This is a genomic window from Corallococcus sp. bb12-1, from assembly GCF_026626765.1.
GTDB lineage: Bacteria > Myxococcota > Myxococcia > Myxococcales > Myxococcaceae > Corallococcus > Corallococcus terminator.
The window spans coordinates 55683-112009 of record NZ_JAPNJZ010000010.1; the positions used below are offsets into that span (position 1 = coordinate 55683).

General features: G+C 70.4%; 51 protein-coding genes (2 of these 51 cut by a window edge). 18 read left to right on the forward strand and 33 right to left on the reverse strand.

All coding sequences use genetic code 11. The annotated features are described in order from the left end of the window. The 5 genes in view from OV208_RS14125 to OV208_RS14145 are tightly spaced (at most 28 nt apart) and all read right to left on the reverse strand, a layout consistent with a single transcriptional unit that may run on beyond the window. On the reverse strand, window positions 1-242 hold the 5' end (the start) of the coding sequence (locus OV208_RS14125; RefSeq protein ID WP_267574356.1) for a VWA domain-containing protein. It extends 817 nt beyond the left edge of the window; 242 of the gene's 1059 nt are visible here — the first part of the coding sequence; it begins with the start codon at window positions 240-242; its stop codon lies beyond the left edge, outside the window. Beyond that, on the reverse strand, window positions 239-1249 hold the full coding sequence (locus OV208_RS14130; RefSeq protein WP_120542822.1) for a vWA domain-containing protein: 1011 nt from the start codon (window positions 1247-1249) through the stop codon (window positions 239-241). Before OV208_RS14130 ends, OV208_RS14125 begins: the two co-directional genes overlap by 4 nt. After that, window positions 1224-2222: a hypothetical protein gene (locus OV208_RS14135; protein ID WP_267574357.1), complete on the reverse strand. Its 999-nt coding sequence runs from the start codon at window positions 2220-2222 to the stop codon at window positions 1224-1226. The genes OV208_RS14130 and OV208_RS14135 overlap by 26 nt, the downstream gene beginning before the upstream one ends. Then, window positions 2219-3100, reverse strand: coding sequence for a DUF58 domain-containing protein (locus OV208_RS14140; protein WP_267574358.1), 882 nt, complete (start codon window positions 3098-3100; stop codon window positions 2219-2221). Before OV208_RS14140 ends, OV208_RS14135 begins: the two co-directional genes overlap by 4 nt. Window positions 3101-3128: 28 nt before the next feature. Next, on the reverse strand, window positions 3129-4118 hold the full coding sequence (locus OV208_RS14145) for an AAA family ATPase (protein WP_267574359.1): 990 nt from the start codon (window positions 4116-4118) through the stop codon (window positions 3129-3131). Between the two features lie 115 nt (window positions 4119-4233). Between OV208_RS14145 and OV208_RS14150 the strand changes: the two genes are divergently transcribed. From OV208_RS14150 to OV208_RS14165, 4 genes are all read left to right on the forward strand, one after another. After that, window positions 4234-5244 (forward strand): alpha/beta fold hydrolase, encoded by a 1011-nt coding sequence (locus tag OV208_RS14150; protein WP_267574360.1) that lies wholly within the window; start codon window positions 4234-4236, stop codon window positions 5242-5244. 72 nt (window positions 5245-5316) lie between these two features. Further along, complete coding sequence (locus OV208_RS14155; protein WP_267574361.1) at window positions 5317-6327, forward strand: DUF2157 domain-containing protein; 1011 nt, start codon at window positions 5317-5319, stop codon at window positions 6325-6327. Between the two features lies 1 nt (window position 6328). Then, window positions 6329-7432 carry a DUF4401 domain-containing protein gene (locus OV208_RS14160; protein ID WP_267574362.1) on the forward strand — a complete coding sequence of 368 codons (1104 nt, stop codon included), beginning with the start codon at window positions 6329-6331 and terminating at the stop codon, window positions 7430-7432. Beyond that, entirely contained in the window at window positions 7429-7926 is a 498-nt protein-coding gene (locus tag OV208_RS14165) for a GDYXXLXY domain-containing protein (RefSeq protein WP_267574363.1), read from the forward strand. The genes OV208_RS14160 and OV208_RS14165 overlap by 4 nt, the downstream gene beginning before the upstream one ends. Window positions 7927-7972: 46 nt before the next feature. Here the strand turns inward: OV208_RS14165 and OV208_RS14170 are convergent, their stop codons facing one another. From OV208_RS14170 to OV208_RS14210, 9 genes are all read right to left on the reverse strand, one after another. Then, window positions 7973-9694, reverse strand: a complete 1722-nt coding sequence (locus OV208_RS14170) for a sigma-54-dependent transcriptional regulator (protein WP_267574364.1) — start codon at window positions 9692-9694, stop codon at window positions 7973-7975. Window positions 9695-10039: 345 nt separating this feature from the next. Continuing rightward, a complete protein-coding gene (locus OV208_RS14175) occupies window positions 10040-10768 on the reverse strand; it encodes a trimeric intracellular cation channel family protein (protein ID WP_267574365.1) in 729 nt (242 codons plus the stop codon). Between the two features lie 44 nt (window positions 10769-10812). Further along, window positions 10813-11610, reverse strand: coding sequence for a class I SAM-dependent methyltransferase (locus tag OV208_RS14180; RefSeq protein ID WP_267574366.1), 798 nt, complete (start codon window positions 11608-11610; stop codon window positions 10813-10815). Window positions 11611-11616: 6 nt separating this feature from the next. After that, a complete protein-coding gene (locus OV208_RS14185; RefSeq protein ID WP_120542113.1) occupies window positions 11617-12375 on the reverse strand; it encodes a ZIP family metal transporter in 759 nt (252 codons plus the stop codon). Between the two features lie 32 nt (window positions 12376-12407). Beyond that, a complete protein-coding gene (locus tag OV208_RS14190; protein ID WP_267574367.1) occupies window positions 12408-13685 on the reverse strand; it encodes a COG3014 family protein in 1278 nt (425 codons plus the stop codon). An 8-nt stretch (window positions 13686-13693) separates the two neighbouring features. After that, window positions 13694-14305 (reverse strand): penicillin-binding protein activator LpoB, encoded by a 612-nt coding sequence (gene lpoB / locus OV208_RS14195; RefSeq protein WP_267574368.1) that lies wholly within the window; start codon window positions 14303-14305, stop codon window positions 13694-13696. Window positions 14306-14319: 14 nt separating this feature from the next. Then, window positions 14320-15135, reverse strand: coding sequence for a hypothetical protein (locus OV208_RS14200; RefSeq protein WP_267574369.1), 816 nt, complete (start codon window positions 15133-15135; stop codon window positions 14320-14322). 5 nt (window positions 15136-15140) lie between these two features. Further along, window positions 15141-15707 carry a hypothetical protein gene (locus OV208_RS14205; RefSeq protein WP_267574370.1) on the reverse strand — a complete coding sequence of 189 codons (567 nt, stop codon included), beginning with the start codon at window positions 15705-15707 and terminating at the stop codon, window positions 15141-15143. 118 nt (window positions 15708-15825) lie between these two features. Then, window positions 15826-17463, reverse strand: coding sequence for a mechanosensitive ion channel family protein (locus OV208_RS14210; protein ID WP_267574371.1), 1638 nt, complete (start codon window positions 17461-17463; stop codon window positions 15826-15828). 181 nt (window positions 17464-17644) lie between these two features. Between OV208_RS14210 and OV208_RS14215 the strand changes: the two genes are divergently transcribed. The 4 genes from OV208_RS14215 to OV208_RS14230 all read left to right on the forward strand — a co-directional run bounded on the left by OV208_RS14215 (window position 17645) and on the right by OV208_RS14230 (window position 22954). Continuing rightward, window positions 17645-18031: a response regulator gene (locus OV208_RS14215; RefSeq protein ID WP_120533289.1), complete on the forward strand. Its 387-nt coding sequence runs from the start codon at window positions 17645-17647 to the stop codon at window positions 18029-18031. A gap of 10 nt (window positions 18032-18041) precedes the next feature. Next, complete coding sequence (locus OV208_RS14220) at window positions 18042-19613, forward strand: cytochrome c family protein (protein WP_267574372.1); 1572 nt, start codon at window positions 18042-18044, stop codon at window positions 19611-19613. Window positions 19614-19738: 125 nt separating this feature from the next. Next, window positions 19739-21685, forward strand: coding sequence for a LysM peptidoglycan-binding domain-containing protein (locus tag OV208_RS14225; RefSeq protein ID WP_267574373.1), 1947 nt, complete (start codon window positions 19739-19741; stop codon window positions 21683-21685). A 273-nt stretch (window positions 21686-21958) separates the two neighbouring features. Next, window positions 21959-22954 (forward strand): L,D-transpeptidase family protein, encoded by a 996-nt coding sequence (locus OV208_RS14230; RefSeq protein WP_267574374.1) that lies wholly within the window; start codon window positions 21959-21961, stop codon window positions 22952-22954. A 32-nt stretch (window positions 22955-22986) separates the two neighbouring features. On the opposite strand, the gene OV208_RS14235 is transcribed toward OV208_RS14230, so the two are convergent. From OV208_RS14235 to OV208_RS14275, 9 genes are all read right to left on the reverse strand, one after another. Continuing rightward, window positions 22987-24744 (reverse strand): ATP-binding protein, encoded by a 1758-nt coding sequence (locus OV208_RS14235; RefSeq protein ID WP_267574375.1) that lies wholly within the window; start codon window positions 24742-24744, stop codon window positions 22987-22989. A 77-nt stretch (window positions 24745-24821) separates the two neighbouring features. Next, window positions 24822-27344 carry a serine/threonine-protein kinase gene (locus OV208_RS14240; RefSeq protein WP_267574376.1) on the reverse strand — a complete coding sequence of 841 codons (2523 nt, stop codon included), beginning with the start codon at window positions 27342-27344 and terminating at the stop codon, window positions 24822-24824. 108 nt (window positions 27345-27452) lie between these two features. After that, a complete protein-coding gene (locus tag OV208_RS14245; RefSeq protein WP_267574377.1) occupies window positions 27453-28217 on the reverse strand; it encodes a hypothetical protein in 765 nt (254 codons plus the stop codon). Next, window positions 28214-29500, reverse strand: coding sequence for an ABC transporter permease (locus OV208_RS14250; protein WP_267574378.1), 1287 nt, complete (start codon window positions 29498-29500; stop codon window positions 28214-28216). Before OV208_RS14250 ends, OV208_RS14245 begins: the two co-directional genes overlap by 4 nt. Beyond that, window positions 29497-30201: an ABC transporter ATP-binding protein gene (locus OV208_RS14255; RefSeq protein WP_267574379.1), complete on the reverse strand. Its 705-nt coding sequence runs from the start codon at window positions 30199-30201 to the stop codon at window positions 29497-29499. Before OV208_RS14255 ends, OV208_RS14250 begins: the two co-directional genes overlap by 4 nt. Beyond that, complete coding sequence (locus OV208_RS14260) at window positions 30198-31850, reverse strand: hypothetical protein (RefSeq protein ID WP_267574380.1); 1653 nt, start codon at window positions 31848-31850, stop codon at window positions 30198-30200. The genes OV208_RS14255 and OV208_RS14260 overlap by 4 nt, the downstream gene beginning before the upstream one ends. A 180-nt stretch (window positions 31851-32030) precedes the next feature. Further along, window positions 32031-32837: a hypothetical protein gene (locus tag OV208_RS14265; RefSeq protein WP_267574381.1), complete on the reverse strand. Its 807-nt coding sequence runs from the start codon at window positions 32835-32837 to the stop codon at window positions 32031-32033. Window positions 32838-32856: 19 nt separating this feature from the next. Beyond that, window positions 32857-34044, reverse strand: coding sequence for an ABC transporter substrate-binding protein (locus tag OV208_RS14270; protein ID WP_267574382.1), 1188 nt, complete (start codon window positions 34042-34044; stop codon window positions 32857-32859). Window positions 34045-34077: 33 nt separating this feature from the next. After that, the gene (locus tag OV208_RS14275) at window positions 34078-34815 is read right to left on the reverse strand and encodes a PspA/IM30 family protein (RefSeq protein ID WP_120545316.1); all 738 of its coding nucleotides are present in this window, start codon (window positions 34813-34815) and stop codon (window positions 34078-34080) included. A 279-nt stretch (window positions 34816-35094) separates the two neighbouring features. Between OV208_RS14275 and OV208_RS14280 the strand changes: the two genes are divergently transcribed. Then, window positions 35095-36456, forward strand: a complete 1362-nt coding sequence (locus OV208_RS14280; RefSeq protein ID WP_267574383.1) for a sensor histidine kinase — start codon at window positions 35095-35097, stop codon at window positions 36454-36456. 1 nt (window position 36457) lies between these two features. Here the strand turns inward: OV208_RS14280 and OV208_RS14285 are convergent, their stop codons facing one another. From OV208_RS14285 to OV208_RS14305, 5 genes are all read right to left on the reverse strand, one after another. Then, window positions 36458-37789: a 5'-deoxyadenosine deaminase gene (locus tag OV208_RS14285; protein ID WP_267574384.1), complete on the reverse strand. Its 1332-nt coding sequence runs from the start codon at window positions 37787-37789 to the stop codon at window positions 36458-36460. A gap of 11 nt (window positions 37790-37800) precedes the next feature. After that, entirely contained in the window at window positions 37801-38205 is a 405-nt protein-coding gene (locus OV208_RS14290; protein WP_267574385.1) for a cytidine deaminase, read from the reverse strand. Window positions 38206-38256: 51 nt separating this feature from the next. Continuing rightward, a complete protein-coding gene (locus tag OV208_RS14295; RefSeq protein WP_267574386.1) occupies window positions 38257-38628 on the reverse strand; it encodes a PilZ domain-containing protein in 372 nt (123 codons plus the stop codon). A 173-nt stretch (window positions 38629-38801) separates the two neighbouring features. Beyond that, on the reverse strand, window positions 38802-39962 hold the full coding sequence (gene moeB / locus OV208_RS14300; protein ID WP_267574387.1) for a molybdopterin-synthase adenylyltransferase MoeB: 1161 nt from the start codon (window positions 39960-39962) through the stop codon (window positions 38802-38804). Window positions 39963-39995: 33 nt separating this feature from the next. After that, entirely contained in the window at window positions 39996-41300 is a 1305-nt protein-coding gene (locus OV208_RS14305; protein WP_267574388.1) for a thymidine phosphorylase, read from the reverse strand. An 89-nt stretch (window positions 41301-41389) separates the two neighbouring features. Between OV208_RS14305 and OV208_RS14310 the strand changes: the two genes are divergently transcribed. From OV208_RS14310 to OV208_RS14330, 5 genes are all read left to right on the forward strand, one after another. Next, a complete protein-coding gene (locus tag OV208_RS14310; RefSeq protein ID WP_267574545.1) occupies window positions 41390-42583 on the forward strand; it encodes a BMP family lipoprotein in 1194 nt (397 codons plus the stop codon). A 38-nt stretch (window positions 42584-42621) separates the two neighbouring features. Next, a complete protein-coding gene (locus OV208_RS14315; RefSeq protein ID WP_267574389.1) occupies window positions 42622-44169 on the forward strand; it encodes an ABC transporter ATP-binding protein in 1548 nt (515 codons plus the stop codon). Continuing rightward, window positions 44162-45277: an ABC transporter permease gene (locus tag OV208_RS14320; RefSeq protein WP_267574390.1), complete on the forward strand. Its 1116-nt coding sequence runs from the start codon at window positions 44162-44164 to the stop codon at window positions 45275-45277. The genes OV208_RS14315 and OV208_RS14320 overlap by 8 nt, the downstream gene beginning before the upstream one ends. Then, window positions 45270-46199 (forward strand): ABC transporter permease, encoded by a 930-nt coding sequence (locus OV208_RS14325; protein WP_267574391.1) that lies wholly within the window; start codon window positions 45270-45272, stop codon window positions 46197-46199. Before OV208_RS14320 ends, OV208_RS14325 begins: the two co-directional genes overlap by 8 nt. Before the next feature lie 347 nt (window positions 46200-46546). Beyond that, window positions 46547-47719 carry a sensor histidine kinase gene (locus tag OV208_RS14330; protein WP_267574392.1) on the forward strand — a complete coding sequence of 391 codons (1173 nt, stop codon included), beginning with the start codon at window positions 46547-46549 and terminating at the stop codon, window positions 47717-47719. Between the two features lie 54 nt (window positions 47720-47773). On the opposite strand, the gene OV208_RS14335 is transcribed toward OV208_RS14330, so the two are convergent. The 4 genes from OV208_RS14335 to deoC all read right to left on the reverse strand — a co-directional run bounded on the left by OV208_RS14335 (window position 47774) and on the right by deoC (window position 51582). Continuing rightward, complete coding sequence (locus tag OV208_RS14335; RefSeq protein ID WP_267574393.1) at window positions 47774-48418, reverse strand: hypothetical protein; 645 nt, start codon at window positions 48416-48418, stop codon at window positions 47774-47776. Window positions 48419-48502: 84 nt separating this feature from the next. Beyond that, window positions 48503-50230, reverse strand: a complete 1728-nt coding sequence (locus OV208_RS14340) for a phospho-sugar mutase (RefSeq protein WP_267574394.1) — start codon at window positions 50228-50230, stop codon at window positions 48503-48505. A 77-nt stretch (window positions 50231-50307) separates the two neighbouring features. Next, window positions 50308-50703 (reverse strand): TraR/DksA family transcriptional regulator, encoded by a 396-nt coding sequence (locus OV208_RS14345; protein WP_267574395.1) that lies wholly within the window; start codon window positions 50701-50703, stop codon window positions 50308-50310. 24 nt (window positions 50704-50727) lie between these two features. After that, window positions 50728-51582, reverse strand: a complete 855-nt coding sequence (gene deoC, locus OV208_RS14350) for a deoxyribose-phosphate aldolase (protein WP_267574396.1) — start codon at window positions 51580-51582, stop codon at window positions 50728-50730. Window positions 51583-51694: 112 nt separating this feature from the next. On the opposite strand from deoC, the gene OV208_RS14355 reads away from it, so the two are divergent. From OV208_RS14355 to OV208_RS14365, 3 genes are read left to right on the forward strand one after another with little or no spacing between them, the layout of a single operon-like run. Next, a complete protein-coding gene (locus OV208_RS14355; protein WP_267574397.1) occupies window positions 51695-52951 on the forward strand; it encodes a ComEC/Rec2 family competence protein in 1257 nt (418 codons plus the stop codon). Then, window positions 52948-54309, forward strand: coding sequence for a ComEC/Rec2 family competence protein (locus OV208_RS14360; RefSeq protein ID WP_267574398.1), 1362 nt, complete (start codon window positions 52948-52950; stop codon window positions 54307-54309). Before OV208_RS14355 ends, OV208_RS14360 begins: the two co-directional genes overlap by 4 nt. A gap of 17 nt (window positions 54310-54326) precedes the next feature. Beyond that, window positions 54327-54569 carry a DUF3006 domain-containing protein gene (locus OV208_RS14365; RefSeq protein WP_267574546.1) on the forward strand — a complete coding sequence of 81 codons (243 nt, stop codon included), beginning with the start codon at window positions 54327-54329 and terminating at the stop codon, window positions 54567-54569. Window positions 54570-54752: 183 nt separating this feature from the next. Here the strand turns inward: OV208_RS14365 and OV208_RS14370 are convergent, their stop codons facing one another. Beyond that, window positions 54753-55988 carry a GYF domain-containing protein gene (locus OV208_RS14370; protein WP_267574399.1) on the reverse strand — a complete coding sequence of 412 codons (1236 nt, stop codon included), beginning with the start codon at window positions 55986-55988 and terminating at the stop codon, window positions 54753-54755. Between the two features lie 141 nt (window positions 55989-56129). Between OV208_RS14370 and OV208_RS14375 the strand changes: the two genes are divergently transcribed. Next, window positions 56130-56327 carry the 5' portion of an FYDLN acid domain-containing protein gene (locus tag OV208_RS14375; RefSeq protein ID WP_267574400.1) on the forward strand. Its footprint extends 87 nt past the window's final position, so only the first 198 of its 285 coding nucleotides appear in the window; the start codon lies at window positions 56130-56132; the stop codon falls past the right edge of the window.

The following is a 56327-nucleotide window of genomic DNA, read 5'->3' on the forward strand; positions in this document are numbered from 1 at the left end:
AGCCCCAATCCGTACAGGCTGCCCTGCACCGCCGGCCGCCACACGGACACGCCCGGCGCGAGCATGGCCACGTGCCGCTCCGCGATGAGCGCCGACAGCCGCGTCCTGCGGCCCAGCGCCTTGACCAGCACCAGCGCCCCCAACAGCAGGCCCATCACGAACAGCAACAGGAACAGCGGCTGCGCGAGGCCCACCTGGTAGCCCAGCAGCGTGAAGCGCCATGCCTCCATGCCCGGCGTCATGGGAACACCCGCAGGAAGGTGGCGCGCAGCAGCAGCTCCAGCGCCGCGAGCCCGAAGGCCGCGAGCAGGAACGGGTGGAAGTTCTCCCGGTACGTGGCGCTGGCGCCGCCCTCCATCAGCTTCGAGCGCTCCAACGCGTCCAGCACCTTCTGCAGGCCCTGCTTGAGGCCTTCCGGGTCCGTGGCGCGGTAGTACTCGCCGCCGGTGCGGTCCGCGATGTCCTGCATCAGCTCCGGGTTGATGGGAATCTCCGTCTCACGCCAGACCGTATTGCCGAACAGGTCCGTGCCCTGCGGGAAGGGCACCTTGCCGCCCTTGCCCACGAGGATGGTGTAGATGGGGATGTGGAGCGACGCGGCCATGTTCGCCGCGTCCAGCGGGGAAATCTTGCCGGCGTTGTTGTCGCCGTCGGTGATGAGCACCACCACCCGGCTCTTCGCTTCGGAGTCCCGCAGGCGGTTGAGCGAGGTGGCGATGGCGTCACCAATCGCGGTGCCGTCCTCCAGCACGCGGGTGCGCAACTGCTTGAGCACTTCCTTGAGCACGCCGTAGTCCAGCGTCAGCGGCGACTGCGTGTACGCAGCGCCGGAGAACACCACCAGGCCCAGCCGGTCGTTCACGCGGCCGGTGATGAACTCCGCGAGCACTTCCTTCGCCACGTTGAGGCGGTTCTGCGGACGGAAGTCGCCCGCCTCCATGGACGTGGACAGGTCCAGCGCCACCACGATGTCGATGCCCTCCACGGACAAATCCCGCACGCGCGAGTCCCGTGACTGGGGCCGGGCGATGGCGACCACAGCCGCCACCACCGCCGCCGCGCGCAGGAAGGGCAACAGCGGCAGCAGGTACGTGCGCAGGCCGCGCCCTCCCTTCGCGAAGACGTGCGCGGCGGAGAAGCGCAGCGTGGCGCGGCGGCGGCGCTCCCAGAAGGCGAGCACGAGCAGCAACGGCGCCAGCAGCAGGGCCCAGAGCGCCTCCGGGTTATTGAACGCGAGGTCCGGAGGCATCGGGCGTGGGGGGCGGAGGGGGGACGACGTACGTCTTGGCCAGCAGGTCGTAGCCGAAGGCCAGCGACAGCGCGCAGGTTTCAGGAGAGGCGTCGGCTCGGGCGTACTTCACCAGGTCCGACTCGGAGATGAAGCGCATCAACGCATCCTCGGGAAGCCCCGGCGTGGGAATCTTCCGCAGGTGCGTCATCAGTTCGAACGACGTGCACTCCAGGGCTTCGAAGTCGTAGCGCTCGCCCAGGTAGCCACGCACGATTTCGGAGAGGCGGACGTAGAAGTCCTTCACGAGTCCCCGGCCGGGCAGGTCTTCGCGCTTGAGCGCGTCCAGGGACTGGCGCACGCGCACATCCAGCGGCAGCACCGGGATGACCTTCTCGCGCTTGGGCCGCCGCTGCCACCAACGAATCAGCGCCCAGGCGAGCAGCCCCACCGCCAACGCCACCGCGAGCGCGTAGATCAGCGTCCACGAACGGATGGGCAGCTCCTGGGGCGGCTGGTAGTCGAACAGCTCCGCGCCCTGCCCGTTCGCGTCCGGCGGCAGCGTGGAGCCCACCTCCACGGACTTGCCCTTGAGCACGAAGCGACGGGGACCGTCCGGCGTCGCCACGTCGAAGGCGAGGTCCGGAAGCGCCACGGCGCCCAGCTCGAACGCGGAGAAGCGCAGGCCGAACGACGTGGTCGCGTCGTTGGGTCCGTCCTGCCGCTGGCGCGTCTGCTGGAGCAGCTCCACGGAGCTGTCATCCCCCTTGGGCGCCACCAGCTCGTAGCGCTGGTCCTTCGGGTGCGTGAGCGTCACCTGGTACACGAACGGCTCGCCGATGTGCACCGACTCCGGCTCCACCCGCGCGGACGCCGCCGTGGGCGTCACCGACTCCAGCGCCACCGGGGCCTGCGCCGCCGGAGCTGGCGCCTGCGCGCGCGCCGCCGGGACACCGAAGAACAACACCGCCGCGAGGACGAGGGCCTGTCTCATGACGCCATCCTCCGGGCGCGCGCCCTGAAGAACTGCGCCAGCGCCTTGCCGTGGTCGTCACCGGCGCGCAATTCCACGTGGTCCAGCTCCAGCTTGCGGAACAGCTTGCGGCGCTCGTCGCGCTGGGCCTGCATCGCGCGCGAGAACCGGCCGCGCACGCTGGGGGAGCTGGTGTCCACGACGAAGCGCTCCCCCGTCTCCGGGTCCTCCATCTCCACGAGGCCGTGGCGTGGGAACGCCTGCTCCAGCGGATCCTCGATGACCACGGGCACGAGGTCGTGCTTGCGGCCCACGAGGCGCAGCGGCTTCTCGTAGCCCGTCGCGAGGAAGTCCGACACGAGGAACGTCACGGCCTTCCGCTTCGCCACCCGACGCAGGTAGCCGAGCCCCGCCGCCAGGTCCGTGCCCCTGCCCTTCGGCTTGAAGGTGAGGATGTCGCTCACGAGCCTGAGCACGTGCGTGCGCCCCTTGCGCGGCGGGACGACCTTCTCCACCCGGTCCGAGAAGAGGATGAGCCCCACCCGGTCGTTGTTCGCGATGGCGCTGAACGCGATCTGCGCGGCCACCTCCGCGGCGACCTCCGCCTTGGTGCGGTCCTTCGAGCCGAACTCGTTGGAGGCGGACACGTCCACCAGGAGCATCACCGTGAGCTCGCGCTCCTCGGTGAAGACCTTGATGAACGCCTCGTTCATGCGCGCGGTGACGTTCCAGTCGATGAACCGGATCTCGTCGCCAGGCTGGTACTGCCGCACCTCGGAGAAGGCCATGCCGCGGCCCTTGAACACCGAGTGGTACTGGCCGGCGAGCATGTCGGAGACCACCTTGCGGGTGCGGATCTCCAACTTGCGGATGCGGCGGATGAGGTCCTTGGGCAGCACGGGGCGTTCTCGGGAGGCGCGCGGGCCGTCAGGGGACTTCCACGCGGTCGAAGACGCGCTGGATGATCTTCTCCTGGGTGAGTTCCTCGGCCTCGGCCTCGTACGTCATCGCGATGCGGTGACGGAGCACGTCGAAGGCGATGGCCTTCACGTCCTCCGGCGTGACGAAGCCGCGGTGGCGCAGGAACGCGTGCGCGCGCGCCGCCTGGGCCAGGGAGATGGTCGCGCGCGGCGAGGCGCCGAACTGGATGTAGTCCGCCAGGTCCTTGAGCCCGTAGCGCGCGGGCTCGCGCGTGGCGAACACCACGTTGAGGATGTACTCCTTCACCTTATCGTCCATGTAGATGGAGTGGACGAGCTCGCGCGCACGCACCAGGTGCTCCAGCGCGATGACCTTCTGCGCCTTGGGCGAAGAGCCACCGGACATCCGGTCCATGATGACCTTCTCTTCATCACGGGTCGGGTAGCCCACCTTCACCTTGAGCATGAAGCGGTCCACCTGGGCCTCGGGCAGGGGGTAGGTGCCCTCCTGCTCGATGGGGTTCTGGGTGGCCAGCACGAGGAATGGCGAGGGCAGTCCGAAGGTCTGGTCGCCGATGGTGACCTGGCGCTCGGCCATGGCCTCCAGCAGGGCGGACTGGACCTTGGCGGGGGCGCGGTTGATTTCGTCCGCCAGGACGATGTTCGCGAAGATGGGCCCCTTGCGGACGGTGAAGGCGGCCGTCTGCTGGTTGTAGATCATCGTGCCGACCAGGTCCGCCGGCAGCAGGTCCGGGGTGAACTGGACGCGCATGAAGGTGGCGCTCAGCGAGTCCGCCACGGTGCGCACGGTCAGCGTCTTCGCCAGACCGGGCACGCCCTCCAGGAGGACATGGCCGTTGCACAACAGGCCGATGAGGATGCGTTCGAGCATGTACCGCTGCCCGACGATGACCTTGCCGGTCTCCTGGTTGAGGACTTCGACGAAGCTGCTTTCCTGCTGCACGCGTTCGGTGATCGCGCGAATGTCGGTGTTCATGTCCCCTCTGTCGGCCTGGGCGGCGGGCAGCCTAGGGTTCCCGGGCGTCCGGCTCAACACCGCTGAGCCCCGGACATTCCGACAAGCCGCCCGTCCCGTAAAGGGTCATCCTTCCATGTCCCGGCCGCCTCCGCCCCGTCGTTCTGCCCTCCCCCCTCGATGGGACGCCTCCGGCCGCCCCGGCGCCCTGGGGGCCACGCCCCCCGTGGGCCCCGTGGAAACAACCCTCCTGGCCCAATTGGCCCCCGCCGTGGTGCCCCAGGTCCACTGGCTGCCCGGGGGGGGCGCGGTGCGGATCCTGGAGGGTGGCCCCCCGGCGGATGCCCCGGAGGGGCCTCGTTCGACGGTGGTGTGGTTGCACGGGCGGGGCCAGTCCGCGACGCACTGGTTCCCCTACCTGACGGCCCTGGCCCGCCACCACCGGGTCCTGGCCCTGGACCTGCCCGGCTTCGGCCAGTCCACCGCCCCGGAGCTTCGCGTGCGTTCGGCGGAGGATGCGGTGCGGTTCTTCACCGACCCGGTGGAGGAGGCGCTCGGGATGTTGGAGTCGGGGCCGGTGGCGGTGGTCGGCCACTCGCTGGGCGGGCTGGTGGCGCTGGAGCTGGCGCTGCGCGGGGCGGTGAAGGTGGAGCGGCTGGTGCTGGTGGACGCGATGGGGCTGGGGCCGGAGATGACGCGAGCCTCCCGCCTCTTCTTCCGCGCGGGGCCGGAGCGACTGGCCCGGAACCTGGGCCCCTGGGCGATGGCGCGGATGCTGCCGCCCCCGCCGACGCCGCTGGGACAACGGCTGGGCGCGCTGGGCTACGAGCTCCTGGAGGTGCGGGGTGGACGTCCGGAGGCGGCGCAGGCCTTCAACGCGCTGGTGCCCCTGACGGGCCCGGTGTTCCACCGTCGCGAGCGGTTGGGCGAGGTGAAGCAGCCGGTGCTGCTCGTTTGGGGTGAGCGCGAGGAGACGCTGCCCGTCGCGCTGGCGGACGAGGCCGCGCGGAGGCTGCCCCAGGCCCGCGTGCTGCGCGTGGACTGCGGACACAGCCCGCATCTGGAACGGCCAGAGCGCGTGCTCCCGGAGCTGAAGTCCTTCCTGGACGACGTGGCGGATTCCGACATCACCGACGTCGCGCCGTAGCACTGACTGTGTCTGGAGGGGCCGGGCGCCATTGCCCCGGCCCTTGCGTCAAACAGGATACAGTCCCGCGCCGTGACGAAAGACTTCCTCGACCTGGAGGCGACGCCGGAGCGCTTGCACGCGCTGGCGGACGCTCGAATCCTGAGCCCGGACGCGTACGGGCGCGCGCTGAACCTGGCCGTCGCCTCGCCGTCGCGCTCCGCGTGGCACGCGTTCGTGTCCATGACCCTGATGGCCCTGGGCTCGCTGCTGGTGCTCGCGGGCGTGGTGTACTTCTTCGCCTACAACTGGGCGGAGCTGGGACGCTTCGCCAAGCTGGGCCTCATCGCCCTGGGCATCACCGGGACAGCGGTGGGCGCGTGGCGGCTGGGGGACCGGCCCGCGGGCCAGTTCGCGCTGCTCGCGTCCGCGGTGCTCGTGGGCCCGCTGCTCGCCGTGTACGGACAGACGTACCAGACGGGCGCGGATCCGTATGAGCTGTTCATCGGATGGGGCGCGCTCATCCTGCCGTGGGTGGCGCTGGCGCGCTTCACCCCGCTGTGGCTGCTCCAGGTCGTGCTCGTCAACACGGGCGTCATCCTCTTCTGGGGCCAGCGCATGGACGGGCTGGGGTCCCGCGAGGGCCTGCTCGCGCTGCTGCTCGGCGCGCTCAACGGCTTCGCCTGGGCGACGTATGAGCACTTCGCCAACCTCAAGGTGCCCTGGCTCCAGGGGCGGTGGCTGCCGCGCGTCCTTTCGCTCATGACGTTGACGCCGCTGCTCGGCATGTCGCTGTATTTCATCCTCAGCAATCGCGAGCGTACGCTCGAATCCGGCCTGTCGCTGCTGCTGCTGCTCGCGGCATTGGGCGCCATCTACGCCCTGCACCGCCACCTGCGCGGCGAGCTGTTCCTGCTCACCGCGGGCGCGCTGTGCGCGATGACGCTGGTCACCACGGCGGTGGGCTACTTCCTCATCGAAGTCTCGATGCCCGAGGAGATCGTCCTGCTGGTGATGACTCCGCTGGTCATCGGTGAGATGGCGCTGGCCGTGACCTGGCTGCGCCACGAATCCCACGCCACCGGCGTCACGGAGGAGACCTGACATGGCCCTGCGACCCTCGATGCGCGAAGTCCTCCGGGGACTGGTGGCCGAAGGCCAGGTGGACGCGGAGGTGGAGGCCCGCGCCCGCACGGCGCTGGAGGTCCGGCAACGGACGATGAGCGCCTCGCCCTGGTTCGTGAAGGCGCTGTCCGGCCTGGGCGCGTGGATGTCCGCCGGCTTCCTGATGAGCTTCTTCGCCTGCGTCGGCCTGTGGAAGGAGGAAGGCGTCCTGCTCGTGTTGGGCGTGGTGCTGTGCGGAGCGTCCATCTACCTGCGACGAGAGCTGGAAGGGCCCTTCATGGAGCAACTCGCGTTGTCCACGTGCCTCGCGGGCGTGGGCTCCATCCTGTCCGCCGTGGCGGAGTGGACGAACAGCGACGTCACCGTCGCGCTCGTGGCGGTGGGGCTTGGCGTCGTGCTGCTCGCGTACTTCCCCGACGTCATCCTCTACTTCCTGGCCACGCTGGGCATCTGCCTGGCCCTGGGTTTCCTGACCGAGAAGGCGATGAGCGGCATGGGCGTGGACCTGTGCGTGGTGCTGGGCGCCGCGGCCCTCTGTGGCCTGCTCGTCCACGAGCCCCGGCTGCGCAAGGGCCCGCTGGGTGACCGCGTGGGACCCATGGCCTTCGCGCTCGCGTGCGCGGTGCCCGGCTGGCTGCTGTTCCGCAACCTCATCGGCATGCAGGACGGCTTCCACTACCTGTTCCGGGGGGACTTCCTGCCGCCCGTGGCGCTGACCGTGCCGCTGGCCCTCATCTCCCTGTGGACGGGATGGCAGGTGCTGCGCGAGCAGGGCCTGGACAAGGACCGGGGCGTCTGGCTTCCGGCGGCGGGCGCGCTGGTGCTGCTCACGGGGATGACGCTGAGCACGCCGGGCCTGCTCGTCGCGGGGCTGATGCTGACGCTCGGCTTCCACCGCCGCAGCCGCGTGATGCTTGGACTGGCGGTGGCGTTCCTGCTGACGTTCGGTTCGTTCTACTACTACGACCTGCGGATCACCCTGCTGGCCAAGGCGCTCGCGCTCGTGGGCAGCGGGCTGGTGCTGCTGGGCGTGCGGCAGTTCTTCCAGCGGCGCTCGTCCGCCGTGCTCGCGGAGGCCCGATGAAACGCGGCGCCGTCATCTTCGGAGGGCTCGCGCTGGTGCTCGTCGCCCTGGCCGCCCTCGTCGTGCAGAAGGAAACCGTGCTGGCCCGGGGCCGTCCGGTGTTGCTGCGGCTGGCGCCGGTGGATCCCCGCTCGCTCATCCAGGGCGATTACATGGTGCTCGACTACGCCATCAGCCAGACGTGGCGCGAGGGCCGCGAGGCGCCCCAGGAGGACGGCAACGTGGTGCTGCGCCTGGACGAGCACGGCGTGGGCCAGTTCGTGCGCTACGAAACGCCGGGCACCGAGCTCGCTCCGGATGAGCTGCGCCTGCGCTTCCGCATCCGGAACTCGCGCATGCGCCTGGGCGCGGAGTCCTTCTTCTTCCAGGAGGGCCACGCGGACCGCTACGCCCAGGCGCGCTACGGAGAGCTGCGCGTGACGGACAGCGGCACCAGCGTGCTCGTGGGCCTGCGCGACGAGGCCTACCAACCGCTGGGCAAGGCCGTGCAGTGAGGCACGGGCGCTGCGCCCCGGTGCGTCCGGGGCGCGGCGGCGTGAATCACGCGGCCTCTTCGCCTTCGAGCAGGTCGGAGAACGGCGAGCCGTCCTCGCCCAGCGCCTTGTAGAGCGCGTCCACCTTCTCCAGTTCGCGCTTGAGCGCCTTGTGGTGGTTGCGGTTCTTCACCAGGCTTTCGCGGCCCAGCAGGCGGAAGGCTTCGTCGCGCCCCACCTGACGGATGGCCAGTCCCAGCACCAGTCCGCGAAAGCCATCCGCGAGGTCCAGATCCAGCGGCCCGCCCCTTCGGCGCGCTTCTCCCACGAACGCCTGCGCGGCGGCGCGCAGGGCCTCCGGCAACGGACGTCCGCCCGGCGCCTGCTCGTAGTCCAGCGCCCGCGCCACGTGCTTCTCCTGCAACACGAGGTCGCCCGCGGCCCCGGCGTGCTCCACCATCGCCAGCGTGTAGGCGCGCCGCACGATGTTGTCGAGCTGCCGCAGGTTGCCCGGCCAGGAGCTGGTGACGAGCAGATGCTCCGCCTCCGGCGCCAGGCGCGCGGAACCATCCGGCAGCCGCTCGCGGTGGCGGCGGTTCACCATGTACCGCGCCCAGAGGGGAATCTCGTCGTTGCGGTCCTGCAGGGGCGGCATGCGCACCGGCAGCACGTTCACGCGGTAGTACAGGTCCTCGCGGAAGCGGCCGGCCCGCACCTGCGCGTGCAGGTCCGCGTTGGTGCCGATGATGAAGCGCACGTCCGCGAGCTTCTCGCCGGTGCCCTCGCCCAGCGGCCGGTAGCTGCGCGACTCCAGCAGGTGCAGCAGGCCCGCCTGCGCCTTGAGCGACAGCTTGTCGATTTCGTCGATGAACAGCGTGCCGCCATCCGAGCGCGCCACCACGCCCGGCGCGTCGCGCGTCGCGCCGGTGAAGGCGCCCTTCTTCCAGCCGAAGAGCTCCGCCATCTGGAGGTCCTCCGGCACCGTCACCAGGTCCAGCGTCTCGAAGGGCTTGCCCCGGCGGTTGGAGCGCTCATGGCACCAGCGCGCCAGCCGCGACTTGCCCGCGCCCGTGGCGCCGCTGACGAGGATGGTCTCATCCTGGAGCGCGAACACCTTGAGGATGGGCAGCAGCTCCGCCATGGAGCGGCCCACCACGGGCAGGAATTCGTCCACCTCCGGCGTGGCCACCGGCCGCTGCGGCAGCGCGGTGAGGTACGGCGCGGCGACGTCCGTGAAGAGCTGGAGCACGTCCCCGGCGTCACGCCAGACGAACTCCTGGCCCATCGCGGCCAGACACTCGGCCTCCAGCGAAATCATGCCCTCCATGCCCGCGGGCGTGCGCAGGGGCAGCACGCACACGTGCGTCGCATGACGGCCGAGGAAGCGCTGCTTGCTTTCGTTGCTGTGGAAGCCCGCGAGCCCCGGGTCCCCCGTCACGGGCGCGTCCGGCGCGTGCGGCTGCACCGTGCCGATGTTCACGTCGATGGACACCGCGCAGCGGTGCTCCACCACCGCGCGCCACGCCGTGGCGGAGGTGAAGAAGGGCGTCCCGACACCCGCGTCCGTCGTCTCCTTGGCCCCCACGTCCAGCGCCGCCAGACGGCGGTACGCTTCTCCGGGACGCAGGTGGACGATGCCGCGCAGGACCCGGGCCCGACCCGCGTAGCGGCTGGACGCCACCGCGGCCTCCGCCGCGGCCAGCATCCGGCGCAGCGTCGCCGCCGCGGCCGACTCGAAGTCCCTGGAATCCCTGAGCGCAGCCATGAGCTGCGCCAACTCGTCTCGCATCCCCTTCGCCTCCGTGCGGATGCCGCGCCACCGCAGACCGGCGAAGCCGTCCTGAAAACAGACGCGGACTCTATCGGAGATGACGAATGGAGAGCGCGGAAGGAGCGGCCCCTCCTTCCGCGCTCCGGGTGCATCCGGATGCGTATACGCCGTTGCCAGCGTATGCGGCCATTCTCATGCGGATGTCGTGCCAGCCAGAGAATCCCTGTGATTTCGAGGGTTCCCACGCAGGCCCCTGCCCCGGATGCGTCCTGACAGAACGCGGACGCGTCCAAACGGAACGCAGACGCGTCAGTCCCTGCCATGGACGCGTTGGCTCCTTGCTCTACAAACGAAGGAGCGAGGTCATTCCATGCCCACCGCCATGAGGTGCGGCAGGCTCCAACCCCGCCACACGCTGATGACGCGCAATGCAAAGCAGGAGGCGCCTCCGACGAAGGCCATGGTGCGGGAGGCGAAGCCCAGACGCTGTCCTACCACCATGACGAGCGCCCCGGTGAGCGCCGCCAGTGCGTAGATGTCCGCGCGCAGCACGGTGGGGACGTGGGCCAGGAAGAGGTCGCGCACGGTGCCGCCGCCCGCGCCGGTGATGGCGGCCATGAGGATGGCCATCAGCGGACGCAGGCCGAAATCCAGCGCCTTGCGCGCCCCTGCGATGGCGAACAGGGACAGGCCCGCCGCGTCCAGCGTGACGAGGAGCGCGGCGGGGACGGACGTCACGAAGCGGTGGAGGAAGAGCACCGTCGCGCCGCCCGCGAAGGCCACCAGGGCATAGCGCTGGTCGCGGATGGCATTGGGCGGAATCGCGCCGATGAGCAGGTCGCGGAGGATGCCCCCCCCCAGCGCCGTGGTGAACGACAGGACCATGACGCCGAGCGGATCCAACCCACCCGCGATGGCGGCGATGGCCCCCTCTACCGCGAAGACGAAGGTGCCGGCGAAGTCGAACCCCAGCAGCAGTCGCACCTCGCGGCCGTCCACGCGCGCCACCGTCCCCTGCACCGGCGAGGCATCCATGCCGGTGACGCTAGCACCCGGCTTCCCGTCCCCCGCGCCACGGGCCCGGGCGTCCATCCACCGAAGGACACCCCACCCTGCCCTTCAAGGCAGGCCCGGTGTCAGGGAGTGGAGGGTGCGTCCGGCCGCAGGACGAAGACGCGGTCCAACCGGTTGCTGCCGCGCTCCACCGGCGCTTCCAGGTCGTAGTCGAACGTGAACGTGGCGGTGACGCGCAGGCCCGCCTTGCGGAACATGCGCTTCACCTGGGCCTCGTCGTGCGTGCGGAAGAACCACGTCGTCTCGATGAGCCAGTCCTTGTCGGGACCGGTGACGCGCAAACGGTTGCGCATGGGCGAGCGGCGCAGACGCTTCTCCGGCAGCCCCTCGTGCGTGTTGCACACGACCTTGTCCGGGCCCACCTGCCCCACCCAGCGCTCATGCTCCGGCGCCGAGCGCGTGTAGTCGGTGAGGTGGAAGCCCAGCACGTAGATGCCGTCCGGCTTGAGCAGCCGCCGGGTGCCCACCAGGTGCTCCACCGTGGCCTTCTCGCTGTCCAGGTAGCGGAAGGTGGAGACCAGCGTGTGGGCCAGGTCCACGCGACCTTCCAGCGCGGGGTCGAAGAAGTCCTCCATGCGCGCCTGCGACAGCTTCACGCGGCGGCGCTCGGCGGGGGTGAGGCGCTTGCGCGCGTGCGCGAGCATGGCCTCCGACAAGTCATAGCCCGCGACGCGCAGGCCCCGGCGCGCGGCCTCTTCCACCAGCCGGCCCGCGCCACACGCGGGCTCCAACCACTGCTTGCCACCGGTGCCGTAGCGCTGGCTCAGCGCCTGGAGGAAGTCCGCCTCGCGCACGGTGTCCGTGCCGAAGATGGCCTCGTAGTACTCCGGATGGTCGTACCACTCCTTGCGTCGTTCCATGGTGCGTCAGTGCTCCGTGTGCCCGAAGAGGCGCGCCAGCACGAACATCACAAGCAACCCGGCTGCCAATGCCACCAGGTTGCGTCCGGGCTTGTCCCGCCCGTGCTTGTTCACGTGCGGCAGCAGGTCCGACACGGCGATGTAGAGGAAGGTGCCCGCGGAGAAGGCCAGCGCCTTGGGCGCCAGCGATTCGAAGCGCAGCACCGCGTCGAAGCCGAAGTAGATGAGCGCGCCCACCGGCACCATCAGGCCGTACAGCGCCGTGTACGCGAGGATGGTGCGGCGCTTCTTGCCCTCCGCCTGGAGGATGGACGCCAGCGACAGGGACGAGGGAATCTTGTGCGCGGTGATGGCCAGAAGCGCCATGGCGCCCACGCCCTCCTTCACGGAGGAGCCCAGCGCGATGCCGTCGAAGAGCGTGTGCGTGGACAGGCCCAGGAACGCGCTCAACCCCAGCGCATGGCCGTGCACGTGCTCAGCGCAGTCCGGCGGCTCTTCACAGGTGTGCGCGACGAGGTAGCGCTCCAGCACCAGCACGAAGAGGAAGCCCAGCGGCACGAGCGCGAAGGCCCACCACCCGCCGCCCTCGTACGCCTCCGGGAGCATGTGGAAGAACGCCGCGCCGAACATCACGCCCGCCGCGAAGGCGAGGAATGTCACCAGCCGCGTGGAGCGCTCGTTGAAGACGACCACCGCCGCGCCGGCCAGCGCGCTCACCACGACGATGCAGGAATAGAGAAGGACTTCGGCCACGACCGACGACATGGGGCGCGCACCCTAACCCCAAATCGCGGCGTTCAATAGCTTCGCACCACCAGCACCGACACCCGGCCCGGCTTCACCTCCACGAAGTGGGTCGTCGGACGGCCCGGCGCATCCACCTGGATGGTGTGTTTTCCCGGAGGAAGCCGGAAGCGCGCCACCTGGAACTCCGCCGGCAGTGACAGCCAGGAGCGCAGGTCGGGCTGGTTGCCGGCGTTGAGCAGCAGGAAGGTGAGCACCCCCAGCTCCTTGCTCTTCGCCAGCGCGCCCACGCCCGCGGCCACGCCCGCCTTGGCCACGGCGCCCGCGAGCTGCTTGGCCAACATGCGGCCGATGCGGTCGTTCAGGTGCACCTGGGCCACCCGCGCCAGCGACGTCACCGTCACCGCCCGCTCCGACTGGCCCTCCACCGCCACGCGCACCGGCGGTGTGCCTCCCCGGTCGCGGTACATGGGCACGGAGATGAGCTCCCCGGAGTCGTTGTAGTTACGCGACGTGGACATCTTCTCCGGCGACAGCCCCGCCTCCACCACCACGACGAGCTGCCCGTCCCCCGGCGCCAACGGCGCGTGCGCCACGTCCGGAAACTTCTGGGCCAGCATGGCGTAGGCGTCGTCGCGGCCCGTCTTCTTCGCCAGCCGCAACAGGGGTTCCACCAGCCCGTCCAGCCGGGGCTCCAGTTCGTACGCCTTCATGTAGTCGATGAAGGCCGAGTCCCACTCGCGCTGGTCCTCGTACAGCACGCCGCCCAGGTAGCGGGCGATGGCGAGCTGTTCGTAGGGCTTCTTCTCCTCGGTGATCATCTTCTCGATGCGCTCGTTGACGCGGCGGACCTCCACGAGCGCGTCCTCGTCCCGGCCCAGCTGCGCGTAGTTGAGCGCCTGGAGGACGGAGATCATCAGCTTCTCGAAGTCCTCCCCCCGGTAGGCACGCCGGCGCTCGTTGCTGAGCAGCACCCCGGCCTCCTCGCTCACGGAGGTGATGTCCAGCTCCCCCACGAGCCGGTCCGCCTCCGCCAGGACCTTCGTGCTCGCCTCCCACTGGCCGGCCGCGTGTTGCACCATGCCCTTGTCGAGCAGCAGCAGGAGCTGGTCGCGCGGCGGGGCGTCCTTCTCTTCGCCATCCAGCTCCCGGAGGGCGCGCGGATAGTCGGAGGATTGGTACGCCGAGCGCGCGGACGCGGTGCGCGCCACGTAGTCGCTGGCGCAGCCGCTCAGGCCCAGGGCGGTGATGAACAGCAGGCCCCAGCGCACTCCCGTCAAACGGACGGAAAGGCGTGGGGCCCGCGAGGCGATGTCGGACACGTTGGACACGGAGGCGACTACCAGCTCACGCCCTGCTTTTCGAACTTCTTGCGGATCTGCTTCTCGTCTGTCCAGGCGATGGTGCCCGTGCGCACGTCGTTCAGCTTCGCCGTCATCTTGTAATAGACGGACTTGTCGCGGCCGACCTCTTGGATGATGGAGGCGAGGTCGCCCGTCATCAGGAAGTCCACCGACGCCTGCTGACCGGGGGCCTTGGCGGCGTCCGGGCTCACGTAGCCGGACTGCTGGTACTCGTACTCCTCCGCGATATCCTGACGCGCCTGCTGATCCACCAGCGCGAAGCGGCCCGTCTGCGCGAGCGCCGTTTGAATCTTGTCCCCCAGCGAGCGCATGTCGATGTGCTCACTGGTGCTGTTGCGCAGCTTGCCCACGAGGACGATGGGCAGGGGCGAGCCCTGGGGCGGAGGCTGGGCGAAGCGCGGGGAGCTGGCCAGCGACTCGGCCATCTTCTTGGCGATGAGCTGCAGGTCGTTCTCGTTGAAGCGGTCCCCCAGCATCTCGATTTCATTGGGGTCCGCGTAGGAGCCACGCGTGAAGGCGCGCGGACCAGCGCAGCCGACGAGCGTGACGGCGACGAGGGCGGACAGCAACAGGCGGCGGGTGTTCATGGTCGGGTTGACTCCTAGTTCCATTCGCATTCGAAGCGGCTGCCTTCGAAATTCCACTTGTAGGCAAGCACCGCGTCGCGGCGGTAGCCGGCCGTGAGCCGGCAGAGGCTCTGCAGCGAGCTGCGCGGATAGTCGAAGGTGTACGTCTGCGCCTTCGAGCGCTCCTGCGCGGTGAGCTGCGAGGGGTGCGTGAGCGTGGGGCTGGCGCTGGCGGCGACGAGCACGCGGTGCGCGCCGTAGGTCTTCAGCGGCACGCGGCCGGCCAGTTGGATGCGGCGCACCGTGCGGGCAATCACGATGTCGCTGCGGTCCACCATCGTCTCGTGGGTGTTGCGGCGCTGGAGCAGCTCCGGGAGGTTCGCGGAGAACACCCGGGTGATGTCCCCGTCGTCCACGAAGAAGTAGAGGAACGCCTCACGCGCGGTGCGGCTCTCCCCGGTGAAGTCCAGCGTCACCAGCAGGTTCAGCTCGCGGTTGGGCGCGAGCCCCTGGCGCGACACCGCGGCGATGACCGTCTTGTCCACGCCCGCCTTCTTCAGGCGGATGAGGCCGTCCGCGCTCGCGTCACACGCGCAGCGGCGCTCTTCGATCATCTTCACGAGCTGCGCGGGTTCGAAGCCGGCCTGGGACAGCTTGGTCAGCTCGTCGTCGGTGAGGGGCAGCTGGTCCGACCGCTCGTAGATGCGCGGTAGCTGGTTCGGATCCCAGTTGATGATGTTGTACGTCTGCACATCCCCGGTCGGGAACGGCAGGGAGACGGTGGGCGGGGCGACGCGGGGCGCCTGGGCGGCGGTCAGCGCGACGGCGGCGGCGAGCAGTTGGGCGATCATGGCGGTCAGAACCGGTATCCGATGTTCATGAACAACCGGTTCGTCACTCCTCCTCCCCCGATGGGGATGTCCGGCGAGTAGTGCAGGCCCATGAGCACGCGGTCGCGGCGGCCCAGGAGCATCTCCGCGCCAATCTGCGGCGACAGGGCGAAGCGCAGTCCTTCGCCCTCCGGGATGACGATGGCGCCCGCCTTGAGGCCGAAGGTGAAGGACACCGGCCAGCCCCAGGTGCGGAAGGTGGGGCCCACATTGCCGATGAAGCGGCCCCCGTCGAAGACGTAGGCGCCGCTGGCATCCAGGCGGTACCAGTCATCGCCCCAGAGGGAGATGGTGGCGCCCACGAACAGCGGCGGGCCGTCCGGCGCGCCCGCGGGGTTCTCCTGGGAGTTGATGGCCGCGCCCCAGTCGAACTGGAGCGACACGCCCCGGCGGTTGTCGCCGTAGCCGCCCTTGCCGTACTCCGACTCCTCGGGCCCGTCGGTGCGACCGTCACGCTCCTGGGCGCCCGCGGACAGCGGCGTGGCGACGGCCAGGAGCGCCAGGGCTCCGCACAACGTGACAGGACGCTTCATCTGTTGGACTCCCCAAGCGTGGGTGCGACTGCTCTTGCGCGAAGTACGGCGCGCCGGGCGACATATTCATCGCGCGGCGAACATCCGTGCAAGCGCCTGTTCTTCCAGGCGCCTGCGTTCAGGCCCGCGGCTCCGGTGCGCCCGCCGTCGCCGTCTCCGTGTCCTTGGAGGCCGGAGCCAGGGCGGGACGGGATTCACTGCGCACCGTGGGCAGCCACTGGGGACGGGCGCGCAGGAAGAGGACCATCCGCTCCCGGACGAGGAAGCGCAGGTCGCCCAGTTGGCTGGAGTTGGCCGCGCTCACCAGCGCGCGCACGGTGAGGGTCTTGTCCATCACGTCGAAGACGACCAGCGTCTTCACCCGGCCATCCCACAGGTTCTTGCCTTCCTCGGCCAGGATGCGGTCCAGCTCCGCGCGCAAGGCGTCGATGTCCGCCATGTAGTCCACCTGGAGGATGACGGTGCCCATCATCTCCGGGGAGCCCTTGCTCCAGTTCTGGAACGGCTTGTCCAGGAACTGGGTGATGGGAATCACCATCCGGCGCTGATCCCAGATGCGCAGCACCACGTACGTGAGGGTGATCTCCTCCACCGTGCCGAACTCGTTCTCCACCAGCACCTGGTCGCCAATGCTCACCGGCTGGGTGATGGACAACTGGATGCCGGCGAGCAGCGTGGAGATGGACTTCTGCGCGGCAAGACCGATGACCAAACCCGCGATACCAGCGGAGGCGAGCAGCGACACGCCGACGTTGCGCACCACCTCGAACTGCATGAGGAGCAGCGCGGCGGCGATGACGTAGGTGGCCACCTCGAACACCGCGCGCAGCACTGCCAGCTGCGTACGCAGCGAGCGGGCGCGGGGCTTGTTGCCTGCCTCGGAGGTGACGCGGCTCTGGACGAACGCCTCCGACACCCGGAGGAAGCGCAGGATGAACCACGCCACCGCGATGATGACGAGCGAGTAGCTCACCCGCTCGCTCAAGAGCCGCAGCTTCGGGGGCAGCAGCAGGAACGACGTGCCCAGCGCCAGCAGGCCGGAGAAGAACGGCAGCCGCAAAGGGCCCCGGCCGGCGCCGACCAGCTGGTCGTCCCAGCTGATGTTCGTCCAGCGCGCCACGCGCATCGCCGTGGCCAGCAGCAGCTTCTCCAGGAGGTACGAGAGGATCCACGCGCCCAGCAGCGTCACCGCCAGGCCCAGCCACTGCCACGGCTCCAGGCCCAGGAACGTGCGGTCGAAGAAGAAGGACGGCAGCGTCTCCGTCAGCAGCGGGCCGTACTCGTCGAAGAGCGGGTCCACCATCTTCACGGTGGCCTCCCCGAACACCCAGGTGGGCACGCCGTCCACCGTCACCCGCTGCAGGCGGATGGGCACGCTCGCGCCCTTGAGCGCGATGGCGCCCAGCGTGTCGAAGCGGGAATTGCCGGCGTCCGCCTCCGCCGTCTTGGACAGCGCGGAAACGTTGAGGGTCAGCTCCCGGTCCAGGACGAACTTCAGCCGGCGCGCCAGTTGGGCCCCCCGCGTGGCCTGTTCCGTGGCCGGCAGGAAGTCCAGGTAGAGGTAGTGGGACGCCCGGGGGTAGTCCCCGCGATGCACCGCGTCCAGGAACCCCTGCGCGGTGGCGCGGGGCGACTGCCGGTCGAGGTCCTGGGGGACCTGCCCCAGGCCTGGGTTGAGCGCGGCGGCGGGGAGGCCAACCAGGGCGGTCCAGAGGAGAAGGAGGGCCGCCAGGGCCCTTGGGGCGCGGTGCTTCATGGGTGCCTCCTTACCTCTTTTCGACCCGGTTGCCCGTGAAAGACGGACTTGCTCCGGAGGCGGCCGGGCGGGCGGGAACGCCCTCGGCGGAAGACGGAAAACCCGGGTCCGGGGCCTCGACGGGAAAGCATTGGTGCACCGGGAGGTGGTGGGCTAGAACCGACCCCCAAGGAAGGTCGCCGTGTCCGAGCAGAAGCGAAGAATCCTCCTGATTGACGACAGCGAGATCACCCTCGCCATGGAGAAGGCCGTGCTGGAGGCGCGCGGCTATGAGGTCGTGGCCACCTCCACGCTCATGGAGTTTGAGAAAACGCTCCAGATCTGGCGACCGGACCTCATCCTCACCGACATCCACATGCCGGAAGCGAAGGGCACGGACATCTGCCGCACGCTGAAGAACGAGTACGGCACGCAGGACATCCCCATCGTGCTGTTCTCCAGCCTGCCGGACGACGAGCTGTCGAAGCTGGCGGAGCAGGTGGGCGCGGATGGCTCGCTCTCCAAGGTGAACGGCCTTGAAGCGATGGGCGAGAAGATCGACGAGCTGGTGCAGAGCATCCTCTGGTGAGGTGACGGTGATGCGCGCGTACGTCCTCGCGGTGCTCGTGGGCGCGCTCCTCTCCGGTTGCAGGCGACAGGAGTCGCGCCCCCAGGAGGGCGCCTCCCCGACGCCGCAAGCCACCTCCCCCACCCCGGCCGCATCCCCGCCGGGCGCCGTCCTCTTCATCTCCGCCGACACGCGCGGCTACCTGGGTCCCTGCGGGTGCAGCGAGAACATGCGCGGCGGCATCGGCCGGGCGGCGTTCCAGGTGCAGGAGGCGCGCAGGGGCGGCCAGCCGGTGCTGTACGTGGACGGCGGCAACAGCCTCTTCGGTGAGACGCACCTCAAGCCGGATCAGGTGCCCCAGGAGGAGCGCAAGGCGAAGGCGCTCGCGGACGCGTTGCGGACCATGGGGCTCGCGGTGCGCGCGACGGGCGAGCTGGACGACACGCGCGGCCCGGACTTCCGCCGGAGCCTGGGCTTGCCGGAGGTGGCGTCGGGCGGGGTGAAGCTGCTGGACGCGGGCGCGCGCAAGGTGGCCGTGGTGGCCGCGGCGTCCGGAGAAGCGCTCGTCCAGGCGAGCCAGCAGGCGCGGGCCCAGGGCGCGGACTTCGTGGTGGGATTGTTGGACCAGCCGCTGGAGGCCGCGCAGGCCGCCGCCGCGCTGCCGGGGCTCGCCGCGAACCTGGTGGTCGCGACCCACAGCGCCGGGGAGTTCTCCGCCGAGGAGAACCGGCTGGTGCGCTCCGACGTGCCAGTGGTGGCGGTGCAGAGCAAGGGGCGGTCGCTCCTGCGCGTGGACCTGACGTACGCGGCCCAGAAGGGGCCGTTCGCGCTCCAGCGTTCGCAGGGGGACGTGGACCGGGAGGTGGCGGCGCTGGAGCAGCGCATCGCGCTCCTGGACAAGGACATCAACCTGCCGGGCGTGGATCCGAAGCTGAAGGCGTTGAAGCAGGGTAAGCGCGACGAGCTTTCCGCGCGCAAGCAGGGCTTGCTCACCGCGCCGCCCGCGCCCGCCACCGACGTCAACGGCTTCGCGCTGCGCTTCCTGCCGCTGGAGTCGAACCTTGCGTCCGCGAAGGACACGCAGGCGCTGGTGACGGCCTACGACGTGGACGTGGGGAAGCTGAACCTCGCGTGGGCGAAGGAGCACGGCCAGGACTGTCCGCTGCCCGCGAAGGGACAGGCGGGGTTCGTCGGCAGCGCGGCCTGCGCGGACTGCCACGCGGAGGCCACCACCGTGTGGGAGGCAAGCAAGCACCACCACGCGTGGGAGACGCTGGAGGCGGTGGGCAAGCAGCACCACCTCAACTGCATCGGATGTCACGTCACCGGCTGGCAGCAGCCCGGCGGCGTGTGCCGTCTGGACAAGGTGGCCGGACGCGAGGACGTGGGCTGCGAGAGCTGCCACGGTCCGGGCTCCAAGCACGTGGACGCCCCCAGCCCGGAGACCATCGTGGGCAAGCCGGGACAGGCGGTGTGCGTCACCTGCCACAACCCGGAGAACTCGCCCCACTTCGACTTCGCCACCTACCTGCCCCGCATCCTCGCTCCAGGTCACGGAAGACCTGTAAAGAGCGAGCAGGCAGGAGAGCCCCCGGCGAAATAGGGTCGCCTGCTCCCACCGGGGGTCCGTCCGGAGGGCATACCGTGCGACTTGTTGTTTGACTGTCAAGAAAGCTGGCGAATACTGCGGCCTTCGCCTGCTTCTGGGCGACCTCGCCTGGCGTTCCCATGCCGCCTCTTTCACTGCTCCTGCTTGCCCTGGCCTCGGTCCCCTCCCCGCAGGGGGTGGCGCCGAAGCCCGTGCCGCCGCCCGGCGTGCGTGCGCTGCCTTCCTCGGAAGCGCCTTCGCTGACGGCGGATGGCAGCCTGGCAGTGCCCCCCGTCCCCGTGGAGGAAGGCGAGGAGACGGAGGAAGTGGAGGCCGAGTCCGCGGAGCTGGAGGAACTGCGCGCGCTGGAAGGCGCCGCGTTGGATCCGGAGTCGAAACCCAACGCGGAGATGATGCAGTCGCTCAGGCGGCTAGGCCTGACGAACCCGCTGCGGCTGCGGATGCTGGACGCGCTGGAGGAGCCCACCTTCCGCGAGGACGACACGCCCCCGGCGCTCGCTCGCATCACGGACCTGTCCACCTTCGATGTTTCGCTGGTGAAGGACCGCTTCGACATCCCGGTGGACATGCAGCCCCGGGTGGCCGAGTACATCCAGTTCTTCCAGGGCCCGGGCCGCAAGTGGTTCCGCAAGTGGATGGCGCGCTCCACGCGCTACCTGCCGGTGATGCAGCCCATCCTGGAGTCGAAGGGGCTGCCTCGGGACACGGTGTACCTGGCGATGATTGAGAGCGGCTTCTCCGCGAATGCCTATTCGTGGGCGCACGCGGCCGGGCCGTGGCAGTTCATCTCCAGCACGGGCAAGCAGTACGGCCTCAAGCAGGACTTCTGGGTGGACGAGCGGCGCGACCCCATCAAGGCCACGCACGCGGCGGCGTCGTACCTGAAGGACCTCTACGGCGAGCTGGGCCACTGGTACCTGGCGTGGGCGGGCTACAACACGGGTTCGTACCGGGTGCGCAAGATGGTGGAGCGCTACGGGACGAAGGACTGGTGGCTGCTGGCGGAGGAGAAGGGCCTCGCGAAGGAGACGAAGCACTACGTCCCCAAGCTCATCGCCGCTGCGCTGGTGGCGAAGAACCCCGAGGCGTTCGGCTTCTCCCAGGAGGAGTTCCAGTACGAGCAGGCGCTGGACTACGACGAGGTGAAGCTCACGGATGCCACGGACCTGGACGTGCTCGCGCGTTCGGCCGGGGTGAGCGTGATGGACGTGCAGGACCTGAACCCGGAGCTGAAGCGCTGGTGCACGCCTCCGGCGTCGGCCTCGAAGCCCTACGTGCTGCGGCTGCCCCGGGGGACCTCCACGCTGTTCGCGGAGAACTTCCAGAAGCTGTCTCCGGCGGACCGGCTGACCTTCCGCGTGCACACGGTGAAGCGCGGCGACACGTTGTCCCAGATTGCCCTCCAGTACGGCACCGCGCCGGAGGCCATCCTGCAGATGAACCGGCTGAAGAGCGCTCGCACGTTGAAGCTGCGCGCGGAGCTGGTGATTCCGGTGCCGTCGGGCCGAGGCGGCAGCGGGGACGCGGGTGGGGCCATCGCGTCGAAGGTGGCGCAGGCTCGGCGCAGCGGCGTGGTGGCGGTGCGGCCGGAGGACGAAGTGCCGGCCGGGACGCCCAAGGGGCCCGTGGCCGCGGGGCCCGTGAAGACGGAGAAGGTGAACGGCAAGACGCGCGTGACGTACGGGGTGCAGGAGGGCGACAGCCTGTGGCTCATCGCCAACCGCTTCCAGGTGTCGGTGGACGACATGAAGCAGTGGAACAACCTGCCGCGCCGCAACCGCACGCTGTCGTTGGGCACGCTGCTGACGGTGTGGCCGCCGGACGCGAAGGGCGCGACCCCCGCGAAGGTGGAGGAGCGCGGCGGCACCATCGTCGTGGCCAGCGCCGTCGCAAGTCAGGCGCCCGCCGGCCCCAAGGGCAAGATGCACACGCTGGCCGAGGGCGAGACGCTCTGGTCGGTGGCGCAGCGCTACAACGTGTCCGTCGAGGACATCATGAAGTGGAACCACATCAAGGACCACCGCACGGTTCCCACCGGCAAGCTGCTGTCGCTGAGCGCGCCGTAGCGTGGGGACGTGACGGGATGAGCCCGGGGGCGTTTCGTCCCGGGGCTCGTGGCGTGAAGCGACGGCCGGGGCCTTGCAGTCCCCGGGTCCATGATTGCTTCCGCGCTGCTTCGAGAGACCTCCTCCCTTCCCGCTGAACCGTTCGACTCGCGGGAGCCCTCCCCTGACGAGCCGGGACTGACACGCGGAGCGACCGTGCTCCGGTACGTCCCGTCCCGTGGAGCTGAACGTCCCGAGGACAGGACGGTCGCTGGAAGCACGGCGGCCGTCCCCGTGTCGAACCTGGCCCACGCGTCCGCGTTCGCGTCACTCACGGCGCACAACACGCTGACGCCCTTCGATGCGCGGGTGGGTTCGCCTCGCGCGTCGGCGGTCGCTGGGACGCCCATACCGACGGCCGATGCCGCACGCTCTGCGACGGCCGATGATCTCCGGTCCGCGACCACCGCGCTCCTGGAGCACGCGCGAACGGCTGCGGCCACCGTGCCCACTGTGTCTTTGGAGCACGCGCGCTTCACCGGTTCGCCCCAGCTCGCGGACGTGGCAACAGGCGCGGCCGTCCTGGGAACGGGCTCTCGTGGGGATGGACTGCGCGCGGTGCAGGGCGCGCTCATGGACATGGGCTTCGCGCTGTACGGCGGCGCGGATGGACGCTACGGGCCGGACACGACCCGCGCGCTGCGCAACTTCCAGGTGCACGCGGCCAGCGCGGGGTTCCCTGGCGTGCGCACGAGCGGCGTGCTCGATGCCGTCACCCTGCGCGCCCTGGAGGCACTGGCTCCTGCGCCGGGCTCACGCGGACAGACGCGCGCCCTGCCCTCCCCATTCTATGCGGGGCAGCCGGTGCGCGTCGTCATCGCCTTGCGCGAACACCGCACCTTCCTCTTCGACCCGGAGGGCCAGCTCCTGGACATCTTCCCCAACGCGGTCGGCACCGCCGCCACGCCCACGCACCCCGGCCTCAAGGTGGTGCGCGCGAAGCTGGATCAGGTGGCCACGGAGAACGCGGGCGCTCGGCTGTGGAATGACGGGCACGTGTTCGGCGCGCGGCTGCTGGACCTCTCCTGGGTGGATGGCCACCGCAGCGGCGAGGAGCTGCACGGCACCAGCGCGCCCGCGCTGCTGGGCGGCGACGTGTCCCACGGCTGCATCCGCCATGCGAACGAGGACATCCTCGTGCTGCATGACGCGCTCGCCGTGGGAGACCGCATCGCCGTGGTGGAGACGCTCCAGGATGCGCACCTGGGCGTCCCCGTCACCGTCGGCTGAACCCACCGCCGACGGTGCACGGACTCAAGGCGTCACTGCTCCTCGAGCAGCATCTTCAGCTCCCGCACGCGCCGGCTGATGTAGTCCCGGTCCAGCGCGCGGAAGTTCTCCGGCAGCAGCGCCCGGCTGGTGCACTCCTGCACCGCCACCAGGTTCTGCATTTCAATCTCCAGCGGGTAGCTGGGCGGCACGAAGTCCGCGAGCACCGCCGCCAGGTCTTCCTTCGTCACCTGGTCCCGGTTGTCCGCCAGGGCGCGGAACTTCGAGCGCACCATCACCGCCTCGATGTCCGCGCCGCTGAAGGCGCGCACGCCCTCCGGAATCAGCGTGGCGAAGGACTCCACGCCCTCCACCGACACGCCCGTCTTGCGGCTCATCACCTGGAACAGCTCGTTCCGCTCCTCGTCCGTCTGCGGATAGAAGAGCGCGATGTGCTCCTCGGCGCGTCCCTGGCGCTTGAGGTCGATGGGCAGCAGGTCCGGCCGCGCCGTCAGCAGGAACCAGACGATCTTGCCGCGGTACTGCGTGTTGCCCATGAAGGCCGCGATGGAGCCGAAGATGCGGCTGCTCGTGCCCGAGTCCCCGCCAGAGTCGCGGTTGCCGAGGAAGGTGTCCGCCTCGTCGACCATCACCGCCACCGGCCACAGGGCCTTGAGCAGGTTGAAGATCTTCTCCAGGTTGGCTTCGGTGACGCCCTGCCACTGGCTGCGGAAGTTCAGGAACTTCACCACCGGGATGCCAATCTCCCCGGCGAAGCAGCTCACCATGAACGTCTTGCCCGTGCCCACCGGACCGCTCAAGAGGTAGCCCATGGGCATGACCTCGATGCGGCCCTTCTTCAGCGCGGACGCCGCCTGCCGCAGCATCTGCTTGGCGTGCGCGTGCCCCGCCACCGCGTCCAGGTTGTGCGCCGGTTCGATGAACTCCAGCAGGCCGTGGCACTCCGCCTGGATGAGCTCCTTCTTCTTCTCCTTGAGCATCTCCGGCGTGATGCGGATCTCCCGCTCCAGCGCCTCCGTGAGCACGCGGTCCAGGTTGATGCGCGACAGGCCGGCCGTCATCTTCGCCAGGCCCGCCAGCGGCACCTCCGACAGCGACTGGAGCCGCTTGCCGTCCAGCTTGGCGCGCACGTAGTCCAGGCGCTCCTCCTCGGTGGGCAGGGGCAGCTCGATGGGCGCCACGTACGGGTTGCGGCTGATGCGCGGCGACATGTCCGCCAGGTTCTCCGCCAGCAGCACCACCGACACGTCGCCCGCCAGGAACTGCGGGTCGTGCGCCCACTTGTCCAGCGTGGCCACGACGAAGCGGTCCTCCGCCGACAGGTGGCTCATCTCCCCGCCGGGGACCAACGTCTCCGCGAAGTCGATGATGAGCGCCAGCGAGCGGCCCTCGCTCAGGCGCATGCGCAGGAAGTTCTCAAGAATCTGCAGCGCACGGCCCGGGTCGCGAGGCATCACCTTCGCGTAGTCGGTGCCGTACATCGCGTCGTAGCCGGTCATGGCCCGCGACAGGTCCTTCTGCGTCTCCGGCGTGGCGGAGCGGATGCCCGACGAGCGGTCGTAGAACAGGACGTGGTCCCGTCCCCCGAACAGCTCCTCCGACAGGAAGGTCTTGAGCGTGCCGAAGCCGCGCCCGCCGTCCTCCAGTTGCAGGGGCTGGAGATCGCGCACGGCCCCGTACAGCAGGAAGGTGCTGACGGTCTTCGTGTAGTACTTGCGCGCCAACTGCTGCGCCCACCGGGGAAGATCCGCCAGCGGATCCGCCTTGTTCACCTTGCGCACCTTCGTCACGGAAACCCCTCCGGTGTCGCTCCCCCCACGACCATCAGGGGGGAGGACCCTCAGGGTTCAAGCTTAAGCGCGACCGCTCAATCGCGACAACGCGCCTGCTTCTTCAGCGTCGCATCCACCTTGATGACGGCGCCCAGCGTGGTGGCCACGACGTCCACATCCTCGTCGGCGTGGCACTTCGACTTCAGCGTGAGCTCCCGCGTCCCCGGCGGCACCCGCACCGCATTCGGGGTGACGACGCCCAGATCCTTGTTGCCCAGGTAGATGGCGGCGCCCGACGGGTTGGAGGTGATCTGCACCTCCAGGTCCGCACGCTCCAGCGTCGCCGTCACGTCGAAGGACCCATCCTTCACGGCCATGGTCCCCGCGAAGGTCTGATAGCCCGGAGCCGACACCTCCACGACCGGGGAGTTGGACGTGAGGGAGAAGTCCCGGACCAACGACTCACGACTGCCCTGCGCGCGAGCCACCTTGCCGTCGATCTTCACCTCGGCGTCCTCGGGCCGCACCTTCAACACCACCAGCACCGAGCGCGCCTGCCGTGGGAGCACGGCGCGCACCGGCGCCGCGCTGGTGCCTTCGGACACCGTCACGGACTGGTTGAAGACTTCGTGGCCAGGCGCGGTCACCAACACCAGCACGTTGCCAACCGGCACCTGCTTCAGGACGAAGCCACTCTCCGGGAACGCCTCCTCGGGGCCCGCGTTGATGGACACCCGAGCGGTCGCCTTCGCCTCGGGCGTCTTGAGCTCCACCATCACGTAGCCCAGCGAGGGGCTGCTCGGCTTGAACACCACCGCCAGGCCCACCAGCAGCAGCAGCGAGGCCAGACCGATGGCGCTGTAGAGCAGCCGCTTGTCCAGACCGCGCAGGCCCAGACCCGGACCGGGGCCCGCGTCCTCCTCGAAGACTTCCTTCTGACGCGCTTCCTTCGGCGGGTACGGACGCGGCGGATTGCCCAGCATGGGCGGCGCGGGAGGCCGCGGCGGGGGCGGCATCGGCTCCGGCGGGGAGTCCGGACGGACGATGCGCGGCAGTTGGCCCTCGCCCCCCCGGTTCGGCGTCGGGCGCGGCGCGGGCGCGTCGTGCGACATCAGCGTGGGCACGTTGGTCAACGACGGGCGCGGAGGCGCGGCGTTGAGCACCGGCATGTTGTTGTGCGACAGGCGCGGCGGCCCCACGGTGTGCGCGGAGGAGGAGAACGGCGGGAGGGTGCGGGGCTCGTCCTCTTCCTCTTCGTGCGCGGCGGCCCGGGACTCCAGCGGCGTGATGGCGCGGCCAATGGCGGCGCCGGGCTGGGTGGTGGGCTCCGGCGCGTCGTTGAAGACGGCGTCGCGGTCCACCATCTGCGTCGCCAGCTCCTCGTCCTCCTTGGGCGAGGGCGCGGCGGGCGCGGCGGTCAGCTTGGGCAGCGCGGCGAGCGTGGGCGAACGGCGCGCCCCCTGCGACGACGCGTTGGGGCTGGAGGCCCGCGGCTGCGGCGGCGCGTACACCGGCTCCACGGCCGGCGCGGACGACGGCTGCACCGCCGGCAGGTTGGTCATGCTCTGCGTGGGCACCGGCGACGGGCCGCTGTAGCCCGCCTCGATGGCCGCCAGCATGCCGTCCGGCGCGCGGATGTCCGCGTACTCGGCCAGGCGCTGCTTCTCGCGCTCCACCTCTTCGGCGAACGTGGACTTCATGTACTGCATGAGGTCCTTGCGGCTGAAGATGCTGTCGCTCGTGAGCAGGAAGCGCTGCAGGTCGTCGCCGAGCTCGCTCGCGTACTGGTAGCGCTCGTCCACGTCCTTCGCGAGCGCCTTGAGCACGATGCGCTCCAGCGCCTCCGGGATGCGCCGGTTGTACGTGGACGGCGACGGCACCTCCGCCTTGCGCACCTTCTCCAGCACGCTGAAGTCGCTGTCGCCCACGAAGAGGCGCTCGCCGGTGAGCATCTCGTAGAGACACACGCCAATGGCGAACACGTCCGAGCGGCGATCCAACGGCAGGCCGCGGATCTGCTCCGGGCTCATGTAGCCGAACTTGCCCTTGAGGATGCCGGCCTGCGTCTTGGTCGCCTTGCCCGCCGCCTTCGCGATGCCGAAGTCGATGACCTTGACCTCGCCCTCGAAGGACACGAGCACGTTCTGCGGCGAGATGTCGCGGTGGACGATGTTGAGGTCGCGCCCCATCCCGTCCTTCTTGAGGTGGGCGTAGGCCAGGCCTTCACACATCTTCGCCACGCAGAAGGCGACCAGCGGCACCGGCGCGGGTTCGCCCTTCTTGCGACAGCGGTCGAAGATGGCCCGCATGTCCTTGCCGGGGATGTACTCCATCGAAATGAAGTAGCTGCTGGCGATCTGCCCCAGTTCGTAGATCTGCGCGATGTTGGCGTGGGTCAGCTGGACGCTGATCTTCGCCTCATCGATGAACATCGAGATGAATTCTTCATCCTCGGCGATGTTCGGCAGGATTCGTTTGATGGCGACGAGCCGCTCGAAGCCACTGGCGCCGAACTGTTTGCCGCGCCAGACCTCCGCCATGCCGCCGATGTTGACGCGGTCCAGGAGGAGATACTTCCCGAACGGGATGGGTTGCCGCTTCGGTTGAGAGGTCGTCACTTTGGGTGGGGGTAGAGTCCTTGCAAGGAGCCTATCGATCGCGGCTCCGCAGGGTCAACCGCGCACGCCGACCTATTTCCGGCCGCTTGCTCTGCAAGCGGCCCGAACTCAAGGCGAAATAGATGTGGCTTCGCCGTCCGAAGCAGCTTCGGGGAGCTCCAGCTCGATGGCCGGTTGCGCGTCGTTCTCCTCTGGAGAACGGGCCCGCACGACGCTGAAACGCGGCTCTCCCCGGGTGGAGAAGAGGCCGGGCGCACCAAAGCGCACCTCGGCGGGCAGCCCGACCAGCGTTACCCACGCCTGCTTGCCGTCCGAGGCGACACAGTACAGCAACGTCCCCGGCCGCGTACCGGAAGCGTCACGGGCGGGGCCTTCGCAATTTCTGCGCACCTGGAGTGCGTAGGAGGGCACCTGGATGCCGCGCAGCCGGTAGGGCGGCGTGCCCAGCGCGTCGACGAGGGGCTGGAGGACGCGCGCCTCCACGGGCACCGCCTCCGGGGTGGCCTGCTTCTGAGCGGCTTCATGGAAGTTGCGCAGCGCCACCGCCGCCTGCGCTTCCGCGTCCAGGGGAGACCGGCCTTCCGACAGCACCAGGTCCAGGAAGAGCGCGCCCACGAGCAGGATGGGCAGCAGCCGGTAGCCCTTGAAGCCCTCTGGCTGCTTGCGCAGGAGCCCTCCCCCCAGCACGACGAGCCCCACCGCCGTGAGGCCCAGCACCGCGCCCGCGCGAACGACGGAGGGCGACGACGTCACCGCGGAGACCTCCGCGGTGCGCACGCGCAGGGCATCCGCGAGTTCGCCGCCGTAGAGCCACCCCAGCGCCCCCAGGCACAGGACGTTGACCACCAGCGTCCCGCGCTTGGGGCCCGTCATCCCGCGAGCGTCCTCGCCGGATCCGTGGCGGCGGCGCGGCTGCTGGGAAACCAGGCGCCCGCGAGCGCGGCCACGAGGCCCAGGAGCACGCCGCCCAGCAGCACCGTCACCGGGAAGGAGAAGAAGCTGTCGGGCTTGAAGGGAAAATCCGGCAGGTAGCCCGCCGCGAAGCGGTCCACCGCGAAGGCCAGGAGCAGCGCCACGGATGTTCCCGCCGCGCCGCCCAGCAGGCCCACCACGCTGGCTTCCGCCAGGACGATGGAGCGGATGTCCGCGCGCGAAGCCCCCACCGCCTGCATCACGCCAATCTCCCTGGCCCGGGCGCGCACCGACGCGGACATCGCGTGGGTGATGTTCACGGCGGCCAGCACGCAGATGAGGATGGACAGGAGCGCCAGCGCGGACGTGGTGAGTGCCACCGCCGCGCCCGCGTTCTCCGCGAGCCTTCGCTCCTGATCATCGATTTCGAAGCCCATGCCCTTCACCGCCGCCACCAGCGCCGGCACGTACGAAGGGTCCGCCGCCACCAGCGTGACGCCGGTGTAGCTCTCCGCGTCCGCGCCCGCCGCGCGGTTGATGCGCACCGCCGTGTCCAGCGGGATGGTGATGCCCGCGAGCATGGCCCGGTCCGACGCGCCCACCACCTGCGCCTGCTGCGTGGAGCTGGGGCCGCCCGACGTGGCCGCCACGTAGGAGCGGTTGAACTCCACCGGGAAGCCGAAGCCGATGAGCATCTCCGCGGACAGCTGCGGCAGCTTCCGCGCGGGGGCGAACGTCTTGTTGTACAGCTCCAGCAGGCGCGTGGAGATGAGCGCCGGGATGGCCTTGCCCTCGCCAGGGTCCTTGAAGTCCTTCGCCTCCTGGAGCCCCACGTCCTTCTGCACGAGGCCGGGGTCCACGCCCACCGCGAGCACCTCCAGGCCCATGCGCAGGCGCGAGCCGAAGAAGGTGCCGTCGTAGCGGGTCACCGCCGGCACGCGCACGTTCATCTTCCGGTACGCCGTCTCCACGCCGGGCAGCGCGCGCAGGCGCTCCACCGCGCCCGTGTCCAGTTTGCCGCCGCCCAGCAGGCCCAGCGACACCGACGGGGGCACCACGTCCACCAGCCGCGAGTCCGTGGGGAAGATGCGCTCGCGGATGACCTGACCCACGCCCAGCCCCAGGCCCACGAAGAACACGAGCGCGCCCACGCCCATCGCCACGCCGAAGGCGGAGAAGAACGCGCCCCGCCGCTCGCGCGCGAGCGACAACCTCACCAGTCGGGACAGTGCGTCCAACCTCATGGGGTCCCTCGCGACGTCAGGGCCGCCGATGTCGGAGACTCCTCGATGAGCCGCGCGTCCTTGAGCCGGAGCACCCGGCGCGCCACCGCGCTCATGCGCTCCTCGTGGGTGACGGTCAGCAGGGTGAGCCCGTCCCGGTGCAGCTCCTGGAAGAGTTCGATGACGCCCGCGCCCGTGGCCGCGTCCAGGTTGCCCGTGGGCTCGTCGCACAGGAGCAGCTTCGGGTTGGCGAAGAGGGCCCGGGCGATGGCCACCCGCTGACGTTCGCCGCCGGAGAGGCGCACCGGTTCGCGGTCCTGCTTCGAGCCCAGGCCCACGCGCTCCAGGAGCATGCTCGCGCGCTTGCGGGCCTCCGGGACGACGGCGCCGAAGTGCGAGGGCAGCAGCACGTTCTCCAGCGCCGACAGGTTGGGGATGAGGTGGAAGGACTGGAAGACGAAGCCCACGTGCGTGTTGCGAAAGCGCGCCAGCTCCACGTCGCGCAGGCCGGAGAGCTTCAGGCCTCCCACCTCCACGGTGCCCTGGTAGTGCACGTCCAGGCCGCCCAGCAGGTGCAGCAGCGTGGACTTGCCGCTGCCGGACGCACCCACCACCGCGACGAAGTCCCCGGCCTCCACGTCGAAGGACGCGCCGTCCAGGACGCGAACCCGCGCGCCCTCGCCGTCCTCGTACTCCTTCACGACGTCCCGGACGCGAATCAAGGGGTGGCCGGAGTCGTGGTGGTGGTGCCGGCCGGAGCGGGCATCAGACGCAGGGAGATTTCCGCCTGCAACGCCTTGTCCTTGCGCGACAGCGACAGGGTCACGGCGCGCAGGTCGTCGGTGGCGTCCAGCCAGCGCACCGTGGTGGCCTTGATGGCGAAGCCGCCAATGCCCCACGCGGAGGACGGCAGCGCCTTCACCGCGTCCGCCAGCCGGCGCAGGTCCAGCAGCAGCACCACCGCCGCGTCCTTGCCCACCGACTTCAAATCCTCCGACACGGGGCCTGTGCCCGCCGGCTGCGCGAGCGCGGTGAGCGACGACTCCAGGCGCGCGCGCGGCGCCGCGAGCACCAGCTTGCCGTCCTTCGTGAGCGCGAAGTGCGCGCCCTCGCCCGCGCGGTACGACGTCAGGTAGGCCTTCTGGCCGTTCAGCTCCGTGGCCTCCACCTTCGCGCCGAAGCCGCCCGCGAAGCCGGGCACCTTGTCCAGCGTGGCCTGCCCCTTCGCCACGTCCTTCGTCTCCGCGATGGCGACCAGGTTGACGAAGCGGAAGGGGTTGGTGCGCCGCAGGTCCAGGTCCGGCAGGCCCGAGCCCAGGTTGACGCCAGGCGACAGCGACAGGGCCAGCACCATGCCCGGCTTGAGGTTGTCCAACACCTCCGTCTTCACGTTGAAGCCCGCCTGCTGCACCGCGCGCGTCACCTGCGTGCCCGCGAGGTACGGCCACACGCCGTCCAGTTGCGCCGGGTCCCCCCGGAAGCGCGCCACGAAGAAGCTGTCCTGGGGCAGCCAGCCCGCCAGCGCCTCTCCACCCTTGGGCTCCAGCGCGGCGAGCGACGCCTGCGTGTCCGGCCACGGCGCGTCCGCGCGCAGCGTCACCGCGCGCTCCTCGATGTGGCCCACGAAGGTGATGCCTTGCACCGTGCCCGCGGGCAGCAGGCCCGAGCCGCCCGGCAGCCACACGTGGAAGTCCCGGTCACCCGTCAGCCGCTTGAGGGACGCCTCCAGCACCGGCTCCTTCGCGATGGAGTTCTCCTCCGGCAGCGCCGCCAGCTCCGGCAGCCGCGCCACCGCCGCGCCCGCGGACAGCAGCACCATGTCGTGCTTGAGGAAGAGCAGGCCCAGCGCGGGCTCCGTGGCACCCGGACGGCTGAAGGTGACGAGCCTCCCCGCGTCCGACTTCGTCTCCTTCTCCTCCGACGCGCCCAGCCGCGAGCGGGCGAAGGTGGCGAAGGTCGTCTTCAGCTTGTCCGCGTCCTTCACCCCGATGACGGACACCGCCTGCGTGCCGCCCAGGAAGGCCGCGCCCGCGCCGCGCTTCGGGTCGATGCCGGCGTCCTCCAGCGCCTTGCGGCTGCGCAGGTCCACGCCCACCTGCCGCATCACCGCGGACACGTAGCGCTCCGCGCTGGGGAAGTTCTGGAGCTGCGCGACGAACGAGGCCACCTTGAGGTTCTGGAAGTGCGCGAGCTTCTCGCCCAGCGTCCCCAGGTCGTCGATGACGACGGCCGCCTGCGCCGTGCGCGGCAGGTAGCGCGACACCCCGGCCGGAGAGGACGCGGGACCGGCCGCGTCCTTTCCGCAGCGCGAGCAGCCGGCGAACACGACCAACAACAGGAGCAGCGGGAGGAAGCCAACGCGGCGGAGCATGGGCGGCAGGACAGGATGCCTGCGCCGGAGAGTCAATCTATTCGTGTGCCGTCGCGGCCCCCCGCCACACCCCCAAGGTGCCACGGTGAACAGGTGCCTTCCGCGCCCCCCGGGGCTCAACCTGTCCGACTGTCGGGCAGGTTTTGACAGGGCGGCCCGGCAGGCGGCCCCGTGCCCGGCCTACCGCACGCGGCTGCCACCGTGCGGCAGTGGCCCGCGCGTCTCTTCCGTGAAGTCCAGGAAGCGCTCCATCTGGCGCACCGTTTCGTCGGTGGATTCCGTCTCCGCGCTGAGCACGTCCAACTGCCGGTTGACGCTCTCTGGGTCGCGGATGGAGATGGACTGCTCGTGCGTCAGCCGCATCAGGTCCTCGATGCCGGCCAGTTGGTGGCTCACCACCTCGCGGCTCTCGCCCGCCTGGTCGAAGCGGGCCATGCGCTTGCGTTGAATCTCCAGGCGCTTGCCCTTCACGTCCTTGAGGCGCGGGTTGGGCTCCTCGGCCACCTCCGCCTCCAGCGCCGCCACCTCGCCCACCAGGTTGTCGCGGTCCGCGCCGCTCAGGTACGTGCGGTACTGGTTGAGCGCGGAGATGAGCCGCAGGAACGACGTGAGCAGCGCGTCCAGCTTGGGCTCGCTGTCCGCCACCAGCACGCGGCCGCCGGGCAGCTTGCGGTAGTTGCCCAGGATCTTCTCCTTGAGCCCCACCAGTTGCTGGTAGTGGTCGCGCTGCGACGGCGCCAGGTCCGCGAGCAGCGCGTCCACCGCCGCGCGCGCGGCCTCCGGGTTGTCCGGCGTCTGCGCTCGCACGGCGCGCTGGAAGCGCTTCATGGAGGACAGGAAGCCCAGGTACAGGCCCTCCACGCCCAGGGCCACCAGCATGGGCAGCGGCTCCTGCGTCACCGCGCTGGACATGGCCGCCGTCGTCAGGCCCACCAGATTGGCCGGCAGGAGGAACGCGGCCTTGATGTAGTTCGGTGTCTTCGCCACGTCCGACTCCCCTTCCCGCTCAGGGCCCACGCGCCTCGGAGACGTATTTCAGCGCGCCCAGGTCCCGCGTGTCCTCCGCGGGGGGCGGCGCCGTACCGCGCTTGAGCTTCTGGAAGAGCGCCGCGGCGCTCTGGAACAACTCGTCATAGGTAACTGGCGCCTCGCCGGAAAGGCCGAAGAACGCCCGATTGTCCGCCAGTGTCGCGGGGGGAGCGCTGCGGATGGCCTCCGAGGGGTCTCCCAGGTACGGCGCCACCTCGCCCAGCATCCGTGCCCCGGCCGCCGGGTCCTTGAGCACGCCCTGCCCCGCGTCCAAAAGGCCCCGCAGCACCCGGCGCACCCCATCCGGGTAACGCGCCGCGAAGTCTCCGCGCGCCACCAGCACCGTGGCCAAAAGGTGAGGCGCATCCGCCGTCGTCGCCAGCACCGCTCCACCCCGGTCACGCGCCGCCAGCTCTACGTCGCCCCACAGCCCCACCACCGCGTCCGCCCGGCCCTCCCGGAGGGCCCGGCCCGCGTCCAGCGTGGAGGGCAGGTCCACCCAGCGGACATCGGAGGTGCGCAGCCCCGCGCGCGCCAGCACCCAGAGGGCGAAGTAGTGCGAGGAACCGAACGGATACACGCCCATGCGCTTGCCGCGCAGGCTGGCCAGGTCCGGCACGCCTACCGCCGCCATCGCCTCCTGGCCCCGGCTGCGGCCCACCAGCAGCACCGTGCGCGGCGCCGCGTCCCGGAGCGTGGGCACCCACGACGCGAGCCGGTCCACCGACAGCGCCGCCATGTCCACGCCGCCGTTCTCCGCGCCCACGGACAGGGCCTGCTTCAGCTCCTCTTCGCGTGCGAAGAGCACCGCGCGGGCATCCAGCGCGTACGCCGTCTTGAGCAGGCCCTGGGCCGCGCCCGGAGGGGTGGCGGGGTTGTCCAGCGTGGTGGCGCCCCCGGTGGCCACCAGCAGCGCGGCGGCGGAACCCCGGGCGGTGAAGCCAATGAGCACGGGCCGCAGGGGCACCGACGCCACGTCCGCCACCGGGGCCGCCACTCCGGCGGGAAAGTCGCCGGGGGACAGCCGCACGGCTTCGCGGGTGGACGGAAAGAAGCGCGTCTGCAGGCGATCGAGGTAACCCGCCCGCGAGGCGAAGACGTACCCCGCGCCCAGGACACAGAGCGCGAGGAAGAGAAAGAGGCCGGGTCCGCGGTGCAGCTTCATCCGTGTGCGCCGGCCTCTTTCATGGGGGGAGACCTACTTGATCTCCACCTTCTTGCCGATGGTCTTCTCGGTGCCAGCACCCACGTCCGACACGGGCGCGGGGCTGTCCAGGAGGCCCATCTCCATCTTGAACTGCTTGACCAGCTCGTCGCCCTGGATCTTCTCGGCCTCTTCTTCGATGGCCGCGGCCTGGTGGTCCACCGACTCGAGCGCCATCTGCATGCGCGCCTCGTTGATGGCCGTCTTCTCCTGCACCTTGCGGAGCATCTCGTCGTGCGTGGAGTCCACGCCGGCGACGGTGAAGGACTCCATCGTGTCGGCGACCTTCGCCTGCCACTTGGCGCGCCGCGCGTCCCGGACGGCGTTCATCGCCTCCTGGGTCTTCTTGTCCTTCTCGCGCATGAACGCCTTCTTGACGTTCAGCGCCTTCTCATAGGCCTGCTTGGCGATGTCCAGCTGCGCCTGGTTGCGCGCCAGGGCCTCCTTCTCGCCTTGCAGCTTGGTCGCGTAGGTGCCGGCCAGGTCGTCACGTCCCGCCTGGATGGCGGCCTTGACCTTGGCGGTCAGCTCCCGCACGTCCTGCTGGTACTTCAGGTTCTCCTTCTCGAGCAGCGTCACATTCGCCCGGACCATGGCGATGGACTCATTCATCTTGGGGACCTGATCGTTCAGGTCACGGATGTTCTGCTCAAGAATCAGCTCCGGATCCTCGATGGAGGAGACGAAGAAGCCCGCGAAGCTCCGCATCGCTCTCTTGAATCGTTGCCACATGTCGGCACTCACCTCCACCTGTGCGTAATCCCAACCACCTTACACGAACTCCGACGCCCACAAGCACCCGGCCGGAAGGCTCCTGTCACCCTGACTACGCCCACCCCCACCGGATGATTGCTCCCCGGACGCCCACGCCCGCCAGCCCGGACGGAGTCGGGGCCACCCGCCAGCCCCCTCCCACCGGGTTCTTCCCTTAAGGGGCGACCGGGGGTCGCGAAAGACGCGCGGCCGTGAACTTGCCGCGAGGGGAAGAAGCGGGGAAAACAGACGTGTCGCATGGACACTTCCCTCCCCGTTGCCTTCGAGAATGAGCTTGCGCGGGTGGTGAACGCCCAGCGCCAGCGCGTGCTGGGCGCGGGGGCGGTGGTGCGACTGGTGGGCACGGGGGTGTTCTTCGCCGTGAGCCTGGGCCTGTGGCTGACGGGCGCCCGGGACTGGGCCCACTACCCCCCGCTGCTGCTCTGCTACGGGGGCGTGGTGGCGCTGCTGTTCGCGCTGCGCTTCCGGCCGGTGACCCAGCAGTTGAGCATCGCCCAGTCGGTGGTGGACGTGGCGCTGGTGTTCGGGCTCCAGATCATGGCGCTGCCCGTGTCGCCCTTCCCCGCCGGCGTGGCGGGCTTCAGCCTGGGGCTCTTCGCGCTGGTGGTGGCGCTGAGCGGCCTGGAGCTGATGCCCCGGCTCGTCTACGGCACGGCGGGCCTGGCCGCCCTGGCCCAGGCGGCGCTGATGCACACGGTGGGCGTGGGCCCGGGGGCGATGGCCGTCGCCGTGGTGACGCTGTTCCTGGTCGCGGCGGTGAGCCACTACGGCACCGGGCGGCTGCGCCAGCTGGCCATGGACCTGTCGCGCGCGGAGGTGGCCCGGCAGTTGGAGGCCCGCCGCACCTCCGAGGTGGAGGATGCCCACCGCACCATCGAGCGCATGCTGGCGGAGGCCCACGCGCGCAACGTGCAGTTGGAGACGCTCCAGGCCCACCAGGAGCAGCTGATGCAGTTCCTGGTGCACGACCTGCGCTCGCCCCTGTCCGCCGTGACGCTGTCGCTGTCGTGGATGGAGCAGGAGCTGCCCGTCGGGACGCCGCTGGTGGAGTCGGTGCGCACGGGGCTCGCCGTCACCGCGCGCCTGGACCGGATGATCTCCGACCTGCTGGACGTGCCCCGCCTGGAGCAGGGCCGGCTGGCGCCGCGCAAGCAGCCCTTCCCGGTGGCGCCGCTCCTGGACGAGGTGCGCCGCTCGCTGGATGGCGCGGCCCGGCTGCGGAAGATAAAGCTGGAGCTGGCCTCCACCCCGAACCTCCACCTCGTGGGAGACGCGGGCCTGCTCATCCGCGTGGTGGAGAACCTGGCCACCAACGCGCTCCGCTACGCGCCGTCGGGCGGCCGGGTGCGCCTGGAGGCGGGCGAGGCGGAAGGGTTGCAGTGGCTGGCGGTGCGCAACGACGGCATCGCCATCCCGCCGGAAGCGCGCGAGTCCCTCTTCGACAAGTACACGCAGGGCAGCCCCGAGAAGGAGGGCCGCCGGGGCTACGGCCTGGGGCTGTACTTCTCCCGGCTCGCGGCGGAAGCCCACGGCGGGCGGCTGGCCGTGGAGGACGCGGACGGCTGGTCCACGTCCTTCGTCCTGCGCCTGCCCCGCTAGCTCAGCGAATCTTCGCGCGGGCGAACAGCTTCGTCGCCTGCGTGCGGGCGTTGGCGAGCACCGCCTGGGCGTCCATCGTCGTCAGCTCGCCCTCGCGCAGCACCAGCTTGCCGTCGATGAGCACGTGCGACACGTCCGTGGAGCGCGCCGAGTAGACGAGCGGCCCCGTCACGTCGTCCGGCAGCGGGCAGAAGTGGAAGCCGCGCGTGTCCACCACCGTGAGGTCCGCGCGCTTGCCGACCTCCACCGAGCCCACCTCGTCCTCCAGGCCCAGGGCCTTCGCGCCGTTCAGCGTGGCCATCTCCAGGACGTGCATGGGCGTCATCGCCACCGGGCCCACGCGCGGGTTGTGCAGCACGGAGGCGAGCCGCATCTCGTGGAACAGGTCCAACGTGTTGTTGCAGGGCGCGCCGTCCGCCCCCAGCGCCACGGGGATGCCGTCCGCCAGCAGCTCCGGCACGCGCGCGTAGCCGGACGCGAGCTTCAGGTTGGAGCCCGGGCAATGGCACACCACCGTGCCCGACTCGCGCAGGAGCGCCTGCTCCTTGCCCTCCACCCAGACGCAGTGGGCCAGCGTGACGTTGCTCCCGGTGAGCCCCAGCCCGTGGAAGAAGGCGATGTTGTCCTGGCCGGTGACCTGGCGGACCACGTCCGTCTCCTTGGAGTTCTCACTGGCGTGCGAGTGGATCCGCACGCCCTTCTCGCGCGACAGCCGCCCCACCTCGCGCAGCAGCTCCGGCGTGCAGGACAAGGCGAAGCGCGGCGCGAACGCGTAGCGCAGGCGGTTGTCGTGCGTGCCGTGCCAGCGCTCCAGCAGCGCCAGGCTCTCCGACAGCGAGTCGGCGGTCGTCTCCCGAAGACCCCGGGGCACCTCCGCGCCGGAGTCCATCATCGCCTTGCCACCGACGAGCCGGAAGCCGCTGTCGCGCGCGGATTCGAAGACGGCGTCGTAGTGGTGCACGGTGCCCATGTCGAGCGCCGCCGTGGAGCCGGAGCGGATGAGTTCCGCGAACGTGAGGTCCGCGCTGGCGCGCAGGGACGCCGCGTCGTGCGCCGCCTCCATGGGCCAGATGCGCTCGCGCAGCCAGTCCAGCAGCTCCAGCTTGTCCGCGTGGCCGCGCAACAGCGTCTGGCAGGCGTGCAGGTGGCCGTGGATGAGGCCGGGCATCACCACCTGCCCGGACAGGTCCAGGAGGCGGCGGGGGCCCTTCACCTTCAGGCCTCGGCCCACCTTCGCGATGCGACCGTCCTGGACGAGCACGTCCGCGCGCGGAAGCACCTCCCGCTCGCGGTTCATGGTCACGACGGTGGCATTGGTCAGCAGCAGGTCCACGCGGGGAGCCCTTAGAGGAAAGCGCGGGTGAAGGCGTGTGGCAGCAGTTCGCCGAGCGAATAGCGCGCCTCGCCACCGTTGAGGGTGCGACTGCGCACCGGAATGTCAGGCCCGGCGAACTCGGCCATCACCTGGCGGCACATGCCGCACGGAGGACAGGGCTCCGGGGTGTCCACGACGACGGCCACCGCCAGGGGCTTCTCCTTGCCCTGGGCGACGCCCGCGGCGAACGCGTTGCGCTCGGCGCACACGGTGAGGCCGTAGGTGGCGTTCTCCACGTTGCAGCCGGCCACCACGGAGCCGTCCGCGTACAGCACGGCGGCCCCCACCGGGAAGCGGGAGTACGGCACGTGCGCGCGCTGACGCACCCGCAGGGCCTCCTCGAACAGTCGCTCCCAGGGAATCTCGTCCGCCATGCCGCCCTCCTTCCGGGCCCCGTCACGGGTGCCCGTCCATCCCGGGTGCGTCTAGCGACCGCCGCCCGTCAACTGCTCGTCCAGGTGCCTGGCGATGGCGAGCTCCACCTCCACCGGCAGCTCCAGGAAGCGCACGCGCACCACCGGGCCTTCCGCGCCGGCCTTGGGCGGCAGCACTTCCCCGCTCACCTGCACTTCCTCCAGGGACGGAGGCAGCGCGAAGCGCACCTCCACGGTCTGGCCCGGGTTCAGGGCCTCGCCCACCCACCCCGCCCCGCCCAGGGACAGGTCACCCGCACGGTCCAGGAAGGTTTCCGTGCCGCCCTGCCAGCGGACCTTCAGACGCATGGGGACGCGGGGCGAATCGCGCCGGTCCTCCCCCGCCTTCTTGTCCGCGTCCTGGTTCTCGTTCTGCTCGGACATCGCCGTCGTCTCCCTACCGCTGCACTTGCATGACCCGACCGGGTCACGTTCTACCGCGCCCCCAGCTCCAGGGTGGCGGCATCATACGCGGCCTCGTCTAGACCGTTGTTCCTGAAAATGCATCCCCGTCCCGCCAGGGAGGACGAAGCCCCACGACCCACCGGGCCGGACCGTCAGCCCCCCGTCGAGCAGAAGCGCTCGTAGTCGATGAGCTCCACCTTCGCTCCCGGCGCGCACACCGGGCACTCCGGGTCCCTGCGCAATTTGAGCTCGTGGAAGCGCGTGCCCAGCGCATCGAAGGTGAGCAGCCGCCCGGAAAGCGACTCCCCCACCCCCAGCAGCAGCTTGAGGGCCTCCGTCGCCTGGAGCATCCCGATGAGCCCCGGCAGCACGCCCAGGACGCCCGCCTCCGCGCACGAGGGCGCGAGCTCCGGCGGCGGCGGCACCGGGTAGAGGCAGCGGTAGCAGGGCCCCTTGCCGGGAAGGAACGTGGTGACCTGGCCCTCGAAGCGGAACACGGAGCCGTGGATGTTGGGCTTGCCCGCGAGCACGCACGCGTCGTTGAGCAGGTAGCGCGTGGGGAAGTTGTCCCCGGCATCCAGCACCAGGTCGAAGTCCGCGAGGATGCGCTCCACGTTCGCGGTGGTGAGCCGCTCCTCGAAGGGAACGACCTTCACGTCCGGGTTGAGCGCCTCGATGGCCGCCTTCGCGCTCTGGACCTTGGGCTGGCCCCGGCGCTCCAGGGTGTGCAGCACCTGGCGCTGGAGGTTGCTCAGGTCCACCACGTCCGCGTCCACGATGCCCAGCGTGCCCACGCCCGCGGCGGCCAGGTACAGCGCGGCGGGCGAGCCCAGCCCGCCCGCGCCCAGCAGCAGCACCTTCGACTTCAAGAGCCGCGCCTGCCCTTCCTCACCTACTTCCGGAAGGGTGAGGTGGCGGCGGTAGCGCTCCTTCTGCTCGGAGGAGAGGACCACCGGCTTCTCCACCGGGTAGGCCGCGTCGCTCCAGCGGTTGTAGCCGCCCGCGAGCGACGACACGCGCGTGTAGCCCAGCTCCCGCAGCGTCCGGGCCGCGAGCGCGGACCGAGTGCCGCCCGCGCAGTAGAGGACGACCTCCTCGTCGCGCCCGGCCTGCTCCTCGATGCGCAATTCCAGGTAGCCCCGGGGGATGTGCACCGCGCCCGGGAGCCGGCCGCCCGCGTACTCGTCGCTCTCGCGCACGTCGATGAGCTTCACCGACGCCCCGGAGTCGAGCAGTTGGCGGACGTGCTCGTGGGAGACCTCGCGGATCTCCTTCTTCACCTCCGACAGCAGGTCTCGGAACGAGGGAGCCATGGTGGATGGGTAGCCTTGTCGCGCGGGGCGCGCCTACTCCAGCCGCTCCAGCACCAGCGGACGGGCCGCGGGCGCCCGGTCGCCAAACTGGTAGGCCGCGAGCAGCCGCGCCTTCACCCCGTCCAGGGGGCCGGCGTCGTTGTAGTGCACCTGCACCACGGGCTCGCCCTGCTTCACCGCGTCGCCGACCTTCTTGAGCAGCGTGAAGCCCACCGCCGGGTCGATCTTGCTGTCCACGCGCTGCCGCCCCGCGCCCAGCGCCACCGCCGCCAGTCCCACGCCTTCGGTGTGGATGCCGGTGACGAAGCCGTCCCTGGGCGCGACCACGTCCGTGGTGGCCTTCGCCGTGGGCAGCAGCGAGTAGTCGTCGATGGAGCGCGGGTCACCGCCCTGCGACTGGACGATCTCCTTGAGCTTCTTGAGCGCGCTGCCGTCCTCCACGGAGCGGCGCAGCTTCTCGCGCGCCTCCTCCACGTTGGCGGCCTTCTTGCCCAGCACGAGCATCTCCGCCGTCAGGGCGTAGGTGATCTCCGTGTAGTCGTCGGGCGCTTCGCCACGGAGCATGTCCACCGCCTCGCGGACCTCAAGGGCGTTGCCCACCTGGCGGCCCAGGGGTTGATCCATGTCCGTGAGCAGGGCCACGACCTTGCGGTTCATCTCCGCGCCCAGGCCAATCATGGTCCGGGCGAGCACGCGCGCGTCGTCCGCCGTCTTCATGAAGGCGCCGCTGCCCACCTTCACGTCGAGCACCAGCGCGTCGATGCCCTCCGCCAGCTTCTTGCTCATGATGGACGAGGCGATGAGCGGGATGCAGTCCACCGTCGCCGTCACATCGCGCAGCGCGTAGAGCTTCTTGTCCGCGGGCGCCACCTGGGCCGTCTGGCCAATGAGGCAGCACCCCACCTCGCGCACCAGCCGGCGGTAGTCCGCGGTGGACAGGTCCACGCGGAAGCCAGGGATGGACTCCAGCTTGTCCAGGGTGCCGCCGGTGTGGCCCAGGCCGCGTCCGGAGATCATCGGGACGGTGACGCCGCAGGCCGCCGCCAGGGGCGCGAGGCTCAGGGACACCTTGTCGCCCACGCCGCCCGTGGAGTGCTTGTCCACCTTGATGGCGGGCGTGTCGGAGAGGTCCAGGACCTCGCCAGAATGGAGCATGGCGCGGGCCCAGGCCCCCAGTTCGCGCGAGTCCAGGCCCTTGAAGAAGATGGCCATGCACATGGCGGCCATCTGGTAGTCGGCCACGGTGCCCGCAGTGTACGCCTGGATGAACGCCTGGATGTCCGACGGGTCCAGCCTGCCGCCGTCGCGCTTGGCCTTGATGAGCTCGTAGGGTTGCACGGGTCAGGGCCATAGCAGGAAGTCCCCTCCCCATGCACTTCCCAGGAAAGGGAAAGGCCGGGCTTCATCTGGTAGATAGCCAGCCCATGATGCTCCGCCGACTCCACGTGCTCGCCCTGGCCGCGCTCCTTTGCGCCTGTTCCAAGAAGACGGAAGAAGCCCCCAAGGCCTCTTCCCCGTCCGCCACCGCCACGAAGCCGCCCGAGGCAAAGCCCACCGTCGTGGGCCTGGTCATCGACGTGGGTGGGCGCGGCGACCACTCCTTCAACGACGCGTCCCTGCGCGGCCTGGAGCTGTGGGCGGCCGGCAAGAAGTACGAGAGCGGCAAGTACGTGGACGCCCCCGCTGGCGAGGTGCGTCAGTCCATCTCCTCCGACCTGGCCGCACTCGCACCCGAAGTGAAGCCGCTGCCCATCCAGCCGCTGGTGCTCCAGAGCAAGGCGCAGGAGGACTACGCCCCCAACCTCCAGTTGCTGGTGGAGCAGGGCGCGAAGCTGACCATCGGCAACGGGTACCTGCTGGCCAACGCGGTGCGTGACGTGGCCTCGGAGAATCCGGACGCGAAGTTCCTGCTCATCGACAGCCAGCTCATGGACGCGCAGGGCAAGGCGAAGTCGCTGCCCAACGTGCGCACGGTGCTGTTCAAGGAGCAGGAGGGCAGCTTCCTCGTGGGCGCGCTGGCGGGGCTCGTCACGAAGACGAACAAGGTGGGCTTCGTGGGCGGCATCGAGGTGCCCCTCATCAAGCGCTTCGACGTGGGCTACCGCGCGGGCGTGCGCACCACGAACGCGAAGGCGGCGGACGCGCTGATGGCCGTGTACACGGGCAGCTTCAACAGCGTGTCGGCGGGCAAGGAAGTGGCGCAGGACCTCATCGCCAAGGGTGCGGACGTCATCTTCCACGCAGCGGGCACGGACGGCCTGGGCGTCATCCAGGCGGTGAAGGAGGCGCGAGCCGCGGGCAAGACGGTGTTCGCCATCGGCGTGGACTCCGACCAGTCGCACCTGGCGCCGGACGCCATCCTCACGTCGATGGTGAAGCACAGCGACCTGGCGGTGTACCAGGCGGCGAAGGACCTGGTGGACGGCAAGCTGACGGCCGGGGAGCAGGTGCTGGGCCTGAAGGAGAACGGCGTGGGCATGGCCGACGTGCGCGTGGACTTCCCGGGCAAGGCGGAGGCGCTCCAGAAGGTGGAGGCGCTGCGCCAGCAGATCCTCGCCGGGAAGCTCACGGTGCCGGGCACGGCCTCGGAGCTGTCCTCGTTCCAGGTCGCCGCGCCCTGATCTCCCTCCAGCACATCGCCAAGCGCTTCGGGTCGTGCGTGTCCCTGGAGGACGCGTCCCTGGACATCGTCCCGGGAGAGCTGCTCGCGGTGGTGGGCGAGAACGGCGCGGGCAAGTCCAGCCTGATGAACGTGCTGTACGGGCTGTACCACCCGGACGCGGGCACGTTCCTGATGGACGGCAAGCCCGTGCGGCTCAAGAGCCCGCGCGACGCCATCGCACGGGGCATCGGCATGGTGCACCAGCACTTCATGCTCGTGCCCACGCTGACGGTGGCGGAGAACGTGGTGCTGGGCCGCGAGCCCACCCGACGCGGCCTGTTGGACCTGGACCGGGCCTGTGACGAGGTGGCGGCCACGGCGAAGCGCTTCGGCTTCCAGTTGGATCCCCGGGCGCGCGTGGACACGCTCACGGTGGGGTCTCAGCAGAAGGTCGAAATCGTCAAGGCGCTACACCGGGGCGCGCAGGTGCTCATCCTGGACGAGCCCACGGCGGTGCTCACGCCCCAGGAGTCGGACGAACTGGCGCAGGTGATGCGCGGGCTCGTCCAGCAGGGGCGCACGGTGGTGTTGATCAGCCACAAGCTCAAGGAAGTGCTGGGCGTGGCGGACCGCGTGGCGGTGATGCGCCGGGGCCGCACGGTGGCTGAAGTGCGCGCCTCCGAGACGACCGTCTCCGCGCTGGCGTCGCTGATGGTGGGCGAGGGTTCGCGCGGCGCGGCGCTGACCGGCGTGCCCGTGACGGCGGGTCCGTCCGGGGCGGATACCGTGGCGACGGGCGCGGTCACGGCCGCAACCCGGAACGATGAGGGCACTGCCCCATCCGGCCCCGTCGTCCTCGACGCGAAGGACCTGCGGGCGAAGGGCGACAATGGGCGTCCCGCGCTCCAGGGTGTGAGCCTCACCGTGCACGCGGGCGAAATCGTCGGCATCGCCGGGGTGGACGGCAACGGGCAGCGCGAACTGGCCGAGGTCTTCACCGGCCTGCGCGCCCTCGATGGCGGAGAAGGCACGCTGCTGGGCGGTCCTCTCGCGGACCTCACCCCCGCGCGGGCCAAGGAGCGCGGCGTGGGCCATGTGCCCGAGGACCGGCTGGCGCGCGCCGTGGTGAAGGCGATGAGCGTGGAGGAGAACGTGGCGCTGGGCCGGCACCGCCAGCCGCCCTTCGCACGCGGGCCCTGGGTGGACTTCAAGGGACGCCGCGAGCGCACGAACCAGTTGTTGACCACCTACGACGTGCGCCCGCCCGACCCGACGATGGCGCTCCAGGCGATGTCCGGCGGCAACCAACAGAAGGTCGTGGTGGCGCGCGAACTGGACGCGGATCCGAAGCTGCTCGTCGTGGTGCAGCCCACGCGCGGGCTGGACATCGGCGCGGTGGCCCAGGTGCACGCGCGGCTGCGCGAGGCGAAGGCCCGAGGCGCCGGAGTGGTGATGGTGTCGCTGGACCTGGAGGAGGTGCTGGCGCTGTCGGACCGCGTCTACGTCCTCTACGAAGGGCGCGTGACGGGGCACTTCCCGCGCAAGGATTTGGACGAGCGAGAGCTGGGCCGCCGCATGCTGGGCGCGGAGTCCGACCATGGGTGAGCGGACGCGGCAGGTGCTGCCGTCGGTGCTCTCCGTGCTGTTGGCGCTCGCGGTGTGCTGGCTCACCATCGCCCTCACGCGCGACGCGGACACCGCCACGCGCGCCTACCTCCAGATGCTCTGGGGCGGCATCGGCAACTGGCCCGCGTACCTGGAGGGCGGCAACGCCAATTCGGTGCTGCGCCCCCTGGGCGAGTCCGCGATGAAGGCCGCGCTGCTCACCCTCACCGGCCTGTCCGTGGCGGTGGCCTTCAAGGTGGGCCTGTTCAACATCGGCGCGCAGGGTCAGATGATCTGGGGCGCCCTGGCCGCGGCCCTCGTCGGCGCGCACGTGTCGCTGCCCACCGTCCTGCACGTGCCCCTGGCCCTGCTCGCGGCGGCGGCGGCGGGCGCGGTCTGGTCGAGCATCGCCGGCCTGCTCAAGCTCAAGCGCGGCGTGCACGAGGTCATCTCCACCATCATGCTCAACTGGGTGGCGGTGAGCCTCGTGGACAACTGGCTCGTCATTGGACCGCTGCGCGCCGTGGCCCAGGGGCACCAGTCGTCCATCACCGGCACCGCCGAAATCCTCTCCACCGCGCAGCTGCCCCGGCTCCTGGGCGACAGCTCCCGCCTCAACCTGGGCTTCCCGCTGGCGCTGGTGGCCGCGCTGGCCGTCTGGGTGTGGTTGACGCGCACGCGCTCCGGCTATGAGACCCGCGCCGTGGGCCTCACCCCTGAAGCGGCGCGCGCGGCGGGCATCCCCACCCTGTGGCGGGCGGGCGGGGCCATGGCGCTCGCGGGCGCGCTGGCGGGGCTCGCGGGCGCGGTGCTGGTGCTGGGCACGGAAGGGCGCTACCCGGGCACGCTGGGCGCGCCGTACGGCTTCGACGGCATCGCCATCGCGCTCATCGGCAACAACCATCCTTTGGGCGCGGCGGTGTCCGCGGCCGTCTTCGGCATCCTGCGCGCGGGCGGCACGCGCATGCAGCTGCTGGGCGTGCACAAGAGCTTCCCGGAGCTCATCCAGGGCTTCGCGCTGCTCTTCGTCGCCGGCCGGATGGTGTGGCTTGCGCTCTTGAACCGGCGTCGCGCGCGGCAGGCCGCGGTGGAGGTGCCCCGTGCTTGAGGTGCTCCACTCGCTGCTCTTCTCCACCCTGGACGCGGCCCCCGCGCTGGTGTTCGCCGCGCTGGGCGCGATGCTGTCCGAGCGCGCCGGCGTGGTGAGCGTGGGCGTGGAAGGCATGATGCGCACGGGCGCCTTCTGCGCGGCCGTGGCGGCGCTCGCGATGCCCACGCCGCTTGCCGTGCTGGTGGGCATGGTCGCGGGCGCGGGCCTCGCGGCGGTGCACGGCTTCCTGAGCATCCGCTGGCGTTCGGATCAGGTCGTCTCCGGCATGGCCCTCAACCTGGTGGCCATGGCGGGAGGCACCTTCCTGCTGGAGTCCCTCTTCGGCCCCAACGGCACGCCCGCCATCACCCAGCTGTCGCGCTGGAACGTCCCCGCCCTCGCCAACGTGCCGCTGCTGGGCGCGCTGGTCGGCCACGCGGCGCCCACGTACCTGGCGCTCACCCTGCCCTTCGCCTTCCACCTCCTGCTGTCGCGCACGCCCCTGGGCCTGCGGCTTCGCGCCGTGGGCGACAAGCCGCACGCCGTGGCCACGCTGGGGCTGTCCGTGTCCGGCCTGCGGTGGGCCGCCGTGCTGGGCGGCGGGCTGATGGCGGGGCTGGGCGGCGCGGTGCTGTCCACCGCCGTGTTGGACCGCTTCGAACAGCACACCCCCGCCGGCCTGGGCTTCATGGCCCTGGCCGCCATGGTGTTCGGCCGGTGGACCCCCCTGGGTGCCTTCGCCGCCGCGTTCTTCTTCGCCTTCGGCAACGCGCTGCGCATCGGCCTGGCGTCGAGCGCTCCCTGGCTCCTCGAACTGGTGCCGCAGGGCTTCCTCCTCGCCCTGCCCTACCTGTTGACCCTCCTCGTCCTGGGCCTCCAGGGCCAGCGTGGCCACGCCCCCGCCGCCCTGGGCACCCCCTACGAGCAGGAATCCCGGTAGGCCATTTTGAGAGGGGACCGGGTATATTCACACCCGGGTCGAACCCTACTTTTGGTCAGGCGCGACTCAGCAAATCTGAAGCGGGAACCTGCCCTGTTGCGTCAGGTAGTCCTCGTGGGATCCGCCAACCCCCCGCCGTTATTGGACCGCGATTCCGGAGAATTACAGGGTGAGCTGATCTGCAGCCTGTTGGACGTCCGGCACGCCGCTGGCAAGAGAGTACGCGCATGTCGGATTGCGGATGGATCATCGAGCAGGCGCAGCGGGTGGCCCTGTCCGGGGTCATGAAGCATTCCTCCAGTCTCGGGATGGTGTCCGGGGCCGGCTTCCAGGTCGGGGTGGCGTGAATGGAGACGACGGCTGTGGGCTCGACGTCACCTTACCGGCCGCGGGTGCTCGCGGTGGACATGGACGCGGGCGACGCGGAGCGGGTGCGCTCCATCCTGACGCCCGCGGGTTACGACGTGATGCGCGCCCGGGGGACGACGGCCGCGCTGGAAGCGGTGTCCCGCCAGTCCGCGGACCTGGTGCTGCTGGACGTGGGGCAGGCCCGCACGGTGGGCCTGGCCGCGTTCCGGCGCTTCCGCCAGGAGATGACTCACCCGCAGCTCCCCATTCTCATGCTCACCCCTTCCGCGGACCGCCAGACGCGACGTGAGGTGATGGAGGCAGGTGTGGACGACTTGTTGACGACCGAGCCGTTGGATCCGATGGAGCTGAAGGTCCGCGTCCACACCCTGCTGGAGCTCAAGGCGCACCGCGAACAGGGGGGCATCCAGGAAGTGCTCCAGGACCCGCGCACGCGCTGGGTGCGGATGGAGAAGCTGGCCCGCGTGGGCACGCTCGCCGCGGATGTGGCGACGCAGATGGGCCAGCTGGGCGTGGGCCTGCACCGGGCGCTGGCGCATGTGCGCGCCCGCGCCGCGGAAGGGCTGCCGCCGGACCCGGAGGAGCTGCTCAAGCTGGGCGTCGCCGGTGAGCAGATGCGCCTGCACGGCCAGCACCTGCTGTCGCTGGGGCCCTCCAACCCCAAGGACACCCAGCGCTTCGACCTGCGCGAGCTGGTGCCGGAGGTGGTGTCCCACCTGCGCGCCGACGGGCGCCTGGGCCGCGCGGACGTGCGCGTGATCCTCCCGGAGGACCCCATCGCCGTCGTCTTCAACCGCCGTCAGCTGGAGCAGGTGGTGACGGAGCTGGTGTGCAACGCGGTGGACGCGGTGGAGGACGTGCAGGACCGTCCGCGCATCGTGCACGTGGGCTTGGAGATGCCGGACATGTTCGGGGACTTCGGGCCCCAGCTGTTCGTCAAGGACACCGGCATCGGCATCTTCGAGGACGAGCTGCAGGCCATCTTCTCGCCGTACTACACGACCAAGGCCCCGGAGAAGAGCGTGGGCCTGGGCCTCACGGTGGCGCGCACCCTGGTGGAGTGCATGGGCGGCAAGCTGTCCGTGAAGAGCCGCGTCAACCTGGGCAGCACCTTCACGGTGGAGCTGCCCGAGCAGACGTCGTCCTGGTAGCGCACAGCCCGGACGGGGAAGCAGCACCTCCCCGTCCGAGCCCGCGAGCCGGAACTAGAAGCGGTAGGCCACGCCCGCCAGCGCTTCCATGGTGAAGGCGCTGTCGTCGAAGCGGGGGAAGATGGACGGCCCCATCCGCAGGTTGAAGTTCACGTTGAACTGGCTGTTGACGAAGTACTCCAGGCCGCCTCCGAAGAGGATGGGGATGACCGGCCCGATGCCTTCGCCGATGTAGACGTTGAACGGGATGTCGATGCCGGCGTTGAGCGTCAGCGCGCTGCCGACGGGAATCCCCACCACGAACCCCACGGGAAACACCATGCCGAAGGCCGTGTTGTTGCGCGGGAAGTAGACGAACGTGCCCGGCTGGAAGGTGAGCGCGAAGGACACGTTGGACGTCTTGGCCAGCATGATGCGCAGCCACAGCTGGAGCTTGAGGCCCTCGTCCGTCGCGTCCACCAGGCCCTCACGGCCCCAGTTGAAGGAGAACTTGCCGCCAATGTCGACCCTGTCCGAGCCGCCATGCAGCAGGCCCAGCGTCAGGCCCGGGTAGCCAATCTGCCCGGTGAACACGTTGCGGCCCTGCCCCACCGTGTCCGCGGCCAGCACGGACCAGCCCTGCCCGCCGCGCTGCGCCAGCGCGGGAGCGGGGACGGCCAGGAGCACGGCGAGGAGGAAACCAGGAATGAAGCGCTTCACGCGTTTCCTTTCTGCGAAGGGCCGCCACGCAGCACGCACGGCCCGGAGTTGAAGGGTGATTCAGGACTCAGGGTTTCAAACAGCTCAGGCGGGCTGGCCACGCTCGCGGGCCAGGACGAGGAACGCATCGATGAGGGCGGACAGCTTCGCTTCCGCGCGCTCGCGGGCCTGGGGGAGCGGCTCGCCGGGGGCGGGCGTCTCCTTGTGCTCGAAGTAGTATTTGATCTTCGGCTCGGTGCCGGACGGACGCAGGGTGACACGGCCCCCGCCCTCCAGTGCGAAGGCGACGACGTTGGACGGGGGCAGGCCGCCCTCGCCCTTCTGGTAGTCGCGCACGGCGCTCACGCGGGTGCCGCCGATGCGCTCCGGCGGTGAGGCGCGGAAGGCCTGCATGATGGCGCGGATGGTCTGCGCCCCGGCGGCCCCGGGCAACGTGACGTTGCGCTGGGCGCCCACATGCAGCCCGAAGGTGCGCTGGATCTCTTCCAGGTAACCCAGCAGGTTGGTACCCCGGGACTCGCACCAGGCGGCCATGTCCGCGACCACCAGCGCCGCGCCCACGCCGTCCTTGTCGCGCGTCGCGGTGCCCACGGTGTAGCCGAGCGCCTCCTCGTAGCCGAAGACGAACTGCGTGCCCTCCTGCTTCGAGCGCTCCAGCGCGCGGTTGGCGATCCACTTGAAGCCGGTGAGGACCTCGTCATACGCGGCGCCCAGCCCGCGCGCGATTTCACCCAGCTGCGTGGACGACACGATGGTGGTGACGACGTGCGCACGCCCGTGCTTCGTCCCCTGCGTGAGCACGTAGTGGCCCAGGAGCACGCCCACCTCGTTGCCGGTGAGCAGGCGCAGCTTCCCGGAGGCATCGCGCGCCATCACCGCCAGCCGGTCCGCGTCAGGGTCGTTGGCGAGCACCACGTCCGCCTTCACGCGCTCGGCGGTGGCGACCGACAGGTCCATGGCGCCCGGCTCCTCCGGGTTGGGGAAGCGCACGGTGGGAAAGCGCCCGTCGGGCTGCTGCTGTTCAGCGACCGGCGTCACGCGCGGGAAGCCCGCCTCCTTCAGCGCGAGCACCGCCCACGGGCCGCCCACGCCGTGCATGGCGGTGTAGACCAGGGACAGCGTGTCGCTGCCCTTCCCGTACAGGCGCAGGTCCAGGATGGCGCGCAGGTACGCGTTGCCCACGTCCTCCGAAAGGTCGCGCCACAGGCCCTTCGCGCGGCCTTCGGCGGGGGTGAGGAGCGGCACCTGGTTGGCGGGCTCCACCTTCGCGATGGCGTCCGCGATGCCCACGTCCTGCGGGGGGACGATCTGGGCGCCGTTGCCCCAGTAGACCTTGTAGCCGTTGTATTCGGGCGGGTTGTGGCTGGCGGTCACCATCACCGCGGCGGCGGCGTTCAGGTGCAGCACGGCGAACGCGGTGACGGGCGTGGGCACCGGCTCCGGGAAGACGTGCGCGGGGATTCCCTCCGCGACGAACACCGCGGCGGCGTCCTCCGCCAGCTCCTTGCTCAACCGCCGGGCGTCCCGGCCCACCACCACGCCGCGCGTGGTGACGTCTGGCACGGTGGCCTTGAGGTAGCGCGCGAACCCCGCCGTGGTGCGCCGCACGACGGCGCGGTTCATCCGGTTGGGCCCGGCGCCCAGCACGCCGCGCAGGCCCGCGGTGCCGAACTCCAGGTCCTGCGCGAAGCGGTCCGCCAGGTCCGCCCAGTCCGACGTCGCGAGCACCTGGGCCAGCTCCGCCTGGGTCTCCGGATCCGGATCCGCCTTGCGCCACGCCTCCGCCCGCTCCCTGAGTCCGGTGGTGTCCATCGCGCGTCGCCTCGTGTCGTTTTAGGAGGAAAGGGGCGCGCACCGCCGGGACGGCCGTGCGCGCGGGGGTTGTCGCTTCAGCCGTCGTAATCGGTGAGGTGCTTGCGGCGCACGGGGCCCTTGGGCCCGTCCTTGTTGCCCTGGCACGTGACGCAGAACTCCGCGTAGGGCATGGCCTTGAGGCGGCCCAGGGGGATGTCGTCGCCACACTCCTCGCACTCGCCAAAGGAGTCCGGCTCCTCGCGCAGCTTGCCCAGGGCCTTCACCACGCGCGCCAGCGTGCCGTCGGTGTTGCGGTTCCGGCTGGAGGCGATGGCCTGCATCATCTCGTTGAGGGGCTGCTCGTCCTCATCACCGCCCACGCGCGCCTCGTCGGTGCGGTTGGGTTCGATGCGCAGGGGCGTCTTCCCGGTCAGCTCCGCATGGAGCGCGAGCAACTGCTGGAGGAAGTCCTCTTGCTGCTTCGGGGTCACGATGGGCTCTCGGGCGCTGGAAGGTCAGTACTGCGCGGTGGAAATCTGACCGCTGACGATGGCCACGGACGCGGAAGCGCCCAGCCGGTTGGCGCCCGCGCGAATCAGCTTCACCGCGTCCTCCGCCGACCGCACGCCCCCGGAGGCCTTCACCCCCACCTCGTCGCCCACCACCGCGCGCATCAGTTCGATGTCCTTCACCGTGGCGCCGCCGGGCCCGAAGCCGGTGGAGGTCTTCACGAACGCGGCGCCGGCCGCCTTGGACAGCGCGCAGGCGACGACCTTCTCCTCGTCGGTGAGGTGGCCCGTCTCCAGGATGACCTTCACGGGAATCGGGTGGCTCGCGTCCACCACCGCGGCGATGTCCTGGTGCACGCGCTGGTAGTCGTGGGCCTTGAGCGCGCCCAGGTTGAGCACCATGTCGATTTCGCGCGCCCCGGCGCGGATGGCCTCGCGCGCCTCGTAGGCCTTCGCCTGGGGCAGCATGGCGCCCAGCGGGAAGCCCACCACCGCGATGGGCACGGCGGACGCACCGGCCAGCACCCGGGCGGCGGTGGCCACGTGGCAGCTGTTCACGCACACCGTGGCGAAGCCGTACTGGCGGGCCTCCTCGGCCACGCGCACCACGTCCTCGGCGCGGGCCTCCGGCTTGAGCAGCGTGTGGTCGATGTACGGCGCCAGGTCCTGGGCCTTCAGGATGGACGCGGGGTCTACGCGCGCGGTGGCGGTCTTCACCAGCGGGGGGCGCGGGGGCTCCGGGTTCAGCACGGCCGCGGGGGGCACCGCTTCCTGAGAAACCTTCCGGGCGTGCAGGCGATGACGGGCCTGGTCGACCAGCTCTTCCAGGAGGGTGAGGAAAGCTTCGGCGTCGGACGACATTCGGGCCCCTTAACCCAGTTCCAGGGCGGCGGGGAAGCGCTCGCGGGGGGCAGCGACGTCCATCCGACGCAGGGAGTGCCGCGAATGGGAGCGGGGCGGTAGAGTTCCCGCCGTGAAGGTCTTCGCTCGGCTGCTGGGTGTCCTGTTCCTCCTGTTCACGGCGCTGCCGGGCCACGCGGCCACGCGAGCCTCCCAGGCTCCTTCGGCCCTCCCCGCCCCCACGCCAGGAAGGCTCACGGTCTACTTCCTCGACGTGGGCCAGGGGGACGCGGCGCTCATCGTGTCGCCCACGGGCAAGACGGTGCTCATCGACGGCGGGCCCCCGGAGGCCGGGACACGGCTGGCGGCGCGGCTGCGCGAGCTGGTGAACCAGCCCCTGGACCTGGTCATCCTCACCCACCCGCACCTGGACCACCTGGGGGGCCTGCCCGCGGCGCTGAAGGCGGTGGGCGCGAAGCGCTTCATGGACCCCGGCTTCGACCACCCGAGCGAGGCGTACCGCGCCCTGCTGGACTTCGTGGGCCGGGAGGTGGGCCAGGTGATGACGCCAGAGCCCAGCGCGTCCGCGCCCCAGACGCTGCTCACGGTGGGCCTGGGCGAGGGCGTGTCCCTCACCATGCTCTGGCCGCGCATGCCCCGGGAGCCCTTCCTCGCCAACACGCGCTCGGATGCGAACGCGAACTCCATCGTCGCCAAGCTCACCTACGCGAAGACGTCCTTCCTCTTCACCGGGGACTCGGAGCCGCCCACCGAGGAGGCGCTGCTCCAGAAGCCGCTGGACCTCACCGCCACCGTGTTGAAGGTGGCGCACCACGGCGGCAAGCACTCCTCCACCGCGGCCTTCCTGGACCGGGTGGCCCCCCAGGCCGCGGTCATCTCCTGCGGCGTGGGCAATGACTACGGCCACCCGAGCCCGGAGGTGATGGGCCGCCTGCGCGACGTGCACGCGCGCACCTTCCGCACCGACCAGGACGGCGAGGTGATGGCGGTGAGCGACGGCGCGACCGTCACCCTGCGCTCCTCGAAGGGCGCGGAGTCCACCGTGAGCGTGTCCGGCGCGCAGCAGGCGGGCAGCCCCGTGGCGCTCGGCCCCATCGAACCCACGCCGGACCGCCGCTCCGGCCACGCCGTGGAGAAGCCACCTGAACCGGGAGGCGCCCCGAAGAAGTCGAAGACCGCGCCGTCCGCCCCCGCGCCGACGAGCGCGTCCGAGGAGACGGGCCAGAACTTCGTGTCCCTCAAGGGCAGCAAGGTGTTCCACCGCGAGAGCTGCTCGACCTTGAAGCGTTCGAAGAACGAGCGCACCGTCTATACCCGCCGCGCCGACGCCCTGCGTGAGCGGCGCCCCGCCGAGGATTGTCACCCATGAGTCCCCGCATCGCCCTCGGAGTGGGCGTGCTGCTCGCCTCGCTGGCGTGTCAGCCGACGCCCGAACCGCCGAAGAAGGCTCCGAGTTCGGAGAAGTCGCGCTACTTCGGTGGCGCGCCGGACGGAAAGCTCCACGTGTATTTCTTCGACGTGGGCGCGGGAGAGGCCGCGCTCATCGTCTCGCCGAGCGGCAACACGGTGCTGGTGGATTCGGGCCCCGCCACGGCCGAGTCGCACCTGGTGAACCGGCTGCCGGAGCTGCTGCGCCGGGAGTTGGACCTCGTCGTCCTCACGCATCCGGATCCGAAGCACCACGGCGCGCTGGACGCGGTGCTCAAGCGCGTGGGCGCGCGCCGGCTGCTGGAGCCGCAGTTGCCTGACACGTCATCCGCCTACGACGCGCTGCTGGGCGCGGTGGGCTCGCGCGGGGTGCAGGTCTTCTCGCCCGCGTCCTCCGCGAACCTGCCCCAGGAGTCGGTCCGGTTGCAGTTGGAGGACGAGGTGAACCTCACGGTGCTCTGGCCCCGCGCCCCCGCGACGCCGCTCCTGAAGGGGGCTTCGGATGCGGAAGGCCGGAACGCGGCGAACTCCATCGTGTTGCGCCTGACGTACCGGAACACGTCGGTCCTGTTCGCGGGCGCGGCGCGCGCGGAGACGGAGGAGGTCCTCCTGAAGAACGGACTGCTGGGGAACGCCACGCTGCTGAAGGTCGCCTCGCCCGGGGTGGCCGGAGCCAATTCGCAGGGGTTCCTGGAGGAGGTCCGTCCGCAGGGCGCCGTGTTCAGCATGGATGAAGGCCTGGGCCGGGACGCGAAGGTCCGGGATGTGCTCACGCGCTACAAGGGCGTGGGGACGAAGGCGTTCCGCACGGACGTGAACGGCGAGATGCACGCGGTGAGCGACGGCAAGCAGTTCGAGCTCGTCCTCCAGCGCCCCACGCCGGGCGAGCCCTTCGCCTCGCGGCGCGTCGTCTTCCCGGGCGTGGATCCGCGTCCGGCCCTCGTGAAGACGGTGAAGCCCCCGCCCCCGGTGGTGAAGCCGCCCGAGCCGCCCCCCGTGGCCAAGGTGGAGCCGGTACCCGCCCGTGGCACTCCTCCGGGTCGGGGCAGCGAGGGCATCGAGGTGGACGACCTGCCCTCCGCGCCCGGCGGCGGCAAGACGGCGGCGGCGCCTCCCGTGAAGAAGACCTCCACCAGCCCGGTGTCGGGGGCCTACGTGGCGAGCCGCAAACGCGGATTGTTCCACCTGGCCCGATGCAAGAAGGGCGCGAAGCAGATCCACGACGAGAACCGCGTCTACTTCACAACGCGCGAAGAGGCGGCGAAGGAACACATGCCCGCGAAGGACTGCAATCCGTGAAGGAGCAAGCCCGCCCCATGACCCAGGCCACGGTGGACCGCATCGAAGAGGACGTCGCCGTGCTGGTCGTGGATGGCCGCCAACTGACGCGCGCCCTGCACACGCTGCCGCCCGGCGTGCGCGAAGGCGACGTCGTGGACCTGGAGACGGGAACGGTGGACGCCAAGGCCACCGAGGCCCTGCGCGACGAGGTCCGCGCCGCGCGGGAGCGAGCGATGCGTGGCAAGAAGCCGCCGACGGGCGGGGACTTCGACCTGTAGGAAGCGCCGGGCCATCGCCCGCCAGGGCCTGCTCGACGTGCCGGAGCGTCCGACGCCGGGAAGCACCGGATCACCCCCAGGCCTGACCTGCTCGACGTGCCGGGTCGCCCGACCGGAGCAGGATGTCCTGGGAATGGCCTGCCCCCCGGCGAAGCGCGGAGCAGGCCCACCCAGCAGGTTCGACTACGGCGTGGTGCCTTCCGTCGGGGCCGCGGCCTCGCCTCCGGTCGCCGTGCCCGTCGGAGGCGCAGGGGGCGTGGCGTCCTCGCGCGCGGGCGGTGCCGGCGCGGGGGTTGGAGCCACACGGGCCGGGGAATTGCCCATCACCTTGTTGCCGACCAGCTGCGCAATGGCGGGCGGCAGCATGTTCATCGCGGAGAGCGCGAACACCGCCACCACCGGCAGCACGATGAGCAGCACCACCACCACCGCGATCATCTTCAGCGGGCTGCGACGCGGGGCCACGACGGGCCGCTTGCGGACGGCCTTCGAGTCCTGCACCGCCTGCTCCTCGTCCTCTTCCTCGTCGCGCTGCGCCTCGTCCTGACGGGCGTCCTCGTCGTCCTCGGCGTCGCCCCGGTTGCCGGGCAGATCCAGGTCGGAGAACAGCTCGTTGAGGGGCGCGGCGGCGGGCGCCGCTTCGACATGGCCCCGGCGCTGGGAGGGCGCGGGAGTGGGGACCGGAGAATGGCGCGGGTCCCCGTAGAGCGTGCTGTCGGCCTCGTCCTCATCGCCGTCGCGCTCCTCGGTCCCGGAGTCCTCCGCGGACGGCCCCGGTTCGGGCTCGGCATAGAACGCCTGCTGCGGCTCCGGCTCACGACGGGCGGGGGTACGGGGCGGCGGAGGTGCCACGGCGGCCACGGGCGGCGGCTCAGGAGGAGGTTCGGCCGGCGCCGCGGGGGCGAACAGCGCCGCCAGCTCCGGGATGTCCGAGCCCCGCTTCCAGTCCGGCATGCCCTGGCGCCAGAAGAAGCTGCGCGCGCTGATGGTGCCCGCGGCCATCCAGTCGGCCACGGCCGCCTCGTCCAGGGGCCCCTCCTGCTTGTTGCGCACCATCACGAACCAGGGCGCCCCTGCTGTCTGACGGGGAGGCGCGGTGCGCGTGGGCTCATCGTCCCAGGGTGTCTGGGGCGCGGCGGAGGGAGGACGTGCCAGGGGGGCCGGCGCGGTGGCGACAGGGGCCGCGGCGGGTGCTGGCGCCGCGGCGGCAGCACCACCTCCCCCGGCGAGCGAACGGTCCTGGGCACGGATGCGCTCCACGTCGGCGAGCGACACCACGCGGGTGCTCTCCTCCTCGGCGGGACCTTCAACGGTGATGACGTTCTGGCAGTTCTTGCAACGGACCTTGACCGTCTTGCCGCGGACCTTCTCGTCCGCAATGGAGTACCGCTTCTGGCAATTGTCGCAGGTGAAGTTCAAAGGGGTGTCCGGCTCTCGGGGGAAACCGACAAGGATGCTACCGCCAGAAATCCCCCGTGCAAACACACGGTTGACTCTGACCGTGGGCCCATCTATTCAGCCGCCCTCCCTTTTTTCTCTAGCTTCGATGAGGGTGGGTGCATGGCGGCGAAGGATCTCGGGAACAAGCACGTCTGCTTCAAGTGCGCGGCGAAGTTCTACGACTTGAAGAAGCCTGACGCCATCTGCCCCAAGTGCGGGGCGGATCAGAAAGATGCGCCGGCGCCCAAGCCTGAGGGCAAGCGCAGCCGCCTCGCGGCCACGCCGAAGATCATCGAGCCGGAGCCGGAGGAGACGCCC

What these genes read in the sequence shown, in the direction of transcription:
- OV208_RS14170 (WP_267574364.1), bottom strand. Translation starts at nt 9,694, where the DNA reads ATGCGAGACGAGTTGGCGCAGCTCATGGCTGCGCTCAGGGATTCCAGG.
- OV208_RS14330 (WP_267574392.1), top strand. Translation starts at nt 46,547, where the DNA reads ATGGAGACGACGGCTGTGGGCTCGACGTCACCTTACCGGCCGCGGGTG.
- OV208_RS14295 (WP_267574386.1), bottom strand. Translation starts at nt 38,628, where the DNA reads ATGTCCGAGCAGAACGAGAACCAGGACGCGGACAAGAAGGCGGGGGAG.
- deoC (WP_267574396.1), bottom strand. Translation starts at nt 51,582, where the DNA reads ATGTCGTCCGACGCCGAAGCTTTCCTCACCCTCCTGGAAGAGCTGGTC.
- OV208_RS14290 (WP_267574385.1), bottom strand. Translation starts at nt 38,205, where the DNA reads ATGGCGGACGAGATTCCCTGGGAGCGACTGTTCGAGGAGGCCCTGCGG.
- OV208_RS14130 (WP_120542822.1), bottom strand. Translation starts at nt 1,249, where the DNA reads ATGCCTCCGGACCTCGCGTTCAATAACCCGGAGGCGCTCTGGGCCCTG.
- OV208_RS14165 (WP_267574363.1), top strand. Translation starts at nt 7,429, where the DNA reads ATGAAACGCGGCGCCGTCATCTTCGGAGGGCTCGCGCTGGTGCTCGTC.
- OV208_RS14340 (WP_267574394.1), bottom strand. Translation starts at nt 50,230, where the DNA reads ATGGACACCACCGGACTCAGGGAGCGGGCGGAGGCGTGGCGCAAGGCG.
- OV208_RS14180 (WP_267574366.1), bottom strand. Translation starts at nt 11,610, where the DNA reads ATGGAACGACGCAAGGAGTGGTACGACCATCCGGAGTACTACGAGGCC.
- OV208_RS14210 (WP_267574371.1), bottom strand. Translation starts at nt 17,463, where the DNA reads ATGAAGCACCGCGCCCCAAGGGCCCTGGCGGCCCTCCTTCTCCTCTGG.
- OV208_RS14310 (WP_267574545.1), top strand. Translation starts at nt 41,390, where the DNA reads ATGCTCCGCCGACTCCACGTGCTCGCCCTGGCCGCGCTCCTTTGCGCC.
- OV208_RS14135 (WP_267574357.1), bottom strand. Translation starts at nt 2,222, where the DNA reads ATGAGACAGGCCCTCGTCCTCGCGGCGGTGTTGTTCTTCGGTGTCCCG.
- OV208_RS14175 (WP_267574365.1), bottom strand. Translation starts at nt 10,768, where the DNA reads ATGGACGCCCGGGCCCGTGGCGCGGGGGACGGGAAGCCGGGTGCTAGC.
- OV208_RS14245 (WP_267574377.1), bottom strand. Translation starts at nt 28,217, where the DNA reads ATGACGGGCCCCAAGCGCGGGACGCTGGTGGTCAACGTCCTGTGCCTG.
- OV208_RS14280 (WP_267574383.1), top strand. Translation starts at nt 35,095, where the DNA reads ATGGACACTTCCCTCCCCGTTGCCTTCGAGAATGAGCTTGCGCGGGTG.
- lpoB (WP_267574368.1), bottom strand. Translation starts at nt 14,305, where the DNA reads ATGAACACCCGCCGCCTGTTGCTGTCCGCCCTCGTCGCCGTCACGCTC.
- OV208_RS14225 (WP_267574373.1), top strand. Translation starts at nt 19,739, where the DNA reads ATGCCGCCTCTTTCACTGCTCCTGCTTGCCCTGGCCTCGGTCCCCTCC.
- OV208_RS14160 (WP_267574362.1), top strand. Translation starts at nt 6,329, where the DNA reads ATGGCCCTGCGACCCTCGATGCGCGAAGTCCTCCGGGGACTGGTGGCC.
- OV208_RS14360 (WP_267574398.1), top strand. Translation starts at nt 52,948, where the DNA reads ATGAGTCCCCGCATCGCCCTCGGAGTGGGCGTGCTGCTCGCCTCGCTG.
- OV208_RS14200 (WP_267574369.1), bottom strand. Translation starts at nt 15,135, where the DNA reads ATGATCGCCCAACTGCTCGCCGCCGCCGTCGCGCTGACCGCCGCCCAG.
- OV208_RS14145 (WP_267574359.1), bottom strand. Translation starts at nt 4,118, where the DNA reads ATGAACACCGACATTCGCGCGATCACCGAACGCGTGCAGCAGGAAAGC.
- OV208_RS14275 (WP_120545316.1), bottom strand. Translation starts at nt 34,815, where the DNA reads ATGTGGCAACGATTCAAGAGAGCGATGCGGAGCTTCGCGGGCTTCTTC.
- OV208_RS14365 (WP_267574546.1), top strand. Translation starts at nt 54,327, where the DNA reads ATGACCCAGGCCACGGTGGACCGCATCGAAGAGGACGTCGCCGTGCTG.
- OV208_RS14150 (WP_267574360.1), top strand. Translation starts at nt 4,234, where the DNA reads ATGTCCCGGCCGCCTCCGCCCCGTCGTTCTGCCCTCCCCCCTCGATGG.
- OV208_RS14270 (WP_267574382.1), bottom strand. Translation starts at nt 34,044, where the DNA reads ATGAAGCTGCACCGCGGACCCGGCCTCTTTCTCTTCCTCGCGCTCTGT.
- OV208_RS14185 (WP_120542113.1), bottom strand. Translation starts at nt 12,375, where the DNA reads ATGTCGTCGGTCGTGGCCGAAGTCCTTCTCTATTCCTGCATCGTCGTG.
- OV208_RS14250 (WP_267574378.1), bottom strand. Translation starts at nt 29,500, where the DNA reads ATGAGGTTGGACGCACTGTCCCGACTGGTGAGGTTGTCGCTCGCGCGC.
- OV208_RS14205 (WP_267574370.1), bottom strand. Translation starts at nt 15,707, where the DNA reads ATGAAGCGTCCTGTCACGTTGTGCGGAGCCCTGGCGCTCCTGGCCGTC.
- OV208_RS14260 (WP_267574380.1), bottom strand. Translation starts at nt 31,850, where the DNA reads ATGCTCCGCCGCGTTGGCTTCCTCCCGCTGCTCCTGTTGTTGGTCGTG.
- OV208_RS14320 (WP_267574390.1), top strand. Translation starts at nt 44,162, where the DNA reads ATGGGTGAGCGGACGCGGCAGGTGCTGCCGTCGGTGCTCTCCGTGCTG.
- OV208_RS14220 (WP_267574372.1), top strand. Translation starts at nt 18,042, where the DNA reads ATGCGCGCGTACGTCCTCGCGGTGCTCGTGGGCGCGCTCCTCTCCGGT.
- moeB (WP_267574387.1), bottom strand. Translation starts at nt 39,962, where the DNA reads ATGGCTCCCTCGTTCCGAGACCTGCTGTCGGAGGTGAAGAAGGAGATC.